The organism is Achromobacter sp. FW305-C-28 (genome assembly GCF_058783235.1).
This window is the reverse complement of record NZ_JBYSYL010000003.1, coordinates 282,347-337,634: the sequence shown is the minus strand read 5'-3', so window position 1 is coordinate 337,634 and position 55,288 is coordinate 282,347. Positions and strand designations below refer to the sequence as shown.

General features: G+C 68.2%; 56 protein-coding genes (2 of these 56 cut by a window edge). 37 read left to right on the top strand and 19 right to left on the bottom strand.

The features are described 5' to 3' along the window. Positions 1-885, bottom strand: partial view of an ABC transporter ATP-binding protein gene (locus AC3WMR_RS10365; protein WP_492263023.1) — the 5' portion only. 198 nt of this gene lie to the left of the window's left edge; 885 of the gene's 1,083 nt are visible here — the first part of the coding sequence; it begins with the start codon at positions 883-885; its stop codon lies beyond the left edge, outside the window. 207 nt (positions 886-1,092) lie between these two features. On the opposite strand from AC3WMR_RS10365, the gene AC3WMR_RS10360 reads away from it, so the two are divergent. Then, positions 1,093-1,881 (top strand): DeoR/GlpR family DNA-binding transcription regulator, encoded by a 789-nt coding sequence (locus AC3WMR_RS10360; RefSeq protein WP_025136358.1) that lies wholly within the window; start codon positions 1,093-1,095, stop codon positions 1,879-1,881. A 64-nt stretch (positions 1,882-1,945) separates the two neighbouring features. Continuing rightward, positions 1,946-3,544: a glycerol-3-phosphate dehydrogenase/oxidase gene (locus tag AC3WMR_RS10355; protein WP_492263022.1), complete on the top strand. Its 1,599-nt coding sequence runs from the start codon at positions 1,946-1,948 to the stop codon at positions 3,542-3,544. A gap of 46 nt (positions 3,545-3,590) precedes the next feature. Here the strand turns inward: AC3WMR_RS10355 and AC3WMR_RS10350 are convergent, their stop codons facing one another. From AC3WMR_RS10350 to curA, 3 genes are all read right to left on the bottom strand, one after another. Beyond that, positions 3,591-4,214, bottom strand: a complete 624-nt coding sequence (locus AC3WMR_RS10350; RefSeq protein WP_492263021.1) for an HD-GYP domain-containing protein — start codon at positions 4,212-4,214, stop codon at positions 3,591-3,593. Between the two features lie 162 nt (positions 4,215-4,376). Beyond that, positions 4,377-5,057, bottom strand: a complete 681-nt coding sequence (locus tag AC3WMR_RS10345) for a type 1 glutamine amidotransferase domain-containing protein (protein ID WP_492263020.1) — start codon at positions 5,055-5,057, stop codon at positions 4,377-4,379. Positions 5,058-5,066: 9 nt separating this feature from the next. Further along, positions 5,067-6,104, bottom strand: a complete 1,038-nt coding sequence (curA, locus tag AC3WMR_RS10340; RefSeq protein WP_492263019.1) for an NADPH-dependent curcumin/dihydrocurcumin reductase — start codon at positions 6,102-6,104, stop codon at positions 5,067-5,069. A gap of 173 nt (positions 6,105-6,277) precedes the next feature. Between curA and AC3WMR_RS10335 the strand changes: the two genes are divergently transcribed. The 10 genes from AC3WMR_RS10335 (at position 6,278) to AC3WMR_RS10290 (ending at position 16,614) form a co-directional block, all read left to right on the top strand. Next, positions 6,278-7,096, top strand: a complete 819-nt coding sequence (locus AC3WMR_RS10335; RefSeq protein ID WP_492263018.1) for a TetR/AcrR family transcriptional regulator — start codon at positions 6,278-6,280, stop codon at positions 7,094-7,096. A gap of 2 nt (positions 7,097-7,098) precedes the next feature. Continuing rightward, positions 7,099-8,070: an HlyD family secretion protein gene (locus AC3WMR_RS10330; RefSeq protein ID WP_492263017.1), complete on the top strand. Its 972-nt coding sequence runs from the start codon at positions 7,099-7,101 to the stop codon at positions 8,068-8,070. Then, positions 8,067-9,029, top strand: coding sequence for an ABC transporter ATP-binding protein (locus tag AC3WMR_RS10325; protein ID WP_492263016.1), 963 nt, complete (start codon positions 8,067-8,069; stop codon positions 9,027-9,029). The genes AC3WMR_RS10330 and AC3WMR_RS10325 overlap by 4 nt, the downstream gene beginning before the upstream one ends. Then, on the top strand, positions 9,026-10,171 hold the full coding sequence (locus AC3WMR_RS10320) for an ABC transporter permease (RefSeq protein WP_025136350.1): 1,146 nt from the start codon (positions 9,026-9,028) through the stop codon (positions 10,169-10,171). Before AC3WMR_RS10325 ends, AC3WMR_RS10320 begins: the two co-directional genes overlap by 4 nt. An 8-nt stretch (positions 10,172-10,179) precedes the next feature. Further along, a complete protein-coding gene (locus AC3WMR_RS10315) occupies positions 10,180-11,664 on the top strand; it encodes an efflux transporter outer membrane subunit (RefSeq protein WP_492263015.1) in 1,485 nt (494 codons plus the stop codon). A 143-nt stretch (positions 11,665-11,807) separates the two neighbouring features. Then, positions 11,808-12,527: a response regulator transcription factor gene (locus AC3WMR_RS10310; protein ID WP_492263014.1), complete on the top strand. Its 720-nt coding sequence runs from the start codon at positions 11,808-11,810 to the stop codon at positions 12,525-12,527. 254 nt (positions 12,528-12,781) lie between these two features. Further along, complete coding sequence (locus AC3WMR_RS10305; RefSeq protein ID WP_025140438.1) at positions 12,782-13,264, top strand: YbaK/prolyl-tRNA synthetase associated domain-containing protein; 483 nt, start codon at positions 12,782-12,784, stop codon at positions 13,262-13,264. A 73-nt stretch (positions 13,265-13,337) separates the two neighbouring features. Next, the gene (locus AC3WMR_RS10300; RefSeq protein ID WP_492263013.1) at positions 13,338-15,278 is read left to right on the top strand and encodes an FUSC family protein; all 1,941 of its coding nucleotides are present in this window, start codon (positions 13,338-13,340) and stop codon (positions 15,276-15,278) included. A 3-nt stretch (positions 15,279-15,281) separates the two neighbouring features. Next, positions 15,282-16,076, top strand: coding sequence for an NRDE family protein (locus AC3WMR_RS10295; protein ID WP_492263012.1), 795 nt, complete (start codon positions 15,282-15,284; stop codon positions 16,074-16,076). Between the two features lie 103 nt (positions 16,077-16,179). Further along, positions 16,180-16,614 (top strand): carboxypeptidase-like regulatory domain-containing protein, encoded by a 435-nt coding sequence (locus AC3WMR_RS10290; RefSeq protein WP_492263011.1) that lies wholly within the window; start codon positions 16,180-16,182, stop codon positions 16,612-16,614. A gap of 61 nt (positions 16,615-16,675) precedes the next feature. On the opposite strand, the gene AC3WMR_RS10285 is transcribed toward AC3WMR_RS10290, so the two are convergent. Together AC3WMR_RS10285 and AC3WMR_RS10280 are read right to left on the bottom strand one after the other, a co-directional pair. Continuing rightward, the gene (locus AC3WMR_RS10285; protein ID WP_492263010.1) at positions 16,676-17,671 is read right to left on the bottom strand and encodes a glycerophosphodiester phosphodiesterase family protein; all 996 of its coding nucleotides are present in this window, start codon (positions 17,669-17,671) and stop codon (positions 16,676-16,678) included. A 4-nt stretch (positions 17,672-17,675) separates the two neighbouring features. Then, positions 17,676-18,050, bottom strand: coding sequence for an MAPEG family protein (locus AC3WMR_RS10280; protein ID WP_492263009.1), 375 nt, complete (start codon positions 18,048-18,050; stop codon positions 17,676-17,678). Between the two features lie 134 nt (positions 18,051-18,184). Between AC3WMR_RS10280 and AC3WMR_RS10275 the strand changes: the two genes are divergently transcribed. After that, the gene (locus AC3WMR_RS10275) at positions 18,185-19,036 is read left to right on the top strand and encodes a CPBP family intramembrane glutamic endopeptidase (RefSeq protein WP_492263008.1); all 852 of its coding nucleotides are present in this window, start codon (positions 18,185-18,187) and stop codon (positions 19,034-19,036) included. A 13-nt stretch (positions 19,037-19,049) separates the two neighbouring features. Here AC3WMR_RS10275 and AC3WMR_RS10270 read toward each other — a convergent pair whose 3' ends face one another. The 3 genes from AC3WMR_RS10270 to arfB all read right to left on the bottom strand — a co-directional run bounded on the left by AC3WMR_RS10270 (position 19,050) and on the right by arfB (position 21,032). Next, complete coding sequence (locus AC3WMR_RS10270) at positions 19,050-20,105, bottom strand: alkene reductase (protein ID WP_025140445.1); 1,056 nt, start codon at positions 20,103-20,105, stop codon at positions 19,050-19,052. Positions 20,106-20,152: 47 nt separating this feature from the next. Next, on the bottom strand, positions 20,153-20,494 hold the full coding sequence (locus AC3WMR_RS10265) for an ArsR/SmtB family transcription factor (RefSeq protein ID WP_025140446.1): 342 nt from the start codon (positions 20,492-20,494) through the stop codon (positions 20,153-20,155). 121 nt (positions 20,495-20,615) lie between these two features. Beyond that, positions 20,616-21,032: an alternative ribosome rescue aminoacyl-tRNA hydrolase ArfB gene (gene arfB / locus AC3WMR_RS10260; protein ID WP_025140447.1), complete on the bottom strand. Its 417-nt coding sequence runs from the start codon at positions 21,030-21,032 to the stop codon at positions 20,616-20,618. A 517-nt stretch (positions 21,033-21,549) separates the two neighbouring features. Between arfB and queE the strand changes: the two genes are divergently transcribed. From queE to AC3WMR_RS10205, 11 genes are all read left to right on the top strand, one after another. After that, on the top strand, positions 21,550-22,182 hold the full coding sequence (queE, locus tag AC3WMR_RS10255; protein WP_492263007.1) for a 7-carboxy-7-deazaguanine synthase: 633 nt from the start codon (positions 21,550-21,552) through the stop codon (positions 22,180-22,182). Next, the gene (gene queD / locus AC3WMR_RS10250) at positions 22,179-22,622 is read left to right on the top strand and encodes a 6-carboxytetrahydropterin synthase QueD (protein WP_492263006.1); all 444 of its coding nucleotides are present in this window, start codon (positions 22,179-22,181) and stop codon (positions 22,620-22,622) included. Before queE ends, queD begins: the two co-directional genes overlap by 4 nt. Before the next feature lie 184 nt (positions 22,623-22,806). Continuing rightward, positions 22,807-23,280, top strand: a complete 474-nt coding sequence (locus tag AC3WMR_RS10245) for a MarR family winged helix-turn-helix transcriptional regulator (protein ID WP_492263005.1) — start codon at positions 22,807-22,809, stop codon at positions 23,278-23,280. Beyond that, a complete protein-coding gene (locus AC3WMR_RS10240; RefSeq protein WP_492263004.1) occupies positions 23,277-25,328 on the top strand; it encodes an FUSC family protein in 2,052 nt (683 codons plus the stop codon). Before AC3WMR_RS10245 ends, AC3WMR_RS10240 begins: the two co-directional genes overlap by 4 nt. Continuing rightward, entirely contained in the window at positions 25,325-25,537 is a 213-nt protein-coding gene (locus AC3WMR_RS10235; RefSeq protein WP_025140452.1) for a DUF1656 domain-containing protein, read from the top strand. Before AC3WMR_RS10240 ends, AC3WMR_RS10235 begins: the two co-directional genes overlap by 4 nt. A 2-nt stretch (positions 25,538-25,539) precedes the next feature. Beyond that, positions 25,540-26,460, top strand: a complete 921-nt coding sequence (locus AC3WMR_RS10230; protein WP_492263003.1) for an efflux RND transporter periplasmic adaptor subunit — start codon at positions 25,540-25,542, stop codon at positions 26,458-26,460. A 54-nt stretch (positions 26,461-26,514) separates the two neighbouring features. After that, positions 26,515-27,936: an efflux transporter outer membrane subunit gene (locus AC3WMR_RS10225; protein ID WP_492263002.1), complete on the top strand. Its 1,422-nt coding sequence runs from the start codon at positions 26,515-26,517 to the stop codon at positions 27,934-27,936. A 215-nt stretch (positions 27,937-28,151) separates the two neighbouring features. Beyond that, positions 28,152-28,985 (top strand): hypothetical protein, encoded by an 834-nt coding sequence (locus tag AC3WMR_RS10220; RefSeq protein ID WP_492263001.1) that lies wholly within the window; start codon positions 28,152-28,154, stop codon positions 28,983-28,985. Positions 28,986-28,999: 14 nt separating this feature from the next. Further along, positions 29,000-30,733 carry a thiamine pyrophosphate-binding protein gene (locus AC3WMR_RS10215; protein ID WP_492263000.1) on the top strand — a complete coding sequence of 578 codons (1,734 nt, stop codon included), beginning with the start codon at positions 29,000-29,002 and terminating at the stop codon, positions 30,731-30,733. A 40-nt stretch (positions 30,734-30,773) separates the two neighbouring features. After that, positions 30,774-31,772, top strand: coding sequence for a Bug family tripartite tricarboxylate transporter substrate binding protein (locus AC3WMR_RS10210; protein WP_492262999.1), 999 nt, complete (start codon positions 30,774-30,776; stop codon positions 31,770-31,772). 103 nt (positions 31,773-31,875) lie between these two features. After that, complete coding sequence (locus AC3WMR_RS10205; protein ID WP_492262998.1) at positions 31,876-32,658, top strand: SDR family NAD(P)-dependent oxidoreductase; 783 nt, start codon at positions 31,876-31,878, stop codon at positions 32,656-32,658. A gap of 101 nt (positions 32,659-32,759) precedes the next feature. On the opposite strand, the gene AC3WMR_RS10200 is transcribed toward AC3WMR_RS10205, so the two are convergent. Both AC3WMR_RS10200 and ypfH read right to left on the bottom strand, forming a co-directional pair. After that, positions 32,760-33,560: an IclR family transcriptional regulator gene (locus AC3WMR_RS10200; protein WP_492262997.1), complete on the bottom strand. Its 801-nt coding sequence runs from the start codon at positions 33,558-33,560 to the stop codon at positions 32,760-32,762. Positions 33,561-33,600: 40 nt separating this feature from the next. Beyond that, positions 33,601-34,317: an esterase gene (gene ypfH / locus AC3WMR_RS10195; RefSeq protein WP_492262996.1), complete on the bottom strand. Its 717-nt coding sequence runs from the start codon at positions 34,315-34,317 to the stop codon at positions 33,601-33,603. A gap of 55 nt (positions 34,318-34,372) precedes the next feature. On the opposite strand from ypfH, the gene AC3WMR_RS10190 reads away from it, so the two are divergent. The 7 genes from AC3WMR_RS10190 to AC3WMR_RS10160 all read left to right on the top strand — a co-directional run bounded on the left by AC3WMR_RS10190 (position 34,373) and on the right by AC3WMR_RS10160 (position 44,225). Next, positions 34,373-35,929, top strand: coding sequence for an amino acid permease (locus tag AC3WMR_RS10190; RefSeq protein WP_492263307.1), 1,557 nt, complete (start codon positions 34,373-34,375; stop codon positions 35,927-35,929). Between the two features lie 168 nt (positions 35,930-36,097). Next, positions 36,098-36,796: a translesion DNA synthesis-associated protein ImuA gene (gene imuA, locus AC3WMR_RS10185; protein ID WP_175216598.1), complete on the top strand. Its 699-nt coding sequence runs from the start codon at positions 36,098-36,100 to the stop codon at positions 36,794-36,796. Next, a complete protein-coding gene (locus tag AC3WMR_RS10180) occupies positions 36,726-38,195 on the top strand; it encodes a Y-family DNA polymerase (protein WP_492262995.1) in 1,470 nt (489 codons plus the stop codon). Before imuA ends, AC3WMR_RS10180 begins: the two co-directional genes overlap by 71 nt. A 27-nt stretch (positions 38,196-38,222) precedes the next feature. Beyond that, complete coding sequence (locus AC3WMR_RS10175; protein WP_492262994.1) at positions 38,223-41,447, top strand: error-prone DNA polymerase; 3,225 nt, start codon at positions 38,223-38,225, stop codon at positions 41,445-41,447. A gap of 132 nt (positions 41,448-41,579) precedes the next feature. Further along, positions 41,580-42,458 (top strand): amidohydrolase family protein, encoded by an 879-nt coding sequence (locus AC3WMR_RS10170; RefSeq protein ID WP_492262993.1) that lies wholly within the window; start codon positions 41,580-41,582, stop codon positions 42,456-42,458. A 53-nt stretch (positions 42,459-42,511) separates the two neighbouring features. Further along, positions 42,512-43,732, top strand: coding sequence for an MFS transporter (locus AC3WMR_RS10165; protein WP_492262992.1), 1,221 nt, complete (start codon positions 42,512-42,514; stop codon positions 43,730-43,732). Between the two features lie 106 nt (positions 43,733-43,838). Then, the gene (locus AC3WMR_RS10160; RefSeq protein WP_492262991.1) at positions 43,839-44,225 is read left to right on the top strand and encodes an I78 family peptidase inhibitor; all 387 of its coding nucleotides are present in this window, start codon (positions 43,839-43,841) and stop codon (positions 44,223-44,225) included. 92 nt (positions 44,226-44,317) lie between these two features. On the opposite strand, the gene AC3WMR_RS10155 is transcribed toward AC3WMR_RS10160, so the two are convergent. The 7 genes from AC3WMR_RS10155 to AC3WMR_RS10125 form a co-directional block, all read right to left on the bottom strand. Beyond that, entirely contained in the window at positions 44,318-45,259 is a 942-nt protein-coding gene (locus AC3WMR_RS10155; protein WP_492263306.1) for a LysR family transcriptional regulator, read from the bottom strand. A 117-nt stretch (positions 45,260-45,376) separates the two neighbouring features. Then, the gene (locus AC3WMR_RS10150) at positions 45,377-46,111 is read right to left on the bottom strand and encodes an amino acid ABC transporter ATP-binding protein (RefSeq protein ID WP_492262990.1); all 735 of its coding nucleotides are present in this window, start codon (positions 46,109-46,111) and stop codon (positions 45,377-45,379) included. 23 nt (positions 46,112-46,134) lie between these two features. Further along, positions 46,135-46,824 carry an amino acid ABC transporter permease gene (locus AC3WMR_RS10145; RefSeq protein WP_025140471.1) on the bottom strand — a complete coding sequence of 230 codons (690 nt, stop codon included), beginning with the start codon at positions 46,822-46,824 and terminating at the stop codon, positions 46,135-46,137. After that, entirely contained in the window at positions 46,817-47,506 is a 690-nt protein-coding gene (locus tag AC3WMR_RS10140) for an amino acid ABC transporter permease (protein WP_492262989.1), read from the bottom strand. Before AC3WMR_RS10140 ends, AC3WMR_RS10145 begins: the two co-directional genes overlap by 8 nt. A 16-nt stretch (positions 47,507-47,522) precedes the next feature. Continuing rightward, complete coding sequence (locus tag AC3WMR_RS10135) at positions 47,523-48,344, bottom strand: ABC transporter substrate-binding protein (protein WP_492262988.1); 822 nt, start codon at positions 48,342-48,344, stop codon at positions 47,523-47,525. Positions 48,345-48,423: 79 nt separating this feature from the next. Continuing rightward, positions 48,424-49,710 (bottom strand): aminotransferase class I/II-fold pyridoxal phosphate-dependent enzyme, encoded by a 1,287-nt coding sequence (locus tag AC3WMR_RS10130; protein WP_492262987.1) that lies wholly within the window; start codon positions 49,708-49,710, stop codon positions 48,424-48,426. Further along, on the bottom strand, positions 49,707-50,387 hold the full coding sequence (locus AC3WMR_RS10125; RefSeq protein ID WP_492262986.1) for an RraA family protein: 681 nt from the start codon (positions 50,385-50,387) through the stop codon (positions 49,707-49,709). Before AC3WMR_RS10125 ends, AC3WMR_RS10130 begins: the two co-directional genes overlap by 4 nt. Before the next feature lie 140 nt (positions 50,388-50,527). On the opposite strand from AC3WMR_RS10125, the gene AC3WMR_RS10120 reads away from it, so the two are divergent. Beyond that, positions 50,528-50,866: a hypothetical protein gene (locus tag AC3WMR_RS10120; RefSeq protein ID WP_492262985.1), complete on the top strand. Its 339-nt coding sequence runs from the start codon at positions 50,528-50,530 to the stop codon at positions 50,864-50,866. Here the strand turns inward: AC3WMR_RS10120 and AC3WMR_RS10115 are convergent. Further along, entirely contained in the window at positions 50,817-51,269 is a 453-nt protein-coding gene (locus tag AC3WMR_RS10115; protein ID WP_492262984.1) for an RrF2 family transcriptional regulator, read from the bottom strand. The genes AC3WMR_RS10120 and AC3WMR_RS10115 overlap by 50 nt on opposite strands. A 68-nt stretch (positions 51,270-51,337) precedes the next feature. Here AC3WMR_RS10115 and AC3WMR_RS10110 point away from each other — a divergent pair, with 68 nt between their 5' ends. The 5 genes from AC3WMR_RS10110 to AC3WMR_RS10090 form a co-directional block, all read left to right on the top strand. After that, positions 51,338-52,315, top strand: a complete 978-nt coding sequence (locus AC3WMR_RS10110) for an alpha/beta fold hydrolase (RefSeq protein WP_492262983.1) — start codon at positions 51,338-51,340, stop codon at positions 52,313-52,315. Between the two features lie 71 nt (positions 52,316-52,386). Then, positions 52,387-53,415, top strand: coding sequence for a MerR family transcriptional regulator (locus AC3WMR_RS10105; protein WP_492262982.1), 1,029 nt, complete (start codon positions 52,387-52,389; stop codon positions 53,413-53,415). A gap of 148 nt (positions 53,416-53,563) precedes the next feature. Further along, positions 53,564-54,352: a hypothetical protein gene (locus AC3WMR_RS10100; RefSeq protein ID WP_492262981.1), complete on the top strand. Its 789-nt coding sequence runs from the start codon at positions 53,564-53,566 to the stop codon at positions 54,350-54,352. A gap of 109 nt (positions 54,353-54,461) precedes the next feature. Further along, a complete protein-coding gene (locus tag AC3WMR_RS10095; protein WP_492262980.1) occupies positions 54,462-54,884 on the top strand; it encodes a CopG family transcriptional regulator in 423 nt (140 codons plus the stop codon). A gap of 27 nt (positions 54,885-54,911) precedes the next feature. After that, positions 54,912-55,288, top strand: partial view of an extracellular catalytic domain type 1 short-chain-length polyhydroxyalkanoate depolymerase gene (locus tag AC3WMR_RS10090; RefSeq protein ID WP_492262979.1) — the beginning only. Its footprint extends 670 nt past the window's final position; the window shows 377 of its 1,047 coding nt (coding positions 1-377); its start codon is at positions 54,912-54,914; the stop codon falls past the right edge of the window.

The window sequence follows — 55,288 nt, the reverse complement described above, 5'->3', positions numbered from 1 at the left end:
GGCCAGCTTGACCACGCCGTCCAGGCCGATGTGGCCGGGGCGCGAGGTCACGTCCAGCGCCCCGGCGCGCAGGCCGGCGGTCAGGTCGGCGCCCGTGCTGGGCGGCAGATGCCGGTTCACGGTGATGCCGCCCTGCAACGCAAAGCCCTGTTCGTTACGATGCGCGGCGAACAGATTCATGGGCGGATCGCTGAACGCGCGCGCCACGCGGATGGAATTGGGCCGGTGAAAGACCTCGGCCGTGGGGCCGTATTGCAGCAGTTCGCCGGCATCGAGCACCGCGGTGTGACCGCCTAGCAACAGGGCTTCGCCCGGTTCGGTGGTGGCGTAGACCACGGTGGAGCGGCCCTGCGCGAACAAGGCTGAAAGCTCGTCGCGCAGTTCTTCGCGCAGCTTGTAGTCCAGGTTGACCAGGGGTTCGTCCAGCAGGATCAGCGGCGCGTTCTTGGCCAGGGCCCGGGCCAGGGCCACCCGCTGCTGCTGGCCGCCGGACAGTTCCGACGGGTAGCGCGCCAGCAGGTGATCGATGTGCAACCGCGCCGCCATGGCGCCGACCTTGTCGGCAATGCCCGCTTCGCCGCGCAGCTTGAGCGGCGAGGCGATGTTGTCGAACACCGTCATGGACGGATAGTTGATGAATTGCTGGTAGACCATGGCGACATTGCGCTGGCGCACCGGCACCCCGGTCACGTCGCGGCCGTCGGCCAGCACCGTGCCTTCGGTAGGCCGGTCCAGCCCGGCCATGATGCGCATCAGCGATGTCTTACCCGCCAGGGTGGCCCCCAGCAAAACGGTCATGGCGCCCGGCACCGGGGCCAGGGTCATCGGATACAGGTGCGTCTGCGAGCCGGCTCGCAAACCTATCCTGTCCAGGGTCAGCTGCATCTGGTCTCCTGCCTCTTATACGTCCCCGATTATTCAATCGGGCATCGATACTTGGGTACAGCGGCCCTTGCGGCGCGCAAGAACGCGCCGTTTCAGGTTTTTCTTTCAGATCGCTTTCGTTTTTTGTGCGTTTTACCGAAGAAGCGAACAAAAAACAATCTTGCAGTGCGTCATTATTTTTCGCTTTTGTTGTTTTATGATGCGAACATGACACTGAATCCTAGACAAAGCGCCTTGATCGAAATGGTGCGAGCCCAAGGCTCGGCCACGATCGAAGAGCTTGCCAAACGCTTTGACGTCACGCTCCAGACCGTGCGGCGCGACGTCAACATCCTGTCCGAAGCCGGCCTGCTGTCGCGCTTTCATGGCGGCGTGCGCATCGAAGCGTCGACCATCGAGAACATCGCCTACCGCAAGCGTCAGGGGCTGCACGCGGCCGGCAAGCAACGCATTGCCGAGGCCGTGGCCCGCGCCGTGCCCGACGGCTGTTCGCTGATCCTGAACATCGGCACCACCACCGAGGCCATCGCGCGCGCCCTGCTGCGCCACCGCGGCCTGCGCGTCATCACCAACAACCTGCACGTGGCGGACATCCTGTCGGACAACCCCGATTGCGAGGTCATCGTGGCCGGCGGCGTGGTGCGTTCGCGCGACCGCGGCATCGTCGGCGAAGCCACCATGGACTTCATTCGCCAGTTCAAGGTCGACATCGGCCTGATCGGCATTTCCGGCATCGAGGCCGACGGCACGCTGCGCGACTACGATTTTCGTGAAGTGCGCGTGGCGCGCACGATCATCGAGCAATCGCGCGAGGTCTGGCTGGCCGCCGACAGCAGCAAATTCAAGCGCCAGGCCATGGTGGAACTGGCACACATTTCGCAGATCGACCGCTTTTTCACCGACGCGCATCCGCAGGAACCGCTGGCCCAGGTGCTGCTGGATTCCGGCGTGCGCTGCGAGGTCGCCGCCGCGCCGAACGCCGCCAAGGCCGCCTGACGCGGCGCCCTGCCCCTACGACACACCGCACTGATTACCTAGCGGCCCAGCCGCCCCCTTGCATATGAACCAAACGTCCGCCTCTGTCACCCCGCCCGACCGCAACCGCCTGCTGGCGCAACTGGACAACACGCCCGCCTGGGACGTCATCGTCATCGGCGGCGGCGCCACCGGCCTGGGCACGGCCGTCGACGCCGCCAGCCGCGGCTACCGCACCCTGCTGATCGAAGCCGCCGACTTTGCCAAGGGCACGTCCAGCAAGGCGACCAAGCTGGTCCACGGCGGCGTGCGCTACCTGGCGCAAGGCAACATCAGCCTGGTGCGCGAGGCCCTGCACGAACGCGGCCTGCTCAACCAGAACGCGCCGCACCTGGTGTGGCCGCTGGGCTTCGTGGTGCCGGCCTACAACCTGCTGGACCAGCCCTTCTACGGCATCGGCCTGAAGATGTACGACATGCTGGCCGGCAAGCTGAACCTGTCGCCCAGCCGCTGGCTGTCGCGCCGCGACACGCTGGCCAATGCGCCGACGCTGGCCGAAAACGTCAACGGCCGCGGCCTGAAAGGCGGCGTGCTGTATTACGACGGCCAGTTCGATGACGCGCGCCTGGCGCTCAGCCTGATGCGCACGCTGTTCGATCTGGGCGGCACGGCGGTGAACTATGTGCGGGCCACGGGCCTGACCACCACCGGCGGCAAGGTCGACGGCGTGACCGCGCAGGACGCGCTGGGCGAAGCCACCTTCACGCTGCGCGCGCGCTGCGTGATCAACGCCACCGGCGTGTGGGTCGACAGCGTGCGCCGCATGGAAGACAAGAACGCGCCGACCATGGTAGCGCCCAGCCAGGGCGTGCACCTGACGCTGCCGCACGACTTCCTGCCCGGCAAGCGCGCCATCCTGATTCCCAAGACCGACGACGGCCGCGTGCTGTTCGTGGTGCCCTGGAACGGCCACACCATCGTGGGCACCACCGATTCACCGCGCAACGACCTGCCGCTGGACCCGGAAGCCGGTGCGCAGGACGTGGACTTCATCCTGCAGACGGCCGCGCGCTACCTCAGCCGCAAGCCCACGCGCGACGACGTCACCAGCGTCTGGGCGGGCCTGCGGCCGCTGGTCAAGGCCACCGGCGACGCGTCCACCAAGTCGCTGTCGCGCGAGCACACCATCCTGGTGTCGCAGGCCGGGCTGGTGACGGTCACGGGCGGCAAGTGGACCACCTACCGCCGCATGGCGCAGGACGTGGTGGATACGGCCATCCAGCACCAGTTGCTGACGCAGGCCAGCTGCCGCACCGAGTCGCTGGCGCTGCATGGCGCGAACGGCCTGGCGCCGTCGCAGGAACACGCCGGCACGCCGGACAGCTACTACGGCAGCGACCTGCCTGCGCTCAAGGCCCTGCCCGGCGCGGATCGCATGCTGGTGAAAAGCAGCGGCCTGTCCGAAGCGCACGTGCGTTTCGCGGCGCGTTTCGAATTGGCGCGCAGCGCCGAGGACGTGCTGGCGCGCCGCAACCGCGCGCTGTTCCTGGACGCCGACGCCGCCCTGATGGCCGCGCCGGAAGTCGCGCGCATCCTGGCCGAGGAACTGGGCCACGACGCCGCCTGGCAGCAGCGCACGCTGCAAGCGCTGGCCGGCGTGGCCGCGCACTACAAGCTGAAGTGATCTCTCGCGCGCGCCGTCCATGCGGCGCGCGCCTCACCCGCTTCGTTCAAGGCACGCGCAGCGGGCTGTGCTGGATCATCGTCTCAAAGACGCGCAGCAGGTCCGGGTCGCACTTGGCCCCGGCTTCCACATTCAGAATGCGCAGGATCTCGGCGTGCGTGCGCGCCGGGTGATACGGCCGCGCGTCGCCCAGCGCGTCGTAGGAATCGGCCAGCGAGATGATGCGCGAATGCAGCGGAATGTCGTGCCCGGCCAAGCCGTCGGGATAGCCTGAGCCATCGAAGTGTTCGTGGTGATGGCGCACGGCCAGCGCGATCCGTTCGCGCTGCGGCATGTCGCTATGCATGATGATGTCGGCGCCGACGGCGGCGTGCGACTTCATGATTTCCCAATCTTCTTTTTCCAGCCGTTTGGGCGAGAACAGCACGCGGTCGGGGGTGGCGATCTTGCCCACGTCGTGCAGGCGGGCGGCCACGGCAACGGCCTGTTGTTCGTCTTCGGGCAAGCCGCAGGCGTGGGCCAGCGCCACGCTCAGGGCGACGACGCGGTGGCAATGGCGGCCGGTGGCAAGATCGCGAGCCTGCATCGCGGCGAACAGCGCGGCTTCACACGAACCGGCGGAACAGGCAGCAGGCGCGGACGCGTCCTGCGGGGGCAAGTCTGGAGGCATTAGGCATGGCGCGCGCGGTTGCAACGGAACCGCGCGCTTGTGTCAGAAAGTATCAATTCTGACACAAGCGCGCGGCCCGCGCGGCGCATCGATCCGTACAACGATGCGGACATCGGCAACGCGTTGGCAGGCATCCGACCCACCTGCCCGCACGCACGCGCATCAAGCCTTCAGGCGGTCCAGCAACGCCTGCGCCACGCCCACCGACGACGCCGGATTCTGCCCGGTGATCAAGAGTCCGTCGGACACGACATAGGGCTGCCAGTCCGGCCCCTTCGTGTACAAGCCGCCCAGCGCGACCAGTTGGTCTTCGACCAGGAAAGGCACCACGTCGGTCAATTGCACCGCCGCTTCTTCCGCGTTGGAAAAGCCCGTGACCTGGCGGCCCTGCACCAGCGGCTTGCCATCGGCGGTCTTGGCGTGGCGCAGCACGCCGGGCGCATGGCACACCGCGGCCACGGGCTTGCCGGCCGCCAGCATGGTTTCGATCAGCGAGACGGACTTGGGGTCTTCGGCCAGGTCCCACAGCGGCCCATGGCCGCCGGGATAGAACACCGCGTCGTAGTCAGCCGCCTGCACCTCGGCCAGGCGGCGCGTGGCGGCCAGGCGCTGCTGCGCGGCGGGGTCCTGCCGAAAGCGGCGGGTGTCGTCGGTCTGGGCGTCGGGGTCGTCGCTCTTGGGGTCCAGCGGCGGCTGGCCGCCCTGGGGCGAAGCCAGCGTCAGCGTCGCGCCCGCGTCCAGGAAGGCGTAGTACGGCGCGGCAAACTCTTCCAGCCAGAAGCCGGTCTTGCGGCCCGTGTTGCCCAGCGTGTCGTGGGAAGTCAGCACGATCAGGATATTCATGTTGCGCTCCTATGCATCGGGGCCGACGCGCACGATGCGCTTGCCGGCGTTTTCGCCCTTGAGCAGGCCCATCAGGCCGCGCGGCGCATTTTCCAGGCCCTCGACCACGTCTTCCCGGTACTGGATGCGGCCGTCTTTCAGCAGGCCCTGCATGGCCTCGCGGAATTCGCCGTAGCGGTGCGCGTATTCATTGAAGATGATGAAGCCCTGCATCTTGATGCGCTTGGTGAGGATGGTGCGCATCAGCAGCGGCAGGCGGTCCGGGCCGTCGGGCAGGCTCGTCGCGTTGTAGGCCGAAATCAAGCCGCACACCGGCACGCGGGCGCGCGGATTGAGCAGCGGCAGCACGGCGTCGAACACGGCGCCGCCGACGTTTTCGAAGTACACGTCGATGCCCTGCGGCACGGCGCGCGCCAGTTGCTCGGCCATGTCGGGGGCCTTGTGGTCGATGCAGGCGTCAAAGCCCAGCGTGTCGACGACATAGCGGCACTTGTCGGCGCCGCCGGCAATGCCCACGGCCCGGCAACCATGGATCTTGGCCAGTTGGCCCACCACCGCGCCGACCGCGCCGCTGGCCGCGGCCACCACCACGGTTTCGCCAGCCTTGGGCTGGCCGATATCCAAGAGGCCCATATAGCCGGTAAAGCCCGGCATGCCCAGCACGCCCAGCGAATAGGACGGCCGGTCGGGCGACTGGCCCAGCTTGAGCAGGCCGGCGCCGTCGGACACGGCGTAGTCCTGCCAGCCGGACTGGCCCAGTACCCACTCGCCTGCCGGATAGTCGGGGTGGTTGGACGCCACCACCCGCGATACGGTGCCGCCCACCATGGGCTGGCCGACTTTCACGGGTTCGGCGTAGGACGGCGCATCGCTCATGCGGCCGCGCATATAGGGGTCGAGCGACAGATAGACCGTGCGCAGCAATAGCTGGCCGGGGCCGGGTTGTGGCACCGCATCGGTTTCCAGGCGGAAATCGCTGTCGGCAGGCTCGCCCTGCGGGCGGGCGGCCAGGACGACGCGGCGGTTGAGGGAGGACGATTGCGGCATGGCGTGCAGGCTCCTTCTGTTCCGGATCATGGCTTGCCCTGGGAAACGCGGCAAAACGAACCGCGCTGGCAAGCCTTCAGGGCATTACACCATCGTTGCCTGCCGGCCTGTCCGCCAACCCTGCCGCGCGCCCCCCCTTTTAATTAATTAAATATTTAATTAGAATCTGCCGCATGCCGACTTCGCCTGCCCCCGCCCGCCGTCCGGGCCGCCCGCCCCGCCCCGATAACGCCGCCGTCCGCGACCAGCTGCTGGACATCGCCACCGACCTGTTCGCTGCCCAGGGGGTGGCCGCCACCCGTATCGCCCACATCGCCGAACGCGCCGGGGTCACCTCGGCCATGCTGCATTACTACTTCAAGAGCCGCGACCAACTGCTCGATGCCGTGGTGCTGGAACGCGTGGTGCCGGTGATCAGCTTCGTCTGGAGCCCGGTGCCGCAGACCGCCCGCCGCGTGGTCGGCCCGGCCGATACCGCGCGCGCCGTCATCACCGAAATCGTCTCGCGCCTGGTGCGCTGCGCCGCCGACCGGCCGTGGCTGCCGGCGTTGTGGATGCACGAGGTGGTCAACGAAGGCGGCCAGCTGCGCGAACGCGTGCTGCGGCACCTGCCATCGCAGCGCTTGCAGGTGTTTGCCGGCATGATTGCCGACAGCCAGCGCGCCGGCGCCATCACGCCCGGGGTCGAGCCGCGGCTGGTGTTCCTGTCGATCCTGGGACTGACCTTGCTGCCGCTGGCCACATCCAGCCTGTGGCGCCGCATCTGGCAGGACGACCCGACCGCCCAGGCGATCGGCCACGAGGCCATCGCGGCTCACGCCGTGGCCATGCTGACGGGTGGGCTGTTCACGCCCACCACGCCGCTGACCGCCCTCATGGCTGACACCGCCCCCGACGCCAAGCCTTTTGCCCCCGCCGATTCCGCCGACCTGGCGCCGCCCGACGCCATGTCCGACACCCTGCTCCCCCCCTCGCCCGCCCCAGGACGCTGATCATGCGCACCGACTCTGCCTTGCGCCTTGCACGCCCCACCGCCACCGCCCTTTGCCTGTTGCTGCTGGCCGCCTGCGGCAAGGGCAATGACGCGGTCTACCAGGGCTATGTCGAAGGCGAATACCTGTACATCGCCTCGTCCGAGGCCGGCCGGCTGGACAGCCTGGCAGTGCAGCGCGGCCAGCAGGTGGCTGCCGCCGCGCCGCTGTTCACGCTGGAAGCCACCCGCGAAACCGCCGCCCGCGACCAGGCCGGCGCGCAGTTGGCCGCCGCCGATGCGCAGCTGGAAGACATCGCCACCGGCAAGCGTCCGGCCGAAGTCGACGTCAACCGCGCCCAACTGGCCCAGGCCGAAGCCGCCAGCCGGCGATCGGCCGCGCAGTTGGCGCGCGACACCGCCCAGTTCCGCATAGGCGGCGTGGCCCGCGCGCAGTTGGACGACAGCCGTGAACAGGCACAGTCGGACGCGGCGCGCGTGCGCGAACTGCGCGCCCAGCTGGACGTGGCCAACCTGCCCGGCCGCCAGGATCAACGGCGGGCGCAGGCTGCCCAGGTCGAGGCTGCCCGCGCCGCGCTGGCGCAAGCCGACTGGACGCTCGCCCAGAAGCGCCAGGCCGCCCCCACCGCCGCACGGGTGTTCGACACGCTGTACCGCGTGGGGGAATGGGTGCCGGCCGGCAGCCCGGTCGTCAGCCTGTTGCCGCCGGGCAATATCAAGGTGCGTTTCTTCGTGCCCGAGGCCGTGGCCGGCGCGCTGAAACCCGGCCAGGCCGCCACCGTGCGCTGCGATGGCTGCGGCGACCCGGTGCCGGTACGCATCGACTACATCTCGCCACAGGCCGAATACACGCCGCCGGTGATCTATAGCCGCGAAACCCGCGGCAAGCTGGTCTACATGGTCGAGGCCCGCCCCGCGCCCGACGCCGCCACGCGGCTGCATCCCGGCCAGCCGGTCGAGGCGGCGCTGCAATGAACGGCCCCACCGCAGCGCCCACGGCGCCGGGCGGCTACGTCATCGACGTGCACGGCTTGAACAAGCACTTTGGCGACAAGCACGTGGTCAACGACGTGTCGCTGCAAGTGCGCGAAGGCGAGATCTTCGGCTTTCTGGGCCCCAACGGCAGTGGCAAGACCACCAGCATCCGCCTGATGTGCGGCCTGTTGACGCCGGATTCGGGCAGCGGCACCTGCCTGGGCTACGACATCATCAAGGACAGTGCGCAGATCAAGCGCCAGGTCGGCTACATGACCCAGAAATTCTCGTACTGGGACGACCTGACCATCCGCGAAAACCTGGATTTCGTGGCCCGCATGTACGGCATGCCCCAGCGCCGCGAGACCGTCGACCGCGCGCTGCAAGACCTGGGACTGCAAAGCCGCGCCGGGCAATTGACGGGGTCGCTGTCGGGCGGCTGGAAACAGCGGCTGGCGCTGGCCGCCTGCCTGCTGCACCAGCCGCGCCTGTTGCTGCTGGACGAGCCCACCGCGGGCGTGGACCCGACCGCGCGGCGCGACTTCTGGGAACAGCTGCACGAGCTGGCCGCGCGCGGCATCTCGGTGCTGGTCAGCACCCACTACATGGACGAAGCCGAACGCTGCCACAAGCTGGCCTACATTTCCTACGGCAAGCTGCTGACCCAGGGCACGGCCGACGAGGTCATTGCCGAGCAGCACCTGACCACCTGGGCCATCCACGGCCACAACCTGGTGCCGCTGGCGCAGCAACTGCGCGCTGCGCCGGGCGTGGACCAGACGGTGGCCTTCGGGTCGGCGCTGCACATCAGCGGGCGCGACGCGGCGCAGCTCGAACGCACGCTGAACGACGCCGTGGCCGGCCAGGACCTGCGGCTGGAGCGCATCGACACCAGCCTGGAAGACGTCTTCATCTACCTGATGAACCGTTCTTCCGACAACTTCGCGAGCCCGGCATGAGACGCCACCTGGAGGGTTTCTCGTGGTCGCGCTGGTGGAGCATGGTGCTCAAGGAATTCCTGCAATTGCGGCGCGACCGCATCACCTTCGGCATGATCGTGGGCATTCCCATCATGCAGCTGGCGCTGTTCGGCTACGCCATCAACACCAACCCCAAGCAGCTGCCCACCGCTGTCATCGTGGCGGACCATAGCCCGTTCACCCGCAGTTTCGTAGCGGCGATGAAGTCGTCGGACTACTTCAATATCGTGGAAGAACTGGCCGACGAAGAGGCCGGCCGCGCGGCGCTGGCGCAGGGCCGCGTGCTGTTCGTGGTGACCATTCCGCCCGACTTCACCCGCAAGCTCTTGCGCGGCGAGCGCCCGGCGCTGCTGATCGAGGCCGACGCCACCGACCCCATGGCCACCGGCCTGGCGATCGGCTCGGCCAACCAGCTGGCGCAGGCCGTGGCGCAAAAGGACCTGACCGGCCCGCTGGCGCACCTGGCGGGCGGCCAGCCGCCGTTCGACGTGCGGGTGCACCAGCTCTACAACGAAGAGCAGATCTCGCAATACAACACCGTGCCTGGCCTGATGGGCGTGATCCTGACCATGACATTGGTGATGATGACCGGCTTGGCCATGACGCGCGAGCGGGAACGCGGCACCATGGAAAACCTGCTGGCCATGCCGGTGCGGCCGCTGGAAGTCATGACCGGCAAGATCGTGCCGTACATCGCCATCGGCCTGATCCAGGCCACCATCATCCTGCTGGCCGCGTATTTCGTCTTCCATGTGCCCTTCCTGGGCAGCCTGTTGACGGTGTACCTGGGCGCGCTGATTTTCGTGGCCGCCAACCTGACCGTGGGCATCACGCTGTCGTCGCTGGCGCAGAACCAGTTGCAGGCCATGCAGCTGACGATGTTCTATTTCCTGCCCAACATGCTGCTGTCCGGCTTCATGTTCCCGTTCCTGGGCATGCCCCAATGGGCGCAGTACCTGGGCAACCTGCTGCCGCTGACCCACTTCAACCGGCTGATCCGCGGCATCCTGCTCAAGGGCAACGGCTGGTGGGACCTGTGGCCCACCATCTGGCCCATGCTGCTGTTCACCGTCATCGTCATGACCGCCGCCGTGAAGTTCTACCGCCGCACCCTGGATTGAAGGCCGCCATGTCCTGCCCCCGCCCTCGCCTGCTCCTTGCCCGCCGCGCCGCGGCGCTGGCCGCCTGCGCCTTGCTGCCCGGCTGCGCCGTCGGCCCCGATTTCAGCCGCCCCGCCGCGCCCGCCGTGTCGGCCTACGCCGCGCCGCAAGATGCCGACGCTGGCGCGCAACCGCGCCTTACCGCCGCCGACATTCCTGCGCAGTGGTGGCAGCTGTTTCAATCGCCCGCGCTGGACGCGCTGGTGCGCCAGGCGCTGGACGCCAGCCCCACGCTGGACCAGGCCCGCGCCCGCCTGCGCCAGGCCAGCGAAGACCTGAGCGCCGACACCGGCGGCCGCCTGCTGCCCGCCGTGGACGCCAACCTGTCCGCCACCCGGCAGAAGGTCGACCCTTCCGCCTATGGCGTGCCCGTGACCGAACAGCCGGCCCCGTTCACGCTGTACAACGCGTCCATCGACGTGTCCTACACGCTGGACGTCTTTGGCGGCAACCGCCGCGCGCTGGAAGGCCTGGCCGCCCAGGTGGACTACCAGTCGCACGAATGGCAGGCGGCGCGCATGACGCTGGCCGCCAATGTGGTCACCACCGCTATCCGCCAGGCCGACCTGGCCGAACGCATCGCCGTCACGCGCGACCTGCTGGCCGCGCAGCAGCGCCAGCAGGACATCATGCGCCAGCGCCTGGCCGCGGGCGGCATCGCCGAGGCCGATCTGCGCAACCAGGAACTGCTGCTGGCCCAGACCCAGGCCACCTTGCCGCCGCTGCAATACCAGCTGGCCCAGGCCACCCACCAGCTGGCTACCTACCTGGGTCAACTGCCCGCGGATTGGCAGGCCCCGCCGTTGCGCCTGGCCGACCTGACGCTGCCCGCCGAGATTCCCGCCGGCGTGCCGTCGGCGCTGACCCGCCAGCGGCCCGACATCCTGGCCGCCGAAGCCTTGCTGCACCAGGCCTCGGCCGACGTCGGGGTGGCCACGGCCAACCAGTATCCCCGGTTCACCCTGACCGCCAGCTTCGGGTCGCAACGCACGCGGGCCGGCGATATCACCGATGGCGTCAACGTCTGGAACCTGGGACTGGGCGTGGTGCAACCGCTGTTCCGCGGCGGTGAACTGCGCGCCCGCACGCGTTCGGCGCAAGCCGCCTACGACGCCGCCCAGGCCGCCTACCGCCAGACCGTGCTGGACGGGTTCCGCCAGGTGGCCGACGCGCTACGCGCCGTGCAGACCGATGCGCACGCCTTCGATGCCTACGACGCCGCCTGGCGCCGCGCGGCGGACGCCAACCGCATCGCCCAGGGTCGTTACCAGGCCGGCGGCATCAGCCACCTGAACCTGCTCGACAGCCAGCGCCAACTGCTGCAGACCCGGCTGTCACGCAGCGCCGCCGACGCCGCGCGCTACGCCGACACCGCCGCCCTGCTGCAAGCGCTGGGCGGCGGCTGGTGGAACGAAATGCCCCCCGCCCAGGCCGCCGCCAAAGCTTCGCAATAGCCCGCAAACCCGCGCCAGAACAGGCCTTGCGGGGCCATGTCCGAGAATTCGGGTCAGAAAGTGGTGTTGAGCGACGTTTAGGAATCCGTTGTATCCGATGCATCATGCATGCGCTGAAGCTGCACAGATCTCGACAACGATTCATGAATGACCTACTAGACCTCATCGTCTTCTCGCCCGATTCCCGCCAACGTACCCGCCGTAGCGACGCCCTGGCCGGCATGGGCTTTTCGCCCCGCTGCTGCGAAGATTCCAACGGCCTGTTCCGCCTGTTCCAGGCCCGCCGCACCCCGCTGCTGGTCATGGAAGCCGAACTCACCGACCTTTGCATGGCCGTCGCAGGTCTGCGCGCCATGGACACCACCGCCGGCATCGTCGCCGTCTCCACCTTCGACTCCCCCGAAAACCGCATCCTGGGCCTGCACTGCGGCGCCGACGCCTGCTTCCAACCCGACGTCGCCACCGCCGAAATCGCCGCCGCCCTGCAAGCCCTGGTCCGCCGCGTCCCCATCACCGGCCGCCGCCCCCACGACCCCGACCCCCGCCCCTCCCACACCGGCCCCGCCGACGGCAACGGCAAATGGCAATTCCAGGACGCCGCCTGGACCCTCGTCAGCCCCCGCGGCACCCGCCTGGCCCTGACCCAAGCCGAACGCGACTTCCTCCTGAAACTCACCACCAGCCCCGACAAACGCCTGCCCCGCGGCGACCTGCCCCCCGGCGACCCCCAAGCCGGCCGCGAATCCGTACGCCGCACCGACGTCGTCGTGAGCCGCCTGAGAAGAAAAGCCCAGGAAACCAACATGGAACTCCCAATAAGAACCGTCTGGGGCTGGGGCTACGCCTTCACAGGCGACATCTGACCCCGCCCCCCCAACGATGGGCGGCGCGCCACACCTGCCGCCAAACAAGCCACCCGCCAACGCGCCGCCCATCACCGCCCCCCCCAGGAACGTGCGCCCCCGCACAACCCGTACCCCCCCTCCAAGCGCAACAGCGCCCCAAGCCTCGCCACCCGTAGCCCCCAGGGCGACCTACGAAGACACCCCAACCGCCCAAGCCCCCACCCGGCGTATCATCCCCATAGCTCCCTCAACACCGCCACACAGACTTCAACATGGACGTCTACACCCGCCTGCAAGCACTACTGACCCAACACCAAGCCACCTTCCGCCTGATCTCCCACCCGGCTGCCGGCCGCTCGGTAGAAGTCGCCGCCGTCCGCGGCACTGCCGTCAGCCAAGGCGCCAAGGCACTGGTCTGCCGTGTCAAGATCTCGTCCAACCAGCGCAAGAACGTCCTCGCCGTCTTCCCCGCCGACCAGCAGGCCGACCTGGAAGCCATCGCCCGCGCCGCCGGCGGCAAGAAAGCCTCGCTGGCGTCCCAGGACCTCGCCCGCGAACTCACCGGCTGCGAAATCGGCGCCATCCCGCCCTTCAGCTTCAACCCCGACCTGCACCTCATGGTCGACCCCACCCTGCGCCAACGCCACGATGAAATCGTGTTCAACGCCGGGCGGCTCGATGCCTCGATCCTGATGCGCACCGAAGACTACTTCCGGCTCGCCGCGCCGCAAGAAGCCCCGCTCATCAAAGGCTAGACCCCCCACGAACTCGCGCCCCGAGGCCGCCTTGTCCCGCCCGCCCCACCCATCGCGCGCACGCGCTTCCAACATGCGCTGGCTCATGAGCCTGGCGCACATGGAACCATCGCCCGTCAGCCGCTGGGTGGCCCTGCGCGCCGCCCTGGCCATCGGCCTGCCCACCGCCGCAGGCCTGATCCTGGACCAAAGCGCGGCCGCCGCCCTGGTCGCACTGGGCGCCTTGCCCGCCATCACTGGCGACAACGGCGGCCCCTACCGCAACCGCGCCCTGTCCATCGGGTCCACCGTCTTCGGCGGCGCGCTGGGCTACTTCCTGGGCAACCTCCTGTCCGGCCACGGTCTCTGGAGCGCCGCCGGCATGACCGTGCTGGTGCTCATTGCCAGCCTCGTCGGCACCTTCAACAACATCGCGGCCGTCGCCACGCTGCAATTCGCCACCTACGTCATCGTCGGCACCAGCCTGACCTCGACCTTGCCGCCCTGGCTGCCATCGGTGCTGGTGGGGGCCGGGGGCCTGTTCGGCCTGGCGCTCACGCTGCTGGGTTGGGTCGTCAACCCCATCGCGCCGGAGCGCGCCGCCGTCGCCACCGCCTACCGCAAGCTGGCGGCCATGTTCGCGGCCATCGGCACCTCGCGCGTCATGGCTGCGCGGCGCGACATGGAAGCCGCGCTGACCACCGCCTACGACACCGTGCTGGCCGCCCGCCGCCGCGCGGCCGGCCCGTCGCCCCGGCTGGCCCGGCTGGCCGCGCAACTGCAAGCCTGTACGCCGCTATCCGACGCCGCGTTGGCGCTGGCCCGCGCCGGACGGGTGCTGCCGCACGAAGGCGCCCGCGTCATGAACCACCTGGCCGACCGCGTCGAAAACGACGCCCCGCCCGCGCCCGCTGACGACATCGCCACCTTGCGCGGCGCGGGGCTCGATGCGCTGGCCGATGCGCTGGCGCGCGTGCAACCGCTGCTGGACGGCAGCGGCCCCGCCCAGCCCGACGCCTTTCCCGCCCTGCCGCCCGCGCGGCCGCGCACCCCGTGGCGCGTGCTGGCACGCACCTATCGGCCGGGTCCGACCACGGTACGCTACCTGGTGCGGTTGGGGCTATGCCTGATCGCCGCCGAAGTCGTCGCCCACGCCTTCGCACTGCCGCGCTCCTACTGGGTGCCGCTGATCGTCGTGGTGGTGTTCAAGCCCAACTTCGGTTCGGTCTTTGCCCGCGCGCTGCAAAGCTGCGCCGGCAGCGTGGTGGGCGTGGCCATCAGCGCCACCGTGCTGGCGCTGGACCGCAGCGGCATCGCCAGCCTGGTCACGGTGGTGGCGCTGGCGGCGCTATTGCCCTGGTCGATCCGCCGCAACTACGGCCTGTTCTCGGCCATCCTGCTGCCCATCCTGATGCTGCTGATCGGCGCCCTGCAGCCGGGCAGCTGGCCCATTGCGCTGGCGCGGCTGGTGGATGTGGCGGTCGCCGCCGGCATCGTGCTGGCGGTGGGCTACCTGCCCTGGATGCGCCTTGAACGCCACAACCTGGACCAGGCCGTGGCCACCGCCATCGATACGCTGGCCGCCTATCTCAACACCGTATTCCAGGCCGATGGCGCCACCCGCCACGACCTGCGCGCGCAAGCCTATGCGCGGCTGTCGGACCTGCGCATCGCGCTGCAACGCGGCCTGTCCGAACCGCGCCTGGTCAGCCGCCGGGCGCTGGCCTGGTGGCCGGTGGAAGTGGCGCTGGAACGCGTCGCCAACGCCATATCGGACACCGCCTGGTCGCTGCCCGCCGACCAGACGCCGCCCACGCCCGCCGAACTGGCACAACTGGCCGGCGCCTTGCATGCCATGGCCGAGGCCGTGGCGCAGGGCGCCCCCGTGGCCGTTGATGTCATCGACGCGCCCGTGCCCGCGCTGCACGAAGCGGCCGCCGCCATCGAGTCCCTGCGCGCCACGCTGGCCGGCCCGGAATTCGCGACCACGCCAGGCAAGCCCGCCCCTTCCTCATCGAACGTCCACCAGGTCTGAACCATGTGTCTCGCCGTCCTGGCCCTGCACGCCGTGCCGGGCATCCCCGTCCTGATCGCCGCCAACCGCGACGAATTCCACGCCCGGCCCACGTTGCCCGCGGGGCAATGGCCGGACGCGCCCAGCGTCTATGGCGGCCGCGACGGCCTGGCCGGCGGCACCTGGATGGGCGCAACCGCAGGCGGACGCTATGCCCTGGTCACCAACTTTCGCGAGCCCGGCCGACAGATCGCCGACGCGCCCTCGCGCGGCGCGCTGGTCGAAGACTTCCTGCGCGGCACGGCCACGCCCGCCGAATACCTTGCCGCGGTCCACGCCGCCGGCCAGGCCTACAACGGCTTCAACCTGATCGTGGGCGATGCCCGCGGCGCCTGGTACGCCAGCAACCGCGACGGCGGGCCGCGCGCATTGGCGCCGGGCGTCTACGCGCTGTCCAACCACCTGCTGGATACGCCGTGGCCCAAACTGGCGCGTACCCGGGCGGCCTTTGAACGGGTGCTGCAACACGATCCCCAGCCCGACCTGCCAGCGCTGTTCGCCGCCCTGGCCGACCGCCAGCCCGCCGACGATGCCGACCTGCCCGCCACCGGCCTGCCGCTGGATCGCGAAAGACTATTGAGCAGCCCGTTCATCATCAGCCCCAACTATGGCACCCGCAGTTCCACCGTGCTGGCGCTGCACGACGGCGGCGCGGCCGAGCTGACCGAAAGGCGCTTCGCCCCCGACGGCTCGGCCAACGGCGAAAGCGCCCTGGCCTTTGCCTGGCGCGGCGGCGCGGCAAGCGATATCCTGAAATGAGCCTCGGAAACCATCCACAGGCATCCGTTTGCGTCCGCGGCGAACTCGCCGCGCGCAGGACGGTCGAATTTCTGTCGCAAGATCAATCCGCAAGGAGACCCTTATGAACAAGCGCATCGAACGCTGCACCGTGGCCACCGTGATGGCCCTGGGCAGCCTGGCTTTTGCCGGCATCCTGACCACCGCGCAGGCCGCCCTGCCCGCCGTCAAGCACCAGGGCACCGTGCAGTACGTCAGCGGCGGCATCGGCCTGGACGAATCCGAAGCCCTCAAGGCCGCCGCCAAGGACTACCCGCTCGCCCTGACCTTCGCCGCCCAGCGCGACGGCAAGGCCGACTACGTGGCCAACGTTGCCGTCAGCATCCAGGACGCCCATGGCAAGCAAGTCTTGAAGGCTGAATCCGAAGGCCCGTACATGCTGGTGAAACTGCCGGCCGGCAGCTACAAGGTGTCCGCCACCTTCAACGGCAAGGCGCAAGATCGCGAAGTGACCGTGCAGAACAGCGGCACGGCGCGCGCCGTGTTCGAATGGAAGTGATGCCGGGCCCGTAACGCGGCCTGAAACGCAGGCCGCTGTCCACCGCAGCGCCTCGTGGCCTTCAGGGAAACGACGCCGAGGGGCTGCGGCCCTTGAAGGCATGCGCCGCCGCTTCGATTTCGTTGGTCCAGATCCCGCCGGTATAGCCGGCGGGCACGCGGCGCATGTCGTCCGGCGTATCGATGCCGGTTGAAAAGCCTTCGCCGTGATAAGGCCCGATCAGGAACGGGACGCTGCCCACGTCGCGCAGCCGTGCCTGGAAACGCCCCGGCCAGCCCCACAACCACGGCGCGACATTGATCGGCACCATCACCAGCATGCCGTGGCAGGCCTGCGGCACGTGCCCCGACCAGCCCAGCGCCACGTAGCGCAGCAGGCAGGATTTCAGGCCGGAACGGGTCAGGGTCGGCACATCCGGCGCCAAGTGGCGCAGGCGCGCCATCGGCTCGTCGCCACCATAAGCCATGAAGTCGCGCCGCCGCTCGGGCGTCATGGCATTGAGCACACGAGCCAGGGCCTCACCCTCGGCCGGATCACGACTTTTGATGTTGACCAGGAAACGCTGGCGTGGAAAAGCAGCCAGCACCTCGTCCAGCGTCGGCATCAGCCCCACCCCAAGGCCACGGAACGGAAACGTCTTGCCGCCGTCCGCTGTATAGCCATAGCCGATATCCAGCGCCTTGAGCTGGGCCATGGAATGGTCGCGCGTCACGCCCTGGCCATCGGTGCGGCAGTCCAGCGTCCAGTCATGGAACACCGCAAACTGGCCATCGGTGGTCGGATGCACGTCGATTTCCACGATGTCGGCGCCGGCCTCGATACTGGCGCGCATCGACGCGATCGTGTTTTCCAGGTAGCCGTGGACGGGCGGCACGATCCGCGTGGCCGTGCAGGTATCGGGCTGCATGCCGGCGGTGTCGTAGCGCTGCGCGATGCCGCGGTGCGCCAGCAGCGTGGGCAGCGCACCCGGTTCAGGCGTCGTCCAGTCGGCGTTGGCCACATACCCCAGCGCCACCGCCACGACGGCCACGCCCGCCGCGATACGCCGCTTGCGCACGCGACTACACACCCGAGAACAGGATGGCGATGGTAAAGCCCATGCTGATCGCCCACACCAGCGAACGCAGCGCGCCCCAGCCGGCCAGGTACATCGCCAGATAGCCCAACCGCACGCCCAGCCAGCACGCCATCAGCGTGGCCACGTGCGCGGGCGGCGCCTGGGTGTACAGCGCAAACAGGACCGCGCCGAAAAAGAACGGCAGCGCTTCGAAGGTATTGATCTGCGCCGCATTGGCGCGGGCGCGCCAGCCTTCCTGGCGGGCCAGCCAGGCGCGCGGATCGTTGTTGTCGAACTTCGTGCCGCCGGCCTTGGCCACGATCGTCGATACGAATGGCAGGATGGCTGCCGCCAACATCAACCAGGCGATCATCTTCATTGTTGCTCCTTGTGCGGGCAGGCCCGCCGACTCGCGGCCAGCCCTTGCCGCCGCTGCGGCATGGTCGCCTGAAAGCGCGGAAATGAAAAGCCCGGGGCGCTTACACTGGCTGCCGTTTCACCGCAGGAAGATTCATGCCGCTCGCCTCTCCCGGTTCGCTCTTGTTCCTGGCCGCCGCCCTGTTGTGGCTGCCGGCCACCCGCCGTTGGTCGCTGCTGCCACTGGCTGCCGCCTACGCCTGGGCCTGGACCGAAGGCGCAATCGAACCGCTGGCCCTGGCCTGGCCCGCGCTGCTGTTCATGGCCGCCATGTTGGTCCGCCCTGCCTCACCGCCCGCCCTGCGTGCCGCCGGCCACACCCTGTTCCTGGCGCTGGCCGTGCTGCTGTTCCTGCATTGGCTACCGGGCTTTCATAACCCGCTGGTCATCCCGCGCGTCGCGCTGACGCCCGACGCCGTGCCCTTCGGCATGTACCTGAACCTGGACAAGCCGCTGGTCGCATTCTGGGTCATCCTGGCCGCCGCACCCATCATGGCCGGCGCCAACGCGCGCGCCACGGTCGGTGTCGCGCTGGCCGCCTGCGCCGCCGCCATCGCAGCCTGCCTGGGGCTGGCCTGGTTGCTTGGCGTGGTGGGATGGGCGCCGAAATGGCCGGCGTCCGGCTGGCTTTGGCTGGTCAACAACGCCTTGCTGGTGACCTTGGCCGAAGAAGCGCTGTTCCGCGGCTATGTGCAGCAGCGCCTGGCCCGGTGCTGGCGCGACCAGCGCTGGGGCCCCGCGGCCGCGCCAGGGGTCGCCGCGCTGCTCTTCGGCCTGGCGCACTATGCGGGCGGCTGGCAGTGGATGCTGCTGGCCGGCATTGCCGGCCTCGGCTACGGCGTGGCCTATCGCCATGGCGGCCTGGCAGCCGCCGTGCTGGCCCACCTGGGCCTGAACGCCGCGCACTACGGGCTGTTCACCTACCCGATGCGCGCGGTCCTGCATTGAAAACAGGCGTGACTCAGGCCGCCAGGGCCGGATAGTCGGTATAGCCGGCGGCGCCCGCCGAATAGAACGTCGACGAGTCCGGCGCGTTCAACGGCGCATTCTTGGCGAAACGCTGCGCCAGGTCCGGGTTGGCGATGTACTGCACGCCAAACGCCACCGCATCCACGCGGCCCGCTTCGATGGCGGCTTCGGCCGATTCGCGCGTGTAGCCTTCGTTGCCGATGTACACGCCGCCGAACGCCTCGCGCAGTTGCGGGCCGATGCTGTCCGCGCCCTCGTGCTCGCGCACGCACAGGAACGCCAGGCCACGGCGGCGCGCCGCACGCGCCACATAGCTGAACGTCGTCAGCGGATCCGAATCGCCCATCGTGTGCGAATCACCGCGCGGCGACAGATGCAGGCCGACCCGGCCCGCGCCCCACACGCTCACACACGCGTCGATCACTTCCAGCATCAGGCGGGCGCGGCCTTCCAGCGAACCGCCGTAGCCGTCCGTGCGGTGATTGGTGCTGTCCTGCAAGAACTGGTCCAGCAGATAGCCGTTGGCGCCGTGCACTTCCACGCCATCGAAACCCGCTTCTTTGGCCAGCAGCGCGCCACGTCGGTAGGCCTCGACCACGCCCGGCATTTCATCCGTCTCCAGCGCGCGCGGCACCACATAGCCGCGCTTCGGACGCACCAGGCTCACGTGCCCATCCGCCGCGATCGCGCTGGGCGCCACCGGCAATTCACCGTTCAGGAACACCGGATCGGAAATCCGGCCCACGTGCCACAGCTGCGCAAAAATACGGCCGCCGGCGGCATGCACCGCGTCCGTCACCTTGCGCCAGCCCTTGACCTGGTCTTGCGACCACAGCCCCGGCGTATCGGCATAGCCCACGCCCTGCGGCGTCACCGAGGTCGCCTCGGTCAGGATCAGCCCCGCGCCGGCGCGCTGGACGTAATACTCGGCCATCAGTTCATTGGGCACCCGGCCTTCGCTGGCCCGCTGGCGGGTCAACGGGGCCATGATGATGCGGTTCGGCAGGGTCAGATCGCCCACGCGCAGGGGTTCAAACAACTGGCTCATACAAACAATCCTTGCCCGGAGCTCGGGCGCTGGGTAGCGGCGGCAGGCTACATATCTTGGTTCAATTGCTGCAAAAACGCGGCAATCACGGCTTCATTGCGACGAAAGAACACCCATTGCCCCACCTTCGTGGGCGTAATCAGCCCCGCGCGCTGCAGCACCGCCAGGTGTGAAGACACCGTGGACTGCGACAGCCCGCAGCGCCCATCGATATGGCCCGCGCATACCCCGTTTTCAAAGGTATGCCCCGGCCGTTCCTCGAAGTGCGCCTCCGGCGTCTTCAACCACGCCAGAATCTCGCGGCGCACCGGATTGGCCAACGCCTTGAGAATGGCGTCGGCGTCAATCACCGGAGCGGCCGCCGTAGCGGTGGAAGGAAGGGTCGTCATATTCAAATATCGCAATTTATCGAATCTTATATCGAGACATCTCGATATATAGTCATGCCCCTACAGCCCGAGGGGCTTTCCGCCACCGGAGCGCTGGAGATACCAGACCAGCACAGCGCCCCTACTCGCCCTGCACCCGCCCCCGCAACCGCTTCACCTCGCCATGCAGCACCTTGCGCTGCACCCGCCGCCGCTGCGACGCCCGCGTCGGCTTCGTCGCCCGCCGCGGCTTCTCGACCTTCGCCGCCGCCCGCACCAGATTCACCAGCCGCTCGATCGCCTCGGCCCGATTCTTCTCCTGGCTGCGAAACGACTGCGACTTGATGACGATCACGCCATCCTTGGAAATCCGATGATCACTCAATCCGCACAAGGCGTCCTTGATCTCGTCCGGCAACGACGAGGCCCGCACATCAAACCGCAGATGCACGGCACTGGACACCTTATTGACGTTCTGCCCCCCGGCGCCCTGCGCCCGGATCATGGAGAACTCGAGCTCGCGCTCGTCGATGTAGAGAGAATCTTGAACATGGAACATAGCGCGAGAGTATAAGTGTTCGCTAGGTCTGAAAGGTCATTGCTACATAGCGCTAACTTCAAGGCCCGCGCGCAGCGCCCCCACCCCGACGCAAGACACCGCGTAAGCCGATGAGGCCGCCCGCGCGGCCGAAAGCGGCGGGCCCCGCAAACCTCTGTGCAAGCCCACAACCCAGCAGCGCCCCAACCCTCGAACCCCGTAGCCCGCGGGGGTGGGCCTTGTTGTGGCGAGCAACCTCGATGCGCCCGAGGGAATCTGAAGGCGCCGCCGAAGGCGGCAACGAAGATGACGAAGGGAACGTCCGGAGCGAAGGCTCCGGACCGCAATCGTGGGCGCTCGCCACAACAAGGCCCACCCCCGCGGGCGACCTACGAAGAAGCAACCGCGGCACAAAGAATCAACAGCCCGCCAAAGAAAACAAGCACGCACAAATCCCCGCCCCCACCGCCCCAAGAATCAGCCATCCCCCAGAAAGACTAAAATAATCCGCTTTTGCCCATTCCCGCCCCGCAAGTCCATGACCTACTCCGCCAAAGAAATCTTCAAGACCCTGCAAGGCGAAGGCGCCCACGCAGGCCGTGCGGCGGTCTTCTGCCGGTTCGCGGGCTGTAACCTCTGGACCGGCCGCGAAAGCGACCGCGCCAGCGCCGCCTGCAACTTCTGCGACACCGACTTCATCGGCACCGACGGCCACGGCGGCGGCAAATTCACCACCCCCGACCTGCTGGCCGACGCCATCGCCGCCGCCTGGGGCGAAGGCACCAGCAACCGCTACGTCGTCTTCACCGGCGGCGAGCCCTTGCTGCAATTGGATGCGCCGCTGCTCGAAGCCATCCACGCCCGCGGCTTCACCGTCGCCATCGAAACCAACGGCACCGTCAAACCGCCCCCCGGCATCGACTGGATCTGCGTCAGCCCCAAAGGCACCGCCCCCGTCGTCATCGAACGCGGCAACGAACTCAAGCTGGTCTATCCCCAGCCCAACGCCCTGCCGCCCAACTTCGAACACCTCGACTTCCAGCACTTCTTCCTGCAGCCCATGGACGGCCCCGCCCGCGTGGCCAACACCGAACAGGCCGTTCAGTACTGCATGCAGCACCCGCAATGGCGACTCAGCCTGCAGACCCATAAATACATAGGCATTCCATGATTTCCGTGACCCGCAGGCTTGAATTCGACGCCGGCCACCGCATTCCCGACCACCGCAGCCAGTGCCGCAACCTGCACGGCCATCGCTACGTGCTTGAAATCACCCTGACCGGCGACATCGTCCAGGCCCCCGGCGAATCCGACAACGGCATGTTGATGGACTTCTCCGAAATCAAGCACATCGCCAAGACCCACATCGTCGACGTCTGGGACCACGCCTTCCTCGTCTACGAAGGCGACGCCGCCGTGCGCGGCTTTCTCGATACCCTGCCCGGCCACAAGACCGTCGTGCTGGACCGCATTCCCACCGCCGAGAACCTGGCCGCCATCGTCTTCGACACCCTCGCGCCGCACTATCACGGCCACTACGGCGCCGACCTGCGCCTGACCCGCGTGCGCCTGTACGAAACGCCCAACTGCTGGGCCGACTGCAACGGTTGATGCCCGCGTAACGCAGCGGGCCTGATCCCCGGGCGGCCCATACGGCCGCCCTTTCCATTTCCGGACCGCCCCGGCTTTCCATCCGCGCAAAGCCCGCCCCCTATTCTTCCGATTGGAAAAATCTATGGAGAGTTTCGCCATTTTCAATTAATAGTAAGCTAATAGATAGGATACAATCGAATTCATGAACACGCCCACCGACTCCCAACTCATGGCTACCACCGCAAACCTGATCGTGCTGTCGCGCGCTTATCGCGGCGCGGCAGACAAGGCGCTGGCCGACTACGGCCTGTCGCAAGCCACGGCCTGGCCCGTCATCCTGACCGGCCGCCTGGGCGACGGCGTGCGCCAGGGCGCGCTGGCCGAAGCCCTGGGCGTCGAAGGCCCGTCGCTGGTACGCGTGCTGGATCAACTGGTCGCCGCCGGCCTGATGGAACGCCGCGAAGACGTCCACGACCGCCGCGCCAAGACCCTGCACCTGACCGAAGCCGGCCACGCCCTGCGCAAACAGGTCGAAGACGTGCTGGTGGAATTGCGCCGCCGCCTGTTCGACGGCGTCAGGGAAGAAGACCTGCAAGCCTGCCTGCGCGTGTTCGATTCCCTGAAAAACGCGCTGGGCCGCGGCACGGCCGGCGCGCAAGAGGACCGGCGTCCATGAAATTGCCGAACGTCCGCGAGACTATCTTTTCGCTCAAGAGCTATATCAGCGCCATCATGGCGCTGTATCTCTCGTACAGCATCGGCCTGCCCCGCCCGTTCTGGGCCATGACCACCGCCTACATCGTGGCCCAGCCCTGGTCCGGCGCCGTGCGGTCCAAGGCCCTGTATCGCCTGGTCGGCACTTTCTGCGGCTCGGCCATGACCGTCTACATGGTGCCGCGCCTGTCGAATTCGCCCGTCGTCATGACCGCCGCCATGGTGGCCTGGGTCGGCGCCTGCCTGTACCTGTCGGTGCTGGACCGCACGCCGCGTTCGTACCTGTTCATGCTGGCCGGCTATACCGCCGCCATGATCGGCTTTCCCAGCGTGTCCGACCCATCGCTGGTGTTCGATACCGCCCTGGCGCGCGTCGAGGAAATCAGCCTGGGCATCGTCTGCGCCACGCTGGTCCACAGCATCGTGCTGCCGCGCGGCCTGGCGCCCGCGCTGACGCTGCAGCTGGACAAGGCCGTGCGCGACGCCAAGCTCTGGATCCACGACACCCTGAGCGGCCAGAACGCCGAACAGAAAGACCGCGACCGCCGCGTGCTGGCCAACGACATCACCCAGCTGCGCCTGTTGTCCACCCACGTGCCGTTCGACACCAGCAACCTGCGCTGGACGGCCGGCGCGGTGCGCGCCATGCAGGACCAGATTTCCGCGCTGACGCCCGCCGTATCCGCCGTCGAAGACCGCATGCGGGCCTTGCAGGCCAACGACCAGCCGCTGCCCGAACCGGTCTCGCAAGTGCTGGCCGACATCTCGGAATGGATCAACGCCGGCGCCAAGGCCACTCACGAAACCGCCGTGCAGCTGCGCGCCGCGGTCACCCAGCTGACGCCCGACATCGACAGCCGTTCAAGCTGGCGCGATGCGCTGCTGGCCAGCCTGATGGCGCGGCTGCGCGAACTGATCGACACCTACGACGCCTGCCTGGCGCTGCGCCGGGAAATCCGCGCCGGACTGGCCGGCGCCCCGCTGCGCGCGCCCCGCGCCGAACGCGCCGCCAACAACAACAGCACGCTGCACCGCGACCACGGCATGGCGCTGCTGTCGGCCCTGGCCGCCGGCGTGGCCATTTCGGTCGTCTGCGCCTTCTGGATCGGCACGGCCTGGAGCAACGGCGCCACCGCCGCCATGATGGCCGCCATCTTCAGCTGCTTTTTTGCCTCGCAGGACAACCCCGTGCCCGGCATCATGCAGTTCCTGGTCTACACGGTGTATTCCATTCCGCTGTCGGCGCTGTACCTGCTGGGCATCATGCCCGCCATCCATTCGTTCGAGATGCTGGCGCTGGCGATGCTGCCCACCGCTTTCGTGCTGGGCGTCTTCATCGCGCGGCCCGCGTCCACCGGCAAGGCCATGGCCGTGCTGTTCGGATTTCTGGGCACCATGGCGCTGCAAGACACCCACACCGCCGACCTGGTGTCGTTCATCGACACCCAGGTGGCGCAGTGCATGGGCGTGGGCGCGGCCGCCATCATCGCCGCCATCTTCCGCACCGTCAGCGCCGACTGGAGCGCCCGCCGCATCCAGGCCGCCAACTGGAAAGAACTGGCCGTGCTGGCAAGTTCGCCGCGCGCCCCGGCGCGCCACACCTACGCCGCCCGCATGCTGGACCGCATCGGCCTGCTGCAGCCGCGCCTGGCCATGGCCAAGCGGCCCGACGACCTGGTGGCCGCCGACGCGCTGAAAGACCTGCGCGTGGGCCGCGACATCACCGAATTGCAGCACGCCCGCCGCCACCTGCCCATGGCCGACGCCACCATCGCCCCGGTGCTGGCCAGCCTGGCGCAGTTCTTCCGCGCCCGCTCGTCGTGGCGCGCCGGTGAAAAGACGCCGGACATGCTGGCGCAGATCGACCGCGCGCTGGCCAGCGTCTCGGCCACGCCGGCTGGCACCGCCGCCCGCGACCGCGCGGTGGTGGCCCTGGTGGGCCTGCGCCGCGCGTTCTTCCCGGACGCGGCCGACTATCAACCCGCCCATCCCACGCTGGAAACCCCATGATCGGCGAATTCAACCTCTACGGCATTTACTTCCCCTGGCTGCTGGTGCTGGGCGTGGTCACCCTGGGCGTGGCCTGGGCCGTGCGCCGCGTGCTGGCGCGCGCCGGCCTGTACCGCCTGGTGTGGCACCCCGCGCTGTTCGACCTGGCGCTGTTCGTGGTGCTGCTGTACGGCGTATCCCTCATTTCCCCTTATTTTCTGCAGAGATAGGTATGAAACTCCCCAATGCCCTGCGCCCCGCCGCCATCGGCAAATTCGCGCTGACCGCCGCCGTCGTGGTGGCCGCCGTGGCCGCCGGCTGGCAGCTCTGGGTGCACTATGAAGTCGAACCCTGGACCCGCGACGGCCGCGTCAAGGCCTACGTGGTGCAGGTGGCGCCGGACGTGTCCGGCCTGGTCACCGCCGTGCCCGTGCACGACAACCAGGACGTCAAGGCCGGCGACCTGTTGTTCGAGATCGACCGCGCCCGCTTCCAGCTGGCCTTCGACCAGGCGCAGGCGTCCGTGCACTCGCAACAGGTGGCGCGCGAACAAGCCATGCGCGATGCCAAGCGCAACCGCTCGCTGGGCCAATTGGTGGCCGCCGAGGCGCTGGAACAAAGCCAGACCAAGCTGCAGCAGACCGAGGCCGCGCTGGCCCAGGCCGAAGTGCAGCTGAACACCGCGCGCCTGAACCTGGAACGCAGCCGCGTGCTGGCCGCGACCGACGGACGCATCACCAACCTGGACCTGCGTGCAGGGTCGTACGCCACCGCCGGCCGCGGCGTGATGGCGCTGGTCGATTCCAGCTCGTTCTACGTCGAAGGCTACTTCGAGGAAACCAAGCTGCCCGGCATCCACGAAGGCGACCCCGTGACCGTCACGCTGATGGGCGACAGCCGCCAGATCCGCGGCCACGTCGAGAGCATCGCCCTGGGCATCGCCGACCGCGACCGCAGCACCAGCGCCAACCTGCTGCCCAACGTCAACCCGACCTTCAACTGGGTGCGGCTGGCGCAGCGCATTCCGGTGCGCGTGAAGATCGACGAGGTCCCCGACGGCGTGCGCCTGGTCGCCGGTCAGACCGCCACCGTGGCAGTAGGCGCCGCCGCCGCGCCGCGCGCCGGCGAACCCGCGGCCAGGCAGCCGTCCTGATCCGCGCTTCCCTCAACCCTTTCAACCCATCGACAACGCCAAGCCGTAACCGCCATGAACACCAAACTCTTCCTGCCGCTGATGCTGGCCGCCGCGCTGGCCGGGTGCACCACCGTGGGCCCTGACTACCAGGTGCCCGCCGGGTCGGTCGCCACGCGGCAGAGCGCGCAGGTGCCGTTCACCGAAGCGCAGGAAGGCGTGTTCCAGCAGAACGCGGTGGCCGGTCACTGGTGGCGCCTGTATAACGACCCGACGCTGGACGGGCTGGTCGAACAGGCGCTGGCGGCCAACACCGATCTGCGCGTAGCCAGCGCCAACCTGGAACGCGCCCAGGCCGCGGTGCGCGAAACCCAGGCGCAGCAACAGCCCAGCCTGGGCGTGAACGCCTCGCCCACCTTCGGCCACGTGTCCGGCATCCAGGAACTGGCGCCCGGCATCGATTCGCCCAACCGCTGGTCGTATTCGGCCGGCGCCAGCATGTCGTACCAGCTGGACCTGTTTGGCCAGATCCGCCGCGCCGTCGAAGCATCCACCGCCGACGCCGAATCGGCGCAGGCCGCCTACGACGCCACCCGCGTCACCGTGGCCGCGGAAACCGCGCGCGCCTACGCTAATCTGTGCGCGGCCGGCATGCAGCTGGCCTCGGCGCAGCATTCCGTGAAGGTGCAGCAGGAATCGCTGGACGCCGTGTCGCGCCTGCAACGCGCCGGCCGTGGCACCGCGCTGGACGTCACCCGCGCGCGCAGTCAGCTCGAACAGCTGCAAGCCAACCTGCCGCCCTTCCAGGCCCAGCAGCGCACCGCGCTGTACCGGCTGGCGGCCCTGACCGGCAAGACGCCGGCCGAGATTCCCGCGTCGTTGCTGCAATGCGCCGCCGCGCCCAAACTGGCGCAGACCATTCCCGTGGGCGATGGCGCGCAATTGCTGCGCCGCCGTCCCGACATTCGCCAGGCCGAACGCAGCCTGGCCGCCGCCACCGCGCGCATCGGCGTGGCCACGGCCGACCTATATCCCAAGATCACGCTGGGCCTGTCCGCCGCCTCGGGCGGCCCCGCCGCCATGTTCGGCGACCGCGGCACCTTCAGCTGGAGCGTCGGCCCGCTGATTTCCTGGACGCTGCCCAATACCGGCGCGGTGCAGGCCCGCATTGCCGAAGCCGAAGCCAACACTCGCGCCGCCGTCGCACGCTTTGACGCCTCGGTGCTCAACGCCCTGCGCGAAACCGAAAGCGCGCTGGTGGTCTATGCCCGCCAGCTGGACCGCGACGCCTCGTTGCAGGCCGCGCGTGACCAGGCCGCCGTGGCCGCCTCGCAGGCGCGCCAGCTGTTCCAGTACGGCAAGACCGACTACCTGACCGTGCTGGACGCCGAACGCACGCTGGCCACCAACGAAAGCGCGCTGGCCGCCAGCCAGGCCGAACTCAGCAACGACCAGATCGCCGTGTTCCTGGCGCTGGGCGGCGGCTGGGAGAAGTAAGCGCCGCTGCGGACGGGCCGCTCGGCCCGCCTGCTCCTTGCCCGTTCGGGCACTCTTCCAGAAATTGATTTCCATAATATGGAGACATCATTGCTCCAGGGAAACGCACGCTCGTAGAATCGCCTGCAGAACATCATTGATAGCTGCACGGAGATAACCCAGCCCTTGAGCGCCGCCTCTGCGCCACCAGGGTGTTGGGATAAAAAATCCATAATATGGAATACGAGACAGACACCCGGGAAGCCCGCGTCCTGGACAGCATCACCAAGCTGGCGCCCGAAGACGCCGGCCGTGTGGTGATCGCCGGTTCGCACGGCGGCCGCTACGCCGCGTATTGCGCAGCCCGCGGCCGGGTCCGCGCGGTGGTGCTGAACGATGCGGGCGTGGGCTGCGAACAAGCCGGCATTGCCGGCCTGCACGACCTGCAGCAATGGGGCGTGGCCGCCGCCACGGCCGACTATCGCAGCTGCCGCATCGGCGACGGTGCCGACATGGCGCGCCACGGCATCATCAGCCACGTCAACGACCTGGCCTATGCGCTGGGCTGCCGGCCCGGCATGGCGGTCGCACAGGCGGCTGCCCGGCTGGCCCGCGCCGACCTGGCGCCCACCCACCCCGCGCCGCAGAAAGAAGCGCGCCGCATCCTGGCCACCGGCGCCGATGGCGCAGCGCGCGTCATCGGCGCCGATTCGGTCTCGCTGCTGGGCCCCGCGGACGACGGCCTGATCGCCGTCACCGCCTCGCATGGCGAACGCCTGGCGGGCCTGGCCATCGACGGCGTGCGCGCCGAACCGCGGCTGGTGACTTTCAACGACGCCGGCATCGGCAAGGACAGCGCCGGCATCGGCCGCCTGCCCTTGCTGCAGCAGCGCGGCATCGCGGCGCTGACGGTATCGGCCCATAGCGCCCGCATCGGCGATGCCCGTTCGTGCTTCGAAGACGGCGTGGTGTCGTCGGCCAACGCCCGCGCCCGCGACCTGGGCTGCCGCCCCGGCATGGCCCTGAAAACCTTTATCGACGCCCTGCTGACAGGGCGCGCAATCCACTAGGGAGCAACGTCCGCATGTCGGAAAAACTGGAAATCACGGGCGGCGAAGCCATCGCCCGCATGTTCGCGGCGCATGACGTCGGCCTGATGTTCGGCATGGGGGGCTTTCAGCTGCTGCCGTTTTACGACGCGGTGCGGCGCCTGAAGCTGAACCACAACCTGATCAACGACGAACGCTGCGCGGTGTTCGCGGCCGACGCCTACACCAAGGTCAGCGGCCGGCCCGCCGTGTGCGACGCCACGCTGGGGCCGGGGGCGACGAATCTCGTCACCGGCTTGGCCGAAGCCTACAATGCCGGCACCGCGATGGTGGCGCTGGTGGGCGATTCGCACCGCATGCATTCCTGGAAGAACATGACCCAGGAAGCGCGCCAGCTGGAAGTGCTGAGGCCGGTGGTGAAAGACGTGCTGCGGGTCGAGAAGATCGAACGCATCCCCGAGCTGGTGCGGCGCGCCTTCGCGGTGGCCACCAGCGGCCGCCCCGGGCCGGTGGTGCTGGACGTGCCCGAAGACATCGCCCATGAAGTCCACGCCTTCGACGCCGCCGCCTTCCATGCCGTGGATACCTACCGCCGCGCGCCCGCGCTGCGCTGCCGGCCCGATGCCGACGGCCTGGCGCAGGCCGCCGCCATGCTGGCCGGCGCCGCCCGCCCCCTGATGCTGTGCGGCGGCGGCGTACACATCAGCGATGCCGCGCAGGCCGTGCAAGACTTCGCCCGGCGCTACAACATTCCCGTGGCCCACACCATGAGCGGCAAGGGCGCGATCGCCTGCAGCGACCCGTTGAACGCAGGCCTGTTCGGCCGCTACAGCCGCATCGCCAACGAGCTGATATCCAAGTCCGACTGCCTGTTCGTGGTGGGCTGCAAGCTGGGCGAAGTGGCCACGCGCCGCTACGACCTGCTGTCCACGGGCGCCCCCATCATCCACCTGGACATCGTGGCCGAGGAATTCGACCGCACCACCACGCCCGCGCTGCGGCTGTGGGGCGACGTGCGCGCCACACTGGCCGACCTGGACCAGCACCTGGCCGCGCAGCCCGATGCCGGCGCCTTGCGCCGCCAGGGCTACGCCGACGAAGTGGGCCAGGCCATGCACGCCTGGCGCGAATCCGTGCAGGGCAAGCTGACATCGGCCGACCGGCCCATCGGCATGGCCCGCCTGATGCACGAGATCAACGCCAGCCTGCCCGAAGACGGCGTGCTGGTGGCCGACGGCGGCTTTGCCGCGCACTGGGGCGGCCTGCTGTTCGACACCAAGCGCGCGGGCCGCGGCTTCGTGCCCGACCGCGGTTTTGCGTCCATCGGCTACGGCATTCCCGGCGCCATCGGCGCAGCGGCCGCGGCCCCGGGCCGGCAGGTGGTCAGCCTGACGGGCGACGGCGGCTGCAATATGTCGCTGGGCGAACTGGAAACGGCCGTGCGCATGGGCCTGGCGTTCACGCTGGTGGTGGTCAACAACGCCGCGTCGGGCTATATCAAGGCGCTGCAGCACCTGATGTACGGCAGCGGCAGCTACCAGTCGTCGGACCTGGCGGAAACCCACTACGCCAACGTGGCGCGCGCGCTGGGCTGCAATGGCATCCGGGTGGAGGACCCGGCCGAGATACCCGCCGCGCTGGCCGCCGCCTACGCCTGCCGCGATCGGCCGACGGTGCTGGACGTGGTGGTCACGCGCGACCCCGCGCACATGCTGCCGGGCGTGGACAGCCGCGCAGCCAAGATCAAGCCGGGCGACCGCATCGCCTGAGCCAATAAAAAAACATCATTCCCACGCGAGGAGACAAACCATGAAAATCCGCAACTGGCTGACCCTGGGCGCTGCCGCCCTGGCCGCTGCCCTGGCGGGTCCTGCCGCCGCCCAAGGCAATGCGGCAAGCACCGCCGGCAACTACCCCGACCGCCCGATCCGCCTGATCGTGCCCTTCCCGCCCGGCGGCACGTCGGACGTGGTCGGCCGCATCTTTGCCGAGGCGCTGGGCAAGCAGATCGGCCAGCCGGTGGTGGTGGAAAACCGCGGCGGCGCGGGCGGCACGGTAGGCTCGCGTGCCGTGGCCAGCGCCACGCCGGACGGCTACACCCTGCTGCTGGGCACGTCCAGCACCAACGGCACCAATTCGGCGGTGTACAAGAACCTGCCCTACGACGCCGTCAAGGACTTCACCCCGGTCACGCAGATCATCCGCGTGCCGGGCGTGATCGTGGTCAACAAGGACTTCCCGGCCAAGGACTACGCCGCGTTCTTCGCGCTGATCAAGGGCGCGCCGGGCAAGTATTCCTACGCCTCGTCGGGCAACGGCGGCGCCACCCACATGGCAATGGAATACTACAAATCGCTGTCGGGGCTGGACATGATGCACGTGCCGTATCGCGGCACCGGCCCCGCGCTGAACGACGTCATCGCCGGCCAGGTGCCCATCCTGTGGGACACGGCGGCCTCGTCCATGGCGCACATCCAGTCCGGCAGCCTGCGCGCCATCGTGGTGGCCGCCAAGAAGCGGCTGCCGCAACTGCCCGACGTGCCCACGTTTGCCGAGGTCGGCCTGCCCGACTACGACGCCGAAATGTGGAACGGCCTCTTGGCCCCCGCCGGCCTGCCCGCTCCCATCCTGGCCAAGCTGAGCGAGGCCTCGCGCCGCGCCCTGGCCGACCCGGACGTGCAGGCCAAGTACGCCGGCGTGGGCGCCTACGTGGTGGCCGACCAGCCCCAGGCCTTCGCCGCGATGATCAAGGAAGACGTGGCCAAGTGGAAGAAGGTGGCCGACTTCGCCCACATCTCGGCGGACTGACATGAGCCAGGCAGAGAGGGAGCCATCCCACGAGGGCCGGTCGAACCCGGGACAACCAGGCTCGGGTCAATCGGATTCGGTCCGACCTGGCGCGAGCCGGCGCATGCAGGGCAAGACGGCCCTGGTGTTCGGCGCCGGCTCGTCCGGGCCAGGCTGGAGCAACGGCCGCGCCGCCGCGGCCCTGTACGCCCGCGAAGGCGCGCACGTGTTCGCGGTGGACCTGCGGCCCGAATCGGCCGAGGAAACCCGCCAGATCATCCTGGACGAAGGCGGACGCTGCACCGCGCTGGCGGCCGACGTGACCAACGGCGGCCAGATCCTGGCGGTGGTGCAGGCCATGCGCGAGCAGGCCGGCCGCATCGACGTGCTGCACAACAACGTCGGCATCACCGAAATGGGCGACCCCATCGAGGCCAGCGAAGCAAGCTGGCACCGCGTCATCGACACCAACCTGACCGGCGTGTTCCTGACCTGCAAGCACGTGCTGCCGGTCATGCTGGCCCAGGGCGGCGGCAGCATCGTCAACATCTCGTCGCTGGCGTCGATCCAGGTCAACACCTACCCCTACACCTCGTACTACGCCGCCAAGGCCGGCCTGAACCACCTGACCCGGGCGCTGGCGGTGCGCTACGCGCCCGACAACATCCGCGTCAACGCGGTGCTGCCGGGCGTGATGGACACGCCACTGATCTACGCGCAGATCACGGGCCAGTTCGAAGACGTCGAGGAAATGCGCCGCCGACGCAACGCGGCCAGCCCGATGGGCCGCATGGGCGACGCCTGGGACGTGGCCCATGCCGCGCTGTTCCTGGCCAGCGACGAAGCCCGCTACATCACCGGCGTGTGCCTGCCGGTGGACGGCGGCAAGTCCTGCGCGGGGCGGTAACGGCCGGCTTGCCGCGTTGCGTGGCGGGGCCGGCTTGCCGCATTGCGCAGCGAGGCCGGCCAGACCGGTCAGCGATGCCGGTCACGCGCCCGCCGGGCCTGTCAGGCCCGCGGCGCCAGTTCCGCCGCCAATTCCGTGGCGGCGCGCTGCAGCGATGCCACCACTTCCTGCAAACGCGCACCCGACAGGCGCGAACGGATCGCCGCCACGCTCAACGCGGCCACCACGTGCTGCGCGCGGTCGAACACCGGCACGCCCACGCCCAGCATATCGGGGATGATGCGGCCCGGGTTCAGCGCATAACCGTGCTTGCGCGCCGCGGCGATGTCCTCGCGCAGCATGGCGGTGGACGGCAGGTCGGGCGCGGCCGACGCGTCATAGCGCGCCAGCACCCGTTCGATGTCGTCATTGGGCAGGAACGCCAGCAGCGCCAGGCTGCCCGCCCCCACGCCCAGCGGGCGGCGGTGGCCCACTTCCAGCGTCAGGATCTTGATGGGAAAATCGCCCGTCTTGCGGTCGACGCAGACGGCCTCGTGGCCCGAGCGCACCGACAGGAAACTGGTATCGCCGGTGGACTGGGCCAGGCGCAGCACCGCCGATTCGGCGATGGCCTTGATGCCATGGCGGCTTTCGGCCGCCAGCCCCAGAATGTAAGACTCGCGCCCCAGGCTGTACGTCTTGAGCTTGGGATTCAGCGACAGGAAGCCTTCCTGCAGCAGCGCCGTCAGCATGCGGTGCGCGGTGGGCGGGGTCAGGCCCAGTTCGCGCACCACGTCGGTCAGGCCCACGCCGCGCGCGGGCGCCGCACCCACGTACTTCAGGATGCGCAGCACCCGGAAAATGCTTTGCGCGCCGCCAACGGGGTCCGCCTCGCGCGCGGCCGCGGATTTCGCGGGGCTCATCGGACAGCCCTCGTCCGGCAAGACGCTCGGGCGCGCGGGTTCAATGCAGCGTGGCGCCGTCGGGTGGCGCCTGGTTCAGGCCCAGCGCCGCTTCCCAGCTGCGCAGCGGCACGCAAGTTTGCAGCCGCACGATGGCGCGCTGGATCAGGGCCGGATGCAGCTCGTGGCCCACGTGCGTGGCGATGTCGATGGTGGCGTCGCCGTGCAGTTCGTCCAGCCGCGCCTGCGCGGCCTGGATGTGCGACACGTGCATCACGGGGTCGTCGGCGCCATGCAGCAGGTGCAAGGTGGTGTATTGCGGCGCGGCCTTGGGCAGCTGCGCATAGCGGCCCGAAAAGGCGATCACGCGCCCGGCCATGCCGTCGTGCGCCTGCACCAGTTCAAGCGCCATGATGGCGCCCTGCGAAAAACCGGCCAGCGCGGTGTCTGACTGCAACAGGCCGAAGCGGGCCTGGGCCTGGCGCACATAGGCTTCCAGCGGCGGCATGGCCTGGGCCACGCGTTCGGGGCGGTTGTCTTCGGAAACGCCGCGCACCGAGAACCACTGGCGGCCGGCGCCGCCGCCGTCAAAGGGTTCGAAACCTTCGGGGATCAGCACCGCGGCGGCAGGGAACGCGGCGCGCACGGCCTCGGCCAGCGGCAGCAGGTTGTCGGGCAAACCGCCCACGCCGTGCAGCAGGATGAACAGCTGGCGCACGTCGGTGCCAGGTTCGGGCAGGAATTCGAGCGAGCGGGAAATCGGGGGAGAAGCAGCCATGTAACGGCTCCGCAAAGGCACTGGATAGCCCCATTGTAAAATGCGCGCCACACGCATTTCGACGCATTCCATGAAAACACCGACGACAGACTCGGGAAATCCTCCGGCCGGCCAAAACCAGTTGCACCGCGTGCTCAAGGCACGCCACCTGACCATGATAGCCCTGGGCGGCGCCATCGGCACCGGCCTGTTCATCGCCTCCGGCGCGGCCATCGCGCAGGCTGGGCCGGGCGGCGCGCTGCTGGTCTACCTGCTGATTGGCCTGATGGTCTATTTCATCATGACCAGCCTGGGCGAACTGGCCACCTTCATGCCCGTCTCGGGCTCTTTCTGTACCTATGCGTCCCGCTATGTGGACGGCGGCTTCGGCTTTGCGCTGGGCTGGAACTTCTGGCTGAGCTGGGCCACGGTGGTCGCGGTGGACGTGGTGGCTGCCCAGCTGGTGATGGCGTACTGGTTCCCCGATACCCCCGGATGGATCTGGAGCATCGTGTTCCTGGGCGTGACCTTCGGCCTGAACGCGTTCTCGGCGCGCAGCTTCGGCGAGGCCGAATACTGGTTCGCCATCATCAAGGTCGTGGCCGTCCTGTGCTTCATCGTGCTGGGCCTGGCCATGCTGGTGGGCATCATCCATAGCGACGCGCCGGTGGGCATGCGCAACTGGGCGGTGGGCGACGCGCCCTTCGTGGGCAACGCCGCCACCTGGGTGGGCGTGGCCATGGTCGTGGCCTATTCGTTCCAGGGCACCGAACTGGTGGGCGTGGCGGCCGGCGAATCCGAAAACCCGCGCCGCAACGTGCCGCGCGCCATCAACCACGTGTTCTGGCGCATCCTGCTGTTCTACGTGCTGGCCATCCTGATCATCGGGCTGCTCATTCCCTATACCGACCCGCAACTGCTGCGCAACGAGGTCGAGGACATCGCCGTCAGCCCGTTCACGCTGGTGTTCCAGCACGCCGGGCTGCTGTCGGCGGCCACCGTGATGAACGCGGTGATCCTGACGTCGGTGCTGTCGGCCGGCAACTCGGGCATGTACGCCGCCACGCGGATGCTGTTCAACATGGCCGTCGAAGGCCAGGCCCCGGCGATCTTCAAGCGCCTGACCCGCAGCGGCGTGCCGCTGTACGCACTGCTGGCCACCACCGCGCTTGCCTGCCTGTGCATGTTCAGCGTGGTCTACAGCCCCAAGGCGGTCTACATCTGGCTGCTGAATTTCGCGGGCATGACCGAATTCATCGTCTGGCTGAGCATCGCCGTCAGCCACTACCGCTTCCGCCAGGGCTACGTGAAGCACGGCTACGACACGGCCAACCTGCCCTACAAGGCCGGCCTGTTTCCGTTCGGGCCGGTGCTGGCCTTCGTGCTGTGCCTGCTGGTCACGCTGGGCCAGAACTACCAGGCCTTTCTGGACGAACGCATCGACTGGATCGGCGTGGCCTCGACCTACCTGGCGATTCCGTTGTTCCTGGCGTTCTGGATCGGCCACCGGCTGGTACGCAAGTCGCACTGGATCCGCTACGAGGACATGCAGTTCTACGGCCTGGAAGCCGATCGCGCAGCGGGGATTGGGCAGGATGAGCCGGCGGTGGCCGGCCAGAGCGTTCGGCCCTGAATCCACTGGGAGCGAAGATCTGGCGGTGATTCGGATGACGGCATAAAGCGGATACCTTCCGCTACTTCCGTCCGGGGTAATATACTGTATATTCGTACAGTATATAAATAGGCCCAGGCGCATCCCGCCTGGCTATTCACCCCAGGAAAACCGGGTCGTCCGCCCGCCATGCAGTCTCCAGAACACATCCACCCCGCCGTGTGGCGCGCCACCCAGCTGGCCCGGGGCGCCGCCCGCAGCCTGCCCACCGGCCACGCCGCCCTGTCGGCCGAGCTGCCGGACGGCGGCTGGCCGCTGGGCTCACTGATCGAACTGCTCACCCCGCAGCCGGGCATCGGCGAAATCCGCCTGCTGCGGCCGGCCCTGGCGCAACTGGAAACCCGCCGCGCCATTGCGCTGGTGCAGCCGCCGCATGCCCCGCATATCGCCAGCTGGATGAGCTGGCGGCTCGATCCCCGGCAACTGCTGTGGGTGGCCCCCGAAAAACCCCTGGATGCCCTCTGGGCCGCCGAACAGATCCTTAAAAACGGCAGTTGCGGCGCGCTGCTGTGCTGGCTGCCCCACGTGCGCCCCGAATCCCTGCGCCGCCTGCACCTGGCCGCCCAGGCCAGCGACCTGCTCTTTGTCGCCCTGCGCCCGGCCAGCGCGGCGCAAAACGCCACCCCCGCCCCCTTGCGCCTGGCGCTTGCGCCCGCCGCGGGCGGGTTGTCCGTCCATATTCTCAAGCGCCGGGGGCCGGTCTGCGACACCCCGCTGTACGTAGGCCTCGAGCCCGGCGCCCTTACGCCTTCCCGCCATGCGCCTCTGGATCGCCGCCTACCTGCGCTGCCTGCCGCTGGACGCCCTGCGCCCGCACTGGCCGCATGAAGACCAGGCCTACGCCGTTCTCGACCAGGAACGCGTCGCCGCCCTCACTCCCGCCGCTCATCGGGCCGGGGTGCGAACGGGCATGCGCCGCGGCGGCGCGGCCGCCATCGCGCCCGGCGTCGAACTGCTGACGCGCGAGCCCCTGGCCGAAGCCGACACCCTGCAAGGCGCGGCCCTGGCGCTGCTGCAATACACCCCCGAAGTCGCCCTGGCCGGCGACGACACCATTCTGCTCAACGTGGGCGCCAGCCTGCTGTTCTTTCGCGGGCCGCGGGCCCTGCACCGGCGCGTGGCCGCCACGCTGGGCGCACTGGACCTGCGCGTGTCGCTGGGCATGGCGCCCACGGCGGCCGGCGCCTGGCTGCTGGCGCACCGCCCGGGCCGCGCCCGGTTGCGCCGCACCCTGACGCTGCCCACGCTGGCGCGCCGCCTGGACGCCCTGCCCGTGGCCCTGTTGCCGCAGGCGCAGCCGCGGCTGGACTGGCTGCACGACATCGGCTGCCACACGCTGGCCGACCTGCGCGCGCTGCCCCGCGCCGGCCTGCAACGGCGCAGCGCCCCCGACCTGCTGCAAGCCCTGGATGCCGCCTACGGTCAGTCGCCCGAACTGCACCGCTGGATCGAACCGCCGCCCAGCTTCTCGCGCCGCATCGAACTCATGGACTACGTCGAGCACACCGACGCGGTGCTGGCCGTGGCGCGACGTCTGGCCGAACAGCTGGGCGGCTGGCTGGCCGCGCGGCAACTGGCGGTGCGACGCGTAGTGCTGCGGCTGGACCACGAACGCGGTCGCCACGCCCGCCCGCCCACCGAACTGGAACTGGCCTTGGCCCAGCCCGTCTGGCAGGCGCCCCAGATTCTCAACCTGCTGCGCGAAAAGCTTGGCCGCCTGACGCTCGAAGCCCCGGTCATCGCGGTGGCGCTGCTGGCGCCCGACACGGTCGACCAGCCCGCCGCCAGCACCACCCTGTTTCCCGAACCGGGCGGCACTGCGGCCGACCACGCCCGGCTGCTCGACCTGCTGGCCGCGCGGCTGGGGCGCGACCAGGTGCGCCGCCCCTGTCCCACGCCCGACCACCGCCCCGAAGCCGCCAATTCCTGGGGCGATGCGCTGGATGCCCCGCAACGCGCCGAGCCCCTGCCCGCCACGCTCGATCGCCCCTTCTGGCTGCTGGATCCGCCGCAGCCCCTGAAGCTGTCCGGCCACCGTCCGCAATACGCCGGCCAGGCCCTGCGGCTGATGCGCGGCCCCGAACGCATCGAAAGCGGCTGGTGGGACCCGGCCCTGACCGTGCGCGACTACTTCGTGGCCGAAGACGACGCCCGCGCGCGCTACTGGATCTACCGCGAACGCGACGACGAACACGCCCGCTGGTTCCTGCACGGCCTGTACGCCTGACGGCGCCCTTCTGCCCCGCGACCCGCCATGCAACCGTTCGACGATTCCCCTGATGCCCCCGATCCGCTGATCGGGCTGCCCGGCTATGCCGAGCTGCAGTGCCAGTCCAACTTCTCGTTCCTGCAAGGCGCCTCGCACCCCGAAGAACTCGCCGCCCGCGCCGCCGAACTCGGCTACGCGGCCCTGGCCATCACCGACGAATGCAGCCTGGCCGGCGTGGTGCGGGCCCACATGGAAGCCAAGACCCAGAAGCTGCCGCTCATCATCGGCGCCACCTTCCGGCTGCGCGCCGGCCCCGACGCCGCGCCGCTGGACCTGACCCTGCTGGCGCAGACCCGCGAGGGCTACGGCAACCTGTCCGAACTCATCACCCTGGCGCGCACCCGCGCCCCCAAGGGCGAATACCGCCTGGCGCCCGAAGACTTCACCGACCCGCCGCCCGGCTATGCGCACCTGCGCCACTTGCCCGAATGCCTGGCCATCCTGTCGCCCACCTACGGCGACGACCCCGACCGCATGGCCCAGCAGGCGCGCTGGCTGGCGGCCACCTTCGAACGCCGCGCCTGGGTCGGCCTGACCTTGCTGTACCGCTCGCGCGATGACCTGCACCGCGCCGCCGTCGAACAGGCCGCGCAAGCCGCCGAACTGCCCTTGGTGGCCCTGGGCCAGGTGCAGATGCACGTGCGTTCGCGCAAGCCGCTGCACGACACCCTGACCGGCATCCGCACCCATCAGTCCGTGGCGCAGTGCGGCTACGCGCTGGCCGGCAATGCCGAACAGCACCTGCGCAGCCGCATGCGGCTGGCCAACCTGTATCCGCCCGACGCCCTGGCCCAGACCCTGGTGGTGGCGCGCCGCTGCGCGTTTTCGCTGGACGAACTGCGCTACGAATACCCCGACGAAATCGTCCCGCGCGGCCACACCCCCGCCACCTTCCTGCGCCAGGAAACCCTGGCCGGCGCCGCGCGGCGTTTTCCGGCCGGGGTGCCGGCCAACGTCTCCGAGCAGATCGAAAAAGAACTGGCCCTGATCGCCGATCTGCACTACGAAGCCTATTTCCTGACCGTCTACGACATCGTGCTGTTCGCCCGCAAGGCCGGCATCCTGTGCCAGGGCCGCGGGTCGGCCGCCAACTCGGCCGTCTGCTACTGCCTGGGCATCACCGAAGTCGACCCGCGGCGCGGCAACAACCTGTTCGAACGCTTCATCAGCAAAGAACGCAACGAGCCGCCCGACATCGACGTCGACTTCGAACACCAGCGCCGCGAAGAAGTCATCCAGTACATCTACGAAAAATACGGCCGCCAGCGCGCCGCCCTGACCGCCGTGGTGATTTCCTACCGGCCGCGCAGCGTGCTGCGCGACACCGGCCGCGCACTGGGCGTCGACCTGGGCGTGATCGACGCCGTGGCCCGCGCCCACCAGTGGTGGGACGGCAAGAAGGAAATGCTGCGCACCCTGGGCGCCTGCGGACTGGACCCGGAATCCCAGGTGGCGCGCCAATGGGCCGCGCTGGCCCAGACCCTGATGGGTTTTCCGCGCCACCTGTCGCAGCACCCGGGCGGCTTCGTCATTTCGCGCGGCAAGCTGTCGCGGCTGGTGCCCATCGAAAACGCCGCCATGGCCGACCGCAGCGTCGTGCAATGGGACAAAGACGACCTGGACGCGCTCAAGCTGCTCAAGGTCGACGTGCTGGCGCTGGGCATGCTGTCGGCATTGCGGCGCACGCTGGAACTGGCCGGCCAGCGCCGCGGCCAGCCGCTGCGCCTGCAAGACATCCCCGAAGGCGATGACCCCACCTACGACATGATCTGCGACGCCGACACCGTCGGCGTGTTCCAGATCGAATCGCGCGCCCAGATGAGCATGTTGCCGCGCCTGCGGCCGCGCAAATACTACGACCTGGTGGTGCAGGTGGCCATCGTGCGGCCCGGCCCGATCCAGGGCGGCATGGTGCACCCCTACCTGCGCCGCCGCCAGGGCCGCGAAAAAGAAAGCTACCCCAGCGAACGCGTGCGCGGCGTGCTCAGCCGCACCATGGGCGTACCCATCTTCCAGGAACAGGTCATGCAGATCGCCGTGGTCGCGGCCGGTTTCACGCCCGGCGAAGCCGACCAGCTGCGACGGTCCATGGCGGCCTGGAAACGCAAGGGCGGCGTCGACAAATACCGCACCAAGCTGGTGGGCGGCCTGCTGGCCCACGGCTACACCCTGGAATTCGCCGAAGCCCTGTTCCGGCAGGTCGAAGGCTTTGGCGAATACGGCTTTCCTGAAAGCCACGCCGCCAGCTTCGCCCTGCTGGCCTATTCCAGCTCATGGCTCAAGCGCCACGAACCCGAGGCCTTCCTGGCCGCCCTGCTCAATTCCCAGCCCATGGGCTTTTACCCCGCGGCGCAACTGGTGCAGGATGCCCGCCGCCACGGCGTGCGGGTCCTGCCGGCAGACGTCACCGTCAGCGGCTGGGACTCGGCGCTGCAAGCCCTGCCCGGCGGGCAAGCGCCACGCCCCGCGCATCCGCACGCGCCACCCGCCGACGAAGCCCGCCCCGCCGTGCGGCTGGGCCTGAGCCTGATCCAGGGCCTGCGCGAAGACACCGCCCGCCGCATCGAAGCCGCCCGCGCCGACGCGCCCTTCGCCAACACCGGCGACCTGGCCCGCCGCGCGGCCCTGAACCGCCACGACCTCAATGCCCTGGCCGCCAGCGATGCCCTGTTGACCCTGGCCGGCCATCGCCGCCAGGCCAGCTGGGAAGCCGCCGCCAGCGTCCACAGCCGCGACCTGCTGCGCGACGCCGCCATCCACGAAACCGAGGCCCCCGTCCTGGCCGCCCCGTCCGAAAGCCAGACCGTCGCGGCCGACTACCGCAGCGTCGGCCTGACCCTGCGGCGCCATCCCGTGGACCTGCTGCGCCCGCAACTGGCCGCCCGCAACTTCCAGCCTGCCGCCGTGCTCAACGGCTACCCCGACAAGCGCGTGGCCCGCGCCTGCGGCATCGTCACCGTGCGCCAGCGGCCGCAAACCTCCAAGGGCGTCATCTTCGTCACCCTCGAAGACGAAACCGGCCCCGTCAACGTGGTGGTGCGCCCCGAACTGATCGAACGCCAGCGCCGCGAACTGCTCGGCTCCAGCCTGCTGGGCGTGTACGGCACCTGGCAGAACGTCGACGGCGTGCGCCACCTGATCGCGCAGCGGCTGGTGGACCTGTCCGACCTGCTCGGCGGGCTCAGTACGCCCAGCCGCAATTTCCATTAAGACTTGGCGTCCGCAAGCAAACCTTTGCAGGTTCTCTCTGCCCGTCCTATATCCCGGCGCTTTTAACCACATACGCAATTTTATTATCTACGATAGTGTCCTTCGCAACCCTCCCCCGCAAGGACACGTTTCATGCCCGCCGCCCCCCCGCTCTGCCTGGGCCCCCTGCCCACGGTCGCCGCCGCCCGCTTCCCCCTGCCTGCAGGCGCTTGCGACACGCACGCCCACGTGGTCGCCGCCGACAACAACGCCTACCCCTTCGTCCCTGAGCGCAGCTACACGCCGCCGCCTGCCACTGAAGCGTCTTACCTGGCCATGCTGGATGCCACCGGCATGACGCGCGGCGTCCTCGTGCAGATCAGTGTCCATGGCACCGACAATCGCTACTTCCTGGAAGTGCTGCGGCGCCACCCACAGCGTCTGCGCGGGGTCGGCGTGGTCGACCCGTCAGCAAGCGACCGCGAGCTCGACGCCATGCATGCCGCCGGCGTGCGCGGCCTGCGCATCAATGTCCTGTTCGGCGGCGGCATCGGCTTTGACGCCATGGAATCCCTGGCCCACCGCTGCGCCGAACGCGGCTGGCACATGCAATTCCTGCTGGACGCACGCCGCCTGCCTGAGCTCTTGCCCCGCATGCGTCGGCTACCCGTCGTCGGCGTGATCGACCACATGGGCCATGCCCCCGTCGCAGACGGCACCAACAGCCCGGGCTTTCAGGCCATGCAGCACCTGGTGCGAGACCACGGCTGGTGGGTCAAATTGTCCGGCGCCTATCGCATCAGCGAACGCTTCGACGACTTCGACGACGTCACGCCATGGGCGCGTGCGCTGATCGAGACTGCGCCCGACCGGATGCTCTGGGGCAGCGACTGGCCCCACGTACACATCCCCCGCATGGTCGACACCGGCCACCTGCGCAACCAGTTGGCTGACTGGGCGCCCGAAGCCGCCCTGCGCCACCGCATCCTCGTCACCAACCCCCAACACCTCTACGGCTTTGCCGCGATCTGAGATCGCCGCGGCCGCCGTGCCGAAACGTTCATCCCCCCTCACTGAGACACAGCATGCAATGGTTTCGAGAATTGAATACGACCGAGCGTCGCACCTTCATCGGCGCGTTCGGCGGCTGGGCCATCGACGCCCTGGACTTCATGGTCTTTACATTCGTGATTTCCACCCTGATGACCCTTTGGCATATCGACAAGGGCCAGGCCGGCATGCTGGGTACGGTCACCCTGCTGTTTTCGGCGGTAGGCGGCTGGCTGGCCGGCATCCTGGCCGACCGCTACGGCCGCGTGCGCATCCTGCAATACACCATCATCTGGTTTTCAGTCTGCACGGTCGCCATCGGCTTCGCGCAGAATTTTGAACAACTGTTCGTCCTGCGCGCCCTGCAAGGCCTGGGCTTTGGCGGCGAATGGGCAGTCGGCTCGGTGCTGATGGGGGAAATCGTCCGCGCCCAGCATCGCGGAAAAGCGGTAGGCACCGTGCAAAGCGGGTGGGCCGTGGGCTGGGGCGCCGCCGCAGTGCTCTACACCTTGGCTTTTTCCGTGCTGCCGCCTGAATGGGCGTGGCGCAGCCTGTTCTGGATCGGCGTGCTGCCCGCCTTCCTGGTGCTCTACATCCGCAAGCACGTCCCCGAACCCGAAATGTTCCAGCGACGCCAGGCCAGCGGTCTCGCGGCGGCATCCTTCTGGACCATCTTTTCGCCCGCCCTGCTCAAGACCACCGTGGTCACGTCGCTGCTGTGCACCGGCGTCCAGGGAGGCTACTACGCGATCACCACCTGGCTGCCGACCTTCCTGAAAGTCGAACGGAATCTGTCCGTGCTCAATACGGGCGGCTACCTGCTCGTCATCATCGCGGGCTCATTCTGCGGCTACATCACCGGCGCCTACCTGGCCGACCGCCTGGGCCGCCGCGCCAACCTGCTGATTTTCTCCGTGCTGTCCGCGGTCAGCGTCTACGTCTATACGCAACTGCCCCTGACCAACGGCCAGATGCTGGTGCTGGGCTTTCCGCTGGGCTTCGCGGCTTCGGGTATTTTCAGCGGCATCGGCGCCTACCTGACCGAACTGTTCCCCTCGAACGTCCGGGCCACCGGCCAGGGCTTTGCCTACAACTTCGGGCGCGGCGTGGGCGCCCTGTTTCCCGGTCTGGTGGGGTTTCTCAGTCAGCAGCACGGCCTGGGCTGGGCGATCGGCGTGTTCGCGGCAGGCGCCTATGCCGTCGTCATCCTGACGGCGCTGCTGCTGCCCGAGACCAAGGGGCGCCAACTGGAATAGATATTTTCCCCGGCAAGCGCGGCGCAGGCGGCTGGTCTATGATGTTTTTCCCCGGCGCTGAAACTTTCACGGTGAATGCGCCTCGGACATCTTTCAGGAGTAATTCATGATTCGCAAGCTGATTCCCGTCCTGCTGGTCGCCGCGCTGAGCGCCTGCGCCAATACCGGAACCCCGCGTTCCTCGTCCGCTTCGGCATCCACCGATTCCAGTTCAAGCAGCCCGGCTTCCGCTTCCGACTCCTCGTCCAGCCCGTCCTACGGCGCCTCGACGTCGGGCCGCCCCACCGGCAAGACCTGCGACGCCAGCGGCCTGCAATCGCAGATCGGCCAGAAGGCCACCCCCGCCGTCCTGGAAGACCTGCGCGGCCGCAGCGGCGCCACCACCGGCCGCATCCTGCGCCCGGGCCAGCTGGTCACCATGGAATACAACGACACCCGCCTGAACCTGATCGTGGACAAACAGGACGTCATGACCGCGATCCGCTGCGGTTAAGCCCGGTCTTTTCGGCCACGGACGGCCGGCGGCGCCGGGGCGGCCACCGCCTCGCGCCGTCCTCCCCCGGCCCCACCCTGGCCCTTGCCCGGCTACGCCTCGCCCGGCCGGGCCGCCGGCGGCACATGCGGCAAGAAGGCCCCCGCCACCTCGAAGCCGCATTCCTCGCGCGCAATATCGATCACCCGCGATACCACCGGATTGACGATGTTCTTCTTGTGCACCGCGTAGTAATTGATGGTGGGCAGGTCGGGTTTCACGTCCAGCCGGCACAGCGCGCCGCGCTCGACCAGCGGCGCGAAATACGCGCCCGGCAGGTAGCTGATGCCCAGGCCCAGCATCGTCAATTGCGCCATCATGCCCAGGCTGTTGCACGTCAGCACCCGCTTGACCGGCAGACCCTGCTCGGCGAACCAGGCGTCGTACAGGTGCGACAGGGCCGAATTGGTAGGCTGCGAAATCACCGGATACGGCGCCAGGTCCTGCGGCGTCAGCCGCGCCGAAAAATCGATGTCCAGCGCCGGGCTGGCCATCCACACGTTGGTCACCGCCCCCAGGTGCACGCAGTCGTACTGGTAGCTCCAGAACGGGCCCGGCATGATCGCCAGGTCCAGCTGGTCCTGTTCCAGCCGTTCATACAGCGTGATGCCGCCGTCGATCTCGGGCATCAGCTGCACCCGCGGATAGCGCAGGCTGATCTGGCTGACCAGCCGCGCCAGCCAGGTCATGCCGACCAGCTCGGTCACGCCCAGCCGCACCACCCCTTCGAAGCTGGCCGGGTCGGCCATGTTCTGCACGATGCGGCTGTTCAGGTCCAGCATCTCGCGGGCCAGTTCGTATAGCTTCCTGCCCTGCGGCGTCATGACCAGCTTCTTGGCGCGGCGCTCGAACAGCGGCGCCCCGGCAAAGGCTTCCAGCTCGCCCACCCGCTTGGCCACGGCCGATTGGGTCGTATGCAGCTTGCGCGACGAGGCGCTGAAGCTGCCCAGTTGCGAACTCCAGTAGAAGGCCTCTAGCTGTTTAAGGGTGTACATCGCGGCGGTGGATGCAAATCGCATGGAAACCCTCACATTATCGTCGACCGCGATGCCGCGCTGCCCCGGGACCGGCGCCGGCGCCCGCCAGGCGGCCGGCCCTGCGCAAGACGCGGCCTACTCGCGCGGGTGCAGGATGTCCGCCAGGAAACGCTGCGCCCGGGGATGGCTGGGCGCGCTGAAAAAGCGTTCCGGCGTATCCATTTCCAGAATCTCGCCCGCGTCCATGAACACCACCCGGTCGCAGACGTCGCGCGCAAACCCCATTTCGTGGGTCACGCACACCATCGTCATGCCGTCCTTGGCCAGGCCCTTCATCACCTGCAGCACCTCGCCCACCATTTCGGGGTCCAGCGCGCTGGTGGGTTCGTCGAACAGCATCACCGGCGGTTGCAGCGCCAGCGCCCGCGCAATCGCCACCCGTTGCTGCTGGCCGCCGGACAGCGATCCCGGGTAGGCGTCGATCTTGTGCTCCAGCCCCACCCGCGCCAGCAACTGGCGGGCCAGTTCCACGGCCTCTTTGCGCGGCTGCTTGCGGATGCTGACCGGCGCGAAGATCACGTTTTCCAGCACGCTCATGTGCGGAAACAGATTGAACTGCTGGAACACGAAACCGATCTTCTGACGCAGCGCGTTCAGGTTGGCGCCCTTGGCGTAGATGTCGGCGCCATCGATCAGGATGCGGCCTTTTTCGATGGGTTCCAGCCGGTTCACCGTGCGGATCATGGTCGACTTGCCCGAGCCCGACGGCCCGCACACCACCAGCACTTCGCCGCGCGCCACCGACAGGTCCACGTCCTTCAGGACGTGGTGCTCGCCATACCATTTATTGACTTTCTCAAGCTTGATCATGAAAAGATTCCGTTGGCGCCGGCTCAGGCCATGGCGCGTTGGCGGCGGATGCGCAGGTCCAGCCACGACAGGCCGCGGCTCAGGCTGAAACACACCACGAAGTAGATAATCGCCAGGATGCCGAACACCTGCAGCGGCTGCGTCAGCACCAGGTTGTTGACCTGGTTGGCCGCGAACGTCAGTTCGTTCACGCTGATCACGTAGCCCAGCGAGGTTTCCTTCACCGTCGACACGAACTGGCTGGTCAGGCTGGGCAGCACGTTGAACAGCGCCTGCGGCAACACCACGCGCCGCATCGTCGTCCAGTACCCCACGCCCAGCGAGCGCGACGCCTCGATCTGGCCGCGCGGCACCGCTTCGATGCCCGAGCGGATCACTTCCGACAGGTAGGCGCTTTCGTACACCACCAGCGCGGCGATCAGCGTCCAGAAGCCGCTGATCACCTGCCCCGTCAGCTTGGGCACCACGAAATAGGCCCAGAAGATCAGCATCAAGAGCGGCATGCCCCGCACCACGTTGACCAGCGTCTTGCTGGCCACGCGCAGCCACCCGTACGGACTGACCCGCGCCAGCGCGATGGCCAGCGCCAGCGGCAGCGACAAGGCCAGGCCGCAGGCCGCCAGGATCAGCGTCAGCGCCAGGCCGCCCAAGGGGCCATTCGGGTATTGGCCGACCAGCAGGGTGGGCCAGTATTGCAATAGCAGATCAAGCACCGTGGCCTCCGCGGTTCAGGCGGTAGCGGGCATAGATGCGCGAACCGATCAGCATGATCAGGAAAGATCCCAGCAGGTACATAAGCGTGGCGGCGCCAAAGGTGGCGAAGGTGCGGTAGGTTTCGTTTTCGATCTCGCGCGCCTGGTAGGTCAGTTCCATCACGCCGATGGCCATGGCCACGCTGGTGTTCTTGAACAGCAGCAAGGCGCGGCCCACCAGCGGCGGAATCGAAATCCGCACCGCCTGCGGCACGATCACGAAACGCATGCATTGCAGGTAGCTGGCGCCCAGCGCCCGGGCCGCCTCGAACTGCGTGCCCGGAATGGCGCGCAGCCCGCTGCGGATGTCTTCCGCGATGTACGCGGCGGACCCCAGCGCCAGGGCGATGGCCGCCAGCGACATCTCGGCGTTGTGCTGGTACAGCCACAGCCGGAAACCTTCCGGCAGCAGTTCGGGCATGCCGAAATACCAGAACAGCACCTGCACCAGCAGCGGCACATTGCGGTGGTATTCCACATAGGCATCGACCAGCCAGCGGCACGGCGCCAGGTTGGTGGCCCGCACCACGACAAGCAGAATCGCGATCGTGAAGGCCATCACCCAGGACACCAGGAACAGCTGCAGCGTCACCGCCATGCCACTCGCCAGCAGCTGGTATTGCGAAGCGTCAAGTAGGCTCATGAAACGCAACCGCCGCTCAACCCGCGATGGGGCCGATCTTGAACCCGCGCTCCAGCTTGTACGGCGTCTGCGCGCCAAACCACTTGTCAAAGAGCTGCGCGGCCACGCCCGAGGTCTCGGCCTCGTCCAGCGCCTGGTTCACCACGTGCAGAAAGCCCGGCTCCGTCTTGCGCACGCCCAGGCCCCAGGGCTCGTCGAACACCGACTTGGCGATCACGCTGACCGGCGCCGTGGGCGGGCTTTGCAGCACCAGGCGCGCCAGCACCAGTTCCGACGCGAACTGCGCGTCCACCTTCTTTTGTTGCAGGGCCAGGTAGGTGGCCGAGCTGTCGCCATAGCCAATCACCTGCGACTTGTCCAGGATGCGCTTGATCTCGCGTTCCGAGCTGGACCCCTTGGTCGCGCCGATGCGCCGGCCGTTCAGCGATTCAATCGTGTCCAGGCCCGAATCCTTGCGCACCAGCAGCTTCTGCGGGCTGACGTAGTAGGCGTGGCTGAAGGCGATCTGCTGCGCGCGGTCTGGCGAATAGCCCAGGTTGGCCGCCAGGATATCGACCCGGCCTTCATTCAGTTCGGGCACGCGGGCCGCCACCGACAGCAGCTTGTAGCTGACCTTCACGCCCAGCTTGTCGGCCACCAGCTTGCACACGTCGACGTCATAGCCCACCAGTTGGCGCGACGCGGCGTCCTGAAAGCTGAACGGCTGCGAGGTGCCCAGCGTGCCGCAGATCAATTCCCCGCGGGCCTTGATGTCCGCGACCTGATCGGCCTGGGCAGCAGAACCCAACAGCAGCGTAGCCAGACCCAGGCAGGCGGCGATGCGTGAACGGTAAGTCATGGTTGATTCCCCTTGTGTTTATGGTCAAGAAAAAAATAGGCCCGCGCGGCGCACAGGCACCCCGGCGCGGGCCGTCGCCCTACACCAGCTTGGCGCACGCCTCGCGGATCGCCGAGCAGCCCTGGCGGATATCGTCCAGCGATGCCGCGAACGACAGCCGGAACGTGCCCGGCGCGCCATACGCATGGCCATCGATCACCGCCACGCCGGCTTCGCGCAGCAGGTAATGCGTCAGGTCGGTATCGGTGCGGATCTCGTCGCCGCCCGGCGTACGCTTGCCCAAGAGGCCCGAGCAGTCCGGAAACACGTAGAACGCGCCTTGCGGCACCACGATGTCCAGCCCCGCCGCGCCCGACAATTCGGCCACCGCCACGTCGCGGCGTTCGCGGAACACCCGGGCGAATTCGGCCACGCAATCCTGCGGGCCGGCCAGCGCTTCCAGCGCCGCCGCCTGGCTTACCGACGATGCGCCCGACGTGCTTTGCGATTGCAGAATCGCCATGGCCTTGATCAGTTCGTCCGGCCCGGCGCCATACCCAATGCGCCAGCCGGTCATCGCGTAGGCCTTGGACACGCCGTTGACCACCAGCGTACGTTCGGCCAGTTCGGGCGCCACCTGCAGCGGGTGCACCGTGGGCGTATCCGTGAAATTCAGGCGCGCGTAGATGTCGTCCGTCATCAGCCACACCTGTGGATGGCGCTTGAGCACCTCGGTCAGGCCGCGCAGCTCGTCGGCAGTGTAGACCGAGCCCGTCGGATTGCTCGGCGCGTTCATCATCAGCCACTTGGTGCGCGGCGTGATGGCGCGTTCCAGCGCATCCGGGGTCAGCTTGTAGTCCGTGGCCGGCGTCGTCGCCACCGCCACCGGCACGCCGCCGTTCACCAGCACCATGTCCGGGTACGAGACCCAGAACGGCGCGGGAATCAGCACCTCGTCGCCGTCGTTCAGCGTCGCGGCCAGGCCGTTGAAGATCACCTGCTTGGCGCCCGTGCTGACGATGATGCGGCCCACCGGGTAGTCGACCCCGGTGGCGTCCAGCAGATGTGACCGGGCCGCCTTACGCAGCGCCACCGTGCCCTGGGCCGGCGGATACTTGGTTTCACCGCGGTTCATCGCCGCCGTGGCGGCCTGGCGGATGTGTTCGGGCGTCGAAAAATCCGGCTCGCCGATCGTCAGGTCGATGATGCGGCGGCCCTGCTCGCGCAGTTCCGCAATGATGGCGCGCGCCGCCACGCTGGGCGACAGCTTGATGCGCTTGATGCGGTCGGCGACGATGCCGGGGCGCGCGGGCGCGGCAGCGGCTGCGCTCGGGGCCACCGGGCGGCCGCTCTCGGCGCCGGTCTGGCCAGGGGTGGCTTGGCTCATTTCGCGCCTCCGGTCTTCTCGGCCAGCGTCTTTTCCAGCCAGGGCTTGGTGTACGTGCCGGCGCGCAGCTTTTCCTTGGCCACGGCTTCGTCGGCTTCCTTCTTCATGGCCAGTGCCAGCACCGCTTCGGCGTGCTCGGCGGGAATCACCACCACGCCATCGGCATCGCCCACCACCACGTCGCCGGGGTTGACCACCTGGCCCCCCACCGACACCGGCACATTGATCTCGCCCGGGCCGTCCTTGTACGGCCCCTTGTGCGACACCGCCCGCGCAAAGCAGCCGAACTGGCCCTGCGCAAACACGTCCAGGTCGCGCACCGCGCCGTCGATCACGAAGCCTTCGATACCGCGGCCCTGCGCGTCCATCATCATCAGCTCGCCGACCAGCGCGTTGCTGGTATCGCCCGCGCCATCCACCACGATCACGTCACCCGCGCCCCCCAGCGAAATCGCCTTGTGGATCATCAGGTTATCGCCCGGGCGGGTCTTCACGGTCAGCGCCAGGCCCACCGTGCGCTGGTGGCCGGCATGCAGCGGCCGCAGCCCGGCCACGCCGTACAGGCGATTCATGCAGTCGCTGATCTGGGCCGACCCGATGGCGGCAAAACCGGCCAGCACGTCGGCAGAGACGGCGGGCGCGGACCGGGGGAGAATGCGGTATCCGATGGGAGTCATAGAGAGGAAAGTCTTCGAAGCGTGAATGGCGTTAAGCGAACCTGCATTACAAAGCCGCGCGCCCTATTCCTCAAAACGATATAAATTCCCGCTTATCCACGAATTATTTTCGTGGATGATGCGGCTGGAGGGACAAAGACATGGACATCCATAGCCTGAGCAAGCAACTGGCCGGCCTGCCGACCATCCTGGACCTGGCCCAGGAAATGAAGCTGATCCGGGCGCTGATGCAGGTGCCGCCGCACAACATCGCCGCCCATCCCACGCAATTCCAGCGCATCGTGGCCGCGCTCGCGCTGACGCATACGGATTCCGGGGTGTTTGAACTGACATCGGCTACCGATGCGTTCTTTGCCGAGTTCCACCAATGGTTGCGGCAGATGCAGGGCAGCGTGTGCCCTGAATTGAGCAACGCCTTGATCGAGGATTTCAGCCTGTCGGCAGCGGAGTTTGCCGATCGGATGCCGCCAGAGGAATGATCTGCGCCGCCAGGTCCGACAACAGCGTCCCCCCAAGCCGCTGCAACAACGCGGCCTCGCCCTCGCCCAGCGCCTGCGCCACCAGCTGGTTCGCCGCCCGCTCCACCGGGCACGCCGGATTATCGTCAGCCGGCCCGATCGTGAATACCGCGCCATGGCCAATGGCCTCGTACACATCCCGCGCCGTAATGGTGTCCAGCGCCCGGGCCAGCGTCCAGCCTCCCTTGCGCCCGCCGGTCGACGTCACCATGCCCGCCGTGCGCAGCGCCGCCATGGTCCGCCGCACCACGACCTCGTTGGTATGCAGCATCTGCGCCAGCGTGCCGGACGTGGTCGTGCCGCCGCGCAGATGCATGTGAACCAGCACATGCAGCAGGCGGGCAAAACGGGTGTCGTAGGCCATGATGAAATACCGTAACTTTTACTGTTACGGTATTATATCCGCACTGAATATCGCCTGCGAGCCCCACCATGACCGATCTGCAAACCCGCCCCGTCACCGTCAACGGCATCACGCTGCACGTCACCGCCCAGGGCGACGGCCCCCTCGTCCTGCTGTGCCACGGATTTCCTGAAACCGCCTATGCCTGGCGCCACCAGCTTGCCGCCCTGGCCCAGGCGGGGTTCCGAGCCATAGCCCCCGACCTGCGCGGCTACGGCGCCAGCGACCGCCCGGCAGACGCGGCCGCCTACACCACGCTGGACGTCATCGGCGACCTGGTCGCCCTGCTCGACAGCGAAGGCGCCGACACCGCCGTGATCGTCGGCGGCGACTGGGGCGCCAACATCGCCTGGCAAGCCGCGCAACTGCGCCCCGACCGTTTTCGCGCCGTGGCCGCGCTGGGCGTCCCCATGATGGGCCGCGCGCCCATGCCGCCCAGCCGCCTGTTTCCCAAGACCGATGCCGCCGTCTTCTACACCCACTACTTCAACGAACCGGGCGTGGCCGAACGGGAATTCGAACGCGACGTCGACGCCACGCTGCGCGCCATTTATTTCGCCGCATCGGGCGACGCCGGGCCGCGCAACGACCCCGCCACGCCCACCCCCTTCGGCATGGTGCCCACCGGACGCGGCCTGCTCGATGCCCTGCCGGTGCCCGGCACCTTGCCCGCCTGGCTGACCGAATCGGACCTGGCGGTCTTCGTCCAAAGCTATCAAGCCAGTGGTTTTCGGGGCGGCCTGAACTACTACCGCAACCTGGACCGCAACTGGGCGTTGCAGGGCGCGCTGGAAGGCAAAAAGGTCGACGTACCCGCCCTGTTTCTGGTGGGCGAACGCGACACCGGCCTGGCCATTCCCGGCATGGACCAGATCATCAACGCCATGCCCGCCCTGGTGCCGCAATTGCGCGCCCGTGAAATCATTCCCGGCGCGGGGCATTGGCTGCAGCAGGAAGCGCCGCAACAGGTCAACCGGGCGTTGATCGATTTCCTGCGCAGTCTTTAATAGCCCCACGCTTGACCCTCACGTAACGTCATCCCCCAAAGTCCGGCCTGCGTAAACAACGAAGGAACCTCATGCGACTGAAAGTCGGAGAACTGGCCAAGCGCAGCGGACTCACCGTCCGCACGCTGCACCACTATCACGCGATCGGCCTCTTGACGCCTTCGGCGCGCGCCGACAACGGTTACCGGCTATACGGCCGCGACGACATTGCCCGACTGCATCAGATTCAGGCCCTGCGTCGCTTCGGACTGCCGCTGGCTGAAATCGGCGCCACCCTGGACCAGCCCGGCACGCCGCTGGACGGGATCATCGCGAAACAGATCACGATGCTCGACCGCCAGATTCAACAGGCCGCCCGGCTGCGCGATCGTCTCGCGCAGCTGCAGGGCCAGTTGGCAAGGGGCGCCGAACCGGAGCTGGCCGATTGGCTGACCACTTTGGAACTGATGACCATGTACGACAAATACTTTTCCCCGGAAGAGCTGGCGCGCCTGCCGATGTACGGCCGCAGCCGCGATGACGACGCCGACTGGCTGGCGTTGATCAAGGACGTTCACCAGCAGATGGACAGCGGCGCCCCCTTCGAAGACGCGCGCTCGCAAGCCCTGGCGCTGCGCTGGATGGCGCTGCTGCTGCGCGATACCAATGGCGATCCGCGCCTGCTCGTGAAACTGAACCAGATGCACGAACAGGAACCCGCCATGCAGGAGCACATCGGCATTTCGCCAGCCATGCGGGACTACGTGCTGCAAGCCTTCTCGGAAAGCAAGCTGCGCCTGTATGAAAAGCACCTGACGCAGGAAGAAGCCCGGTTCATGCGCGCGCATTACCGCGACCGCATGGGCGAATGGCCGGCGCTGATGGGCCGGGTACGCGATGCCATCGACGCCGGCCAGGCGCCGACCTCGCCCACCGGCCTGGACCTGGCGCGGCAATGGCTGGAACTGTTTTGCACCTACGCCGGCAAGGACCCGGCCACGCACGCCAAATTCCGCCATGCGCTGATGACCGAGCCTGAACTCACCGCCGGCACCTGGGCCGACGACGCCACGTTGACTTTCATGCGACAAGCCATGGGGTCTTTAGCGGCAGCGCGTTGATCGCCGCAGACTGAAACGTCATCGGGCGGCGAATCGCCTTGCACTACTCGCCGCCCGACAACAATGTTCTCAGTCTGAAACCATTATTCATACTTGATGCAACGGCTGGGGTATAAACGAAGCCCATTATTTCCAGCAAAGGAATCTTGTGTCGAACCCATTCGGTGCGGGTCGTTTTATCGCGGAAACCACGCATACGCTGCGTCAACAAGGCCGCGCCATGCTGGCCGCCGCGCCGTGGTCGCTGGCCATCTTCACGCTGTCGCTGCCATTCGCCCTGATGACCACGCGCCTGTACCAGCGCATCGACCTGCTGTGGGTCGTGCTGGCGCTGGTCAACCTGATTGCTTTCGCAAGAATGAGCTTCGCCTGGCATCGCGTGGTGGTCCTGGGCGATGCTGCCCGCGCCACGAACGGACGCGGCCCTGCCGTCCGGACGCGCCACCTGCTGCTGGTGGCGGCACTCGCCCTTCCTGCAGCAGTCCTGGCCCGCGCCAACGGCGACGTGCCGTTCATCGTCTACGTGCTGCTCAACGGCGCAGACGACGCGCGGTTCTGGCTGGCACTGATCGCCGTGCAGGTCCTGATCTGGCTGCCGGTCTGCTATCTGCTCGCCACCTACGGCCTGGGCCTGCCGCGTATTGCGGCAACGGGCGAATTCGGTTTGCGCACGCTGCTCACCATGAAGCGGTATCCGCGTTGGCCGCTGATGCTGGTGCTGCTGCTGCTGATTTCGGTGGCCGGGTATTTCAACGGCGACCTGCTCGAGTGGCGGCGCCATCTGACGGATGCCGACGCCTTTGCCGGCGCGTTGGGCGTCTTGCTTTGCGTGCCAATCACCTTTGTGCTGATGGCCATGTACGGCGTCGCGTATCGCGATGCCGTGCCACGCGTCGACCCTACCGCATCGCAACCGGCGCGCGTTTCCCTTCCGTAGAACGCCCCCCCGGGCTATCCCCGACGGGGGCGCTTCCGTCCCCGACGTGCACACCTGTCATTTTGAAACAGCCATGTACCATCCAAGTGGATGGTATTAGCATGGGTTCATGCCTCCCCGTGCCCCCTCCCTCGTCTCGGCGTCCAAACCCGCCGATGAAAAAATCACCATCAACGTCGGTTACGTCGACCTGGGTCAGATCGACCTGCTCGTCCAGGAAGGCTTCTATGCCAACCGCACCGACCTGATCCGAACGGCCATCCGCAACCAGCTGGCTACGCACGCCGATGCCCTGCGGCAGGCCGTCACCCGCAAGACCTTGGCGCTGGGCATCCAGCACTACACCGCACAGGACCTGCAGGCTGTCCAGGCCGCTGGCGAAATGCTGCAGATCCGCGTGCTGGGCCTGGCGACCATCGCGCCCGACGTCACCCCCGAACTGGCGCTTGCCACCATCGAATCCCTGACGGTACTGGGCGCCCTGCACGCCAGCCCCGCCGTCAAGGCTGCTCTGCATCAGCGCATCCGCTGACCAACGCTTGACCCCATAGGCAATGCCATGCACCCGGAATTCCAGTCCTTGATGAAGCAGGCCACCCGACTCACCCGGTCCGGCAACCTGGCCGCCGCCACAGCCGCCATCCAGGCCGCATTGCGCCCCGGCGCACACACCGCCAGCCCCAGGCAGGACGATGCCGACGTCATTGATGTCCAGGCGTGGGAAACTGCGCCAGCGCACCGCCCCGGTCTTTCCGGCGATACCTTCACCGCGGGTGTGTTCCGCAACGCGGCGGGGCAACGCCAGTACAAGCTCTACGTGCCGCCCCATGCGGGCGGACAGCCCTTGCCGCTGGTGGTCATGCTGCATGGCTGTACCCAGGACGCCGACGATTTCGCGGCCGGCACCGCCATGAACGAGGCGGCGCGTGAGCAAGG

Bases quoted from the DNA above. Each gene is read 5' to 3' on its own strand.
- AC3WMR_RS10360 (WP_025136358.1), top strand. From the start codon at position 1,093: ATGACACTGAATCCTAGACAAAGCGCCTTGATCGAAATGGTGCGAGCC.
- AC3WMR_RS10355 (WP_492263022.1), top strand. From the start codon at position 1,946: ATGAACCAAACGTCCGCCTCTGTCACCCCGCCCGACCGCAACCGCCTG.
- AC3WMR_RS10350 (WP_492263021.1), bottom strand. From the start codon at position 4,214: ATGCCTCCAGACTTGCCCCCGCAGGACGCGTCCGCGCCTGCTGCCTGT.
- AC3WMR_RS10345 (WP_492263020.1), bottom strand. From the start codon at position 5,057: ATGAATATCCTGATCGTGCTGACTTCCCACGACACGCTGGGCAACACG.
- curA (WP_492263019.1), bottom strand. From the start codon at position 6,104: ATGCCGCAATCGTCCTCCCTCAACCGCCGCGTCGTCCTGGCCGCCCGC.
- AC3WMR_RS10335 (WP_492263018.1), top strand. From the start codon at position 6,278: ATGCCGACTTCGCCTGCCCCCGCCCGCCGTCCGGGCCGCCCGCCCCGC.
- AC3WMR_RS10330 (WP_492263017.1), top strand. From the start codon at position 7,099: ATGCGCACCGACTCTGCCTTGCGCCTTGCACGCCCCACCGCCACCGCC.
- AC3WMR_RS10325 (WP_492263016.1), top strand. From the start codon at position 8,067: ATGAACGGCCCCACCGCAGCGCCCACGGCGCCGGGCGGCTACGTCATC.
- AC3WMR_RS10320 (WP_025136350.1), top strand. From the start codon at position 9,026: ATGAGACGCCACCTGGAGGGTTTCTCGTGGTCGCGCTGGTGGAGCATG.
- AC3WMR_RS10315 (WP_492263015.1), top strand. From the start codon at position 10,180: ATGTCCTGCCCCCGCCCTCGCCTGCTCCTTGCCCGCCGCGCCGCGGCG.
- AC3WMR_RS10310 (WP_492263014.1), top strand. From the start codon at position 11,808: ATGAATGACCTACTAGACCTCATCGTCTTCTCGCCCGATTCCCGCCAA.
- AC3WMR_RS10305 (WP_025140438.1), top strand. From the start codon at position 12,782: ATGGACGTCTACACCCGCCTGCAAGCACTACTGACCCAACACCAAGCC.
- AC3WMR_RS10300 (WP_492263013.1), top strand. From the start codon at position 13,338: ATGCGCTGGCTCATGAGCCTGGCGCACATGGAACCATCGCCCGTCAGC.
- AC3WMR_RS10295 (WP_492263012.1), top strand. From the start codon at position 15,282: ATGTGTCTCGCCGTCCTGGCCCTGCACGCCGTGCCGGGCATCCCCGTC.
- AC3WMR_RS10290 (WP_492263011.1), top strand. From the start codon at position 16,180: ATGAACAAGCGCATCGAACGCTGCACCGTGGCCACCGTGATGGCCCTG.
- AC3WMR_RS10280 (WP_492263009.1), bottom strand. From the start codon at position 18,050: ATGAAGATGATCGCCTGGTTGATGTTGGCGGCAGCCATCCTGCCATTC.
- AC3WMR_RS10275 (WP_492263008.1), top strand. From the start codon at position 18,185: ATGCCGCTCGCCTCTCCCGGTTCGCTCTTGTTCCTGGCCGCCGCCCTG.
- AC3WMR_RS10270 (WP_025140445.1), bottom strand. From the start codon at position 20,105: ATGAGCCAGTTGTTTGAACCCCTGCGCGTGGGCGATCTGACCCTGCCG.
- AC3WMR_RS10265 (WP_025140446.1), bottom strand. From the start codon at position 20,494: ATGACGACCCTTCCTTCCACCGCTACGGCGGCCGCTCCGGTGATTGAC.
- arfB (WP_025140447.1), bottom strand. From the start codon at position 21,032: ATGTTCCATGTTCAAGATTCTCTCTACATCGACGAGCGCGAGCTCGAG.
- queE (WP_492263007.1), top strand. From the start codon at position 21,550: ATGACCTACTCCGCCAAAGAAATCTTCAAGACCCTGCAAGGCGAAGGC.
- queD (WP_492263006.1), top strand. From the start codon at position 22,179: ATGATTTCCGTGACCCGCAGGCTTGAATTCGACGCCGGCCACCGCATT.
- AC3WMR_RS10245 (WP_492263005.1), top strand. From the start codon at position 22,807: ATGAACACGCCCACCGACTCCCAACTCATGGCTACCACCGCAAACCTG.
- AC3WMR_RS10240 (WP_492263004.1), top strand. From the start codon at position 23,277: ATGAAATTGCCGAACGTCCGCGAGACTATCTTTTCGCTCAAGAGCTAT.
- AC3WMR_RS10235 (WP_025140452.1), top strand. From the start codon at position 25,325: ATGATCGGCGAATTCAACCTCTACGGCATTTACTTCCCCTGGCTGCTG.
- AC3WMR_RS10230 (WP_492263003.1), top strand. From the start codon at position 25,540: ATGAAACTCCCCAATGCCCTGCGCCCCGCCGCCATCGGCAAATTCGCG.
- AC3WMR_RS10225 (WP_492263002.1), top strand. From the start codon at position 26,515: ATGAACACCAAACTCTTCCTGCCGCTGATGCTGGCCGCCGCGCTGGCC.
- AC3WMR_RS10220 (WP_492263001.1), top strand. From the start codon at position 28,152: ATGGAATACGAGACAGACACCCGGGAAGCCCGCGTCCTGGACAGCATC.
- AC3WMR_RS10215 (WP_492263000.1), top strand. From the start codon at position 29,000: ATGTCGGAAAAACTGGAAATCACGGGCGGCGAAGCCATCGCCCGCATG.
- AC3WMR_RS10210 (WP_492262999.1), top strand. From the start codon at position 30,774: ATGAAAATCCGCAACTGGCTGACCCTGGGCGCTGCCGCCCTGGCCGCT.
- AC3WMR_RS10205 (WP_492262998.1), top strand. From the start codon at position 31,876: ATGCAGGGCAAGACGGCCCTGGTGTTCGGCGCCGGCTCGTCCGGGCCA.
- AC3WMR_RS10200 (WP_492262997.1), bottom strand. From the start codon at position 33,560: ATGAGCCCCGCGAAATCCGCGGCCGCGCGCGAGGCGGACCCCGTTGGC.
- ypfH (WP_492262996.1), bottom strand. From the start codon at position 34,317: ATGGCTGCTTCTCCCCCGATTTCCCGCTCGCTCGAATTCCTGCCCGAA.
- imuA (WP_175216598.1), top strand. From the start codon at position 36,098: ATGCAGTCTCCAGAACACATCCACCCCGCCGTGTGGCGCGCCACCCAG.
- AC3WMR_RS10180 (WP_492262995.1), top strand. From the start codon at position 36,726: ATGCGCCTCTGGATCGCCGCCTACCTGCGCTGCCTGCCGCTGGACGCC.
- AC3WMR_RS10175 (WP_492262994.1), top strand. From the start codon at position 38,223: ATGCAACCGTTCGACGATTCCCCTGATGCCCCCGATCCGCTGATCGGG.
- AC3WMR_RS10170 (WP_492262993.1), top strand. From the start codon at position 41,580: ATGCCCGCCGCCCCCCCGCTCTGCCTGGGCCCCCTGCCCACGGTCGCC.
- AC3WMR_RS10165 (WP_492262992.1), top strand. From the start codon at position 42,512: ATGCAATGGTTTCGAGAATTGAATACGACCGAGCGTCGCACCTTCATC.
- AC3WMR_RS10160 (WP_492262991.1), top strand. From the start codon at position 43,839: ATGATTCGCAAGCTGATTCCCGTCCTGCTGGTCGCCGCGCTGAGCGCC.
- AC3WMR_RS10155 (WP_492263306.1), bottom strand. From the start codon at position 45,259: ATGTACACCCTTAAACAGCTAGAGGCCTTCTACTGGAGTTCGCAACTG.
- AC3WMR_RS10150 (WP_492262990.1), bottom strand. From the start codon at position 46,111: ATGATCAAGCTTGAGAAAGTCAATAAATGGTATGGCGAGCACCACGTC.
- AC3WMR_RS10140 (WP_492262989.1), bottom strand. From the start codon at position 47,506: ATGAGCCTACTTGACGCTTCGCAATACCAGCTGCTGGCGAGTGGCATG.
- AC3WMR_RS10135 (WP_492262988.1), bottom strand. From the start codon at position 48,344: ATGACTTACCGTTCACGCATCGCCGCCTGCCTGGGTCTGGCTACGCTG.
- AC3WMR_RS10130 (WP_492262987.1), bottom strand. From the start codon at position 49,710: ATGAGCCAAGCCACCCCTGGCCAGACCGGCGCCGAGAGCGGCCGCCCG.
- AC3WMR_RS10125 (WP_492262986.1), bottom strand. From the start codon at position 50,387: ATGACTCCCATCGGATACCGCATTCTCCCCCGGTCCGCGCCCGCCGTC.
- AC3WMR_RS10120 (WP_492262985.1), top strand. From the start codon at position 50,528: ATGGACATCCATAGCCTGAGCAAGCAACTGGCCGGCCTGCCGACCATC.
- AC3WMR_RS10115 (WP_492262984.1), bottom strand. From the start codon at position 51,269: ATGGCCTACGACACCCGTTTTGCCCGCCTGCTGCATGTGCTGGTTCAC.
- AC3WMR_RS10110 (WP_492262983.1), top strand. From the start codon at position 51,338: ATGACCGATCTGCAAACCCGCCCCGTCACCGTCAACGGCATCACGCTG.
- AC3WMR_RS10105 (WP_492262982.1), top strand. From the start codon at position 52,387: ATGCGACTGAAAGTCGGAGAACTGGCCAAGCGCAGCGGACTCACCGTC.
- AC3WMR_RS10095 (WP_492262980.1), top strand. From the start codon at position 54,462: ATGCCTCCCCGTGCCCCCTCCCTCGTCTCGGCGTCCAAACCCGCCGAT.